The following is a 56,701-nucleotide window of genomic DNA, read 5'->3' on the forward strand; positions in this document are numbered from 1 at the left end:
GAACCTCGACCAACCAACAAACCTGTCGGCTGGACGGGGTATCAACTAATCTGGCGTTGATTTTTGGCACGCTGTTGAGTTCTCAAGGAACGGACGCTTCCTTCGTACTCACCCCCAGAACTTCTGCGGGCTTTCCTCCGGGCGCTTCCCTTCGGTCTTGCGTTTCCGACTCTATCAGACCGTTTCCCGATCCGATTTCCTCGGTTTCACTCTCCGCTTTCCGGCCCTTTCGGCCTTCCGGCGGTTCCGACTCTATCAGACTCTTTCGGGCCCGATTCCCAGTCAGCGGGAGTCGTCTTCCCGGCCGTTGAGCCGTTCCGACGAGGTGAGACCTTAGCGGATTCCTTGGGCCCGAAGCCAATCGGGGCCGAATCCTCGGACGGCGCACGAATCGAATTCGAACGCGCCGAACGCATTTCGCAGGAGTGCACGAAAGGACGGGCGACAGTGAATGTCGCTCGTTCTCGGTGGGTCTTGCGGAATGGTTGTCCGGGGCCGACCGGAGTCGGTGCTCACATCGGACAACTCGGAGAACACTACGGATCGGGACCGGCGGTGTCAAACCCGCACCTGGGAGCCGTGCGGGGAGTAGCCTGTGGCGCATGACCTCGCGTACGTGCCGCACCCTCTGGTGGGCCGCCTGACGGCGGCCGGCACTCACGTATGCACTCAACGGCCGCCGCCTCGGCGGCCGTTCGCGTTTCTCCCTCCCGAGGGGGCCGGCCGCCGGTGCGGCGGCTCCGACCAGGACGATCGCCACGATCGGGAGACGGAGCCAGGAATGACGCGCATCTTCAGCGGGATCAAGCCGACCGGACACCTCACTCTGGGGAACTACCTCGGCGCGATGCGGCGGTGGGTCGAGGTCGACCAGCACGGGGCGGACGCGCTCTTCAGCGTCGTGGACCTGCACGCCCTCACCGTCGAGCACGATCCGGCGCGGGTCCGCAGACTCACCCGGCAGTCGGCGACGCTGCTGCTGGCGGCCGGGCTCGACCCGGAGCTGTGCACTCTGTTCGTCCAGAGCCATGTCCATGAGCACACCCGGCTGTCGTACCTGCTGGAGTGCACGGCCACCGACGGCGAGCTGCGGCGCATGATCCAGTACAAGGAGAAGGGCGCGCGGGCGCAGAGCGCGGGGCAGGGGGTGCGGCTGTCGCTGCTCACCTATCCGGTGCTGATGGCGGCGGACATCCTGGCGTACCGGACCGACGAGGTGCCGGTCGGTGACGACCAGACGCAGCATGTGGAGCTGACCAGGGATCTCGCGGTGCGGTTCAACCAGCGCCACGGGCACACCTTCACCGTGCCCCGGGCCACCCACCCGCCGGTCGCCGCGCGGGTCATGGACCTCCAGGACCCGACGTCCAAGATGGGCAAGTCCCATGAGCCGGGGGCGGGGATCGTCTATCTGCTGGACGAGGCGGACCTGGTGCGGAAGAAGATCATGCGGGCGGTGACCGACAGCGGGACGGATGTCGTGTACGACCGGGCCGAGCGGCCGGGGCTCGCCAATCTGCTGGAGATCCTGGCCGCGTGCACGGGCGCCGACCCGGCGGTCCTCGCCGGGGAGTACCGCTCGTACGGGGACCTGAAGCGGGACGCGGCCGAGGCGGTGGTGGAGCTGCTGGCGCCGATCCGGAAGCGGCACGCGGAGATCGCCGCGGACCACGGGTACGTCGACGCGGTGCTACGGGCGGGGGCCGAGCGGGCCACCGCTCTCGCGCGTCCGCTGGTCGACGACGCGTACCGGGCGATCGGGCTGCTGCCGGCGGGCTGAGAGGTCGGGCGGCGGGGTCGGGGCCCCGCCGCCCGACCCTGCCGAGTCCCCTGGTCAGCCGTTGCCGGAGGCCAGCTCGCGGCTGCGGTCGCGGGCCGCCTCCAGCGCGGCGATCAGGGCGGCCCGCACCCCGTGGTTCTCCAGCTCCCGGATGGCGCTGATGGTGGTGCCCGCCGGGGAGGTGACCGCCTCGCGGAGCTTGACGGGGTGCTCGCCGCTGTCGCGGAGCATCACCGCGGCGCCGATGGCGGCCTGCACGATCAGGTCGTGCGCCTGCGCGCGCGGCAGGCCGAGGAGGATGCCGGCGTCCGTCATCGCCTCGACGAGGAAGTAGAAGTACGCGGGGCCCGAGCCGGAGAGCGCGGTGGCCGCGTCCTGCTGGGACTCCGGGACGCGGAGGGTCTTGCCGACGCCGCCGAAGATCTCCTCGGTGTGGACCACATGGGCGGTGGTGGCGTGACTGCCCGCGGAGATGACGGACATGCCCTCGTCGACGAGGACGGGGGTGTTGGGCATGACCCGGACGACGGGGGTGCCGGCCGCGAGGCGCTCCTCGATGAAGGCGGTGGTGATACCGGCCGCGGCGCTGACGACGAGGCGGTCCGGGGCGACATGGGGGCCGAGTTCGTCGAGCAGCCGGCCCATGTCCTGGGGCTTGACGGCCAGGATGAGGGTGTCGGCGCGCTTGGCGGCCTCGGCGTTGGTGACGGGCTCGACGCCGTAGCGGGCGCGCAGTTCCTCGGCGCGGTCGGCGCGACGGGTGGTGACCAGTACGTCGGCGGGCCGCCAGCCGGCTCGGATCATGCCGCTGAGCAGGGCCTCGCCGATCTTTCCGGTACCGAGGACTGCGACTGTCTGGGTCATTGCTTCGTTCACCTCGCCGGTGGGGATGCGTCCACGCACATCCTTTCACCGGGCGCGGGCGGGCGGCGGGGCTGTCCGGACGGCGGACGCAGGCAGAAAGCCGGGGGCGTTCAGGCGGTGCGCCGGCGGAGGGTCGCCGCGCCGAGGACGAGGACCAGGGCCGCGCAGCCCGCGACGACGAGGACGTCCCGGACGAAGACGCCGGTCGGGTCGGCGTTGCGCAGGACCTCGTTCATCGCGTCCACCGCGTAGGACATGGGCAGCACGTTGGAGATCGCTTCGAGGACGGGCTGCATGGTGTCGCGCGGGGCGAAGAGGCCGCAGAGCAGCAGCTGGGGGAAGATCACGGCCGGCATGAACTGGACCGCCTGGAACTCGGAGGCGGCGAACGCGGAGACGAAGAGCCCGAGGGCGGTGCCGAGGAGCGCGTCGAGCAGGGCGACGAGGAGGAGCAGCCAGGGCGAGCCGATGACGTCGAGCCCGAGCGCCCAGACGGCGAGGCCGGTGGCGAGGAGGGACTGGAGGGCGGCGACCAGGCCGAAGGCGAGGGCGTAGCCGGCGATGAGGTCGCCCTTGGCGAGGGGCATGGCGAGCAGGCGTTCCAGGGTGCCGGAGGTGCGTTCGCGCAGGGTGGCGATGGAGGTCACCAGGAACATGGTGATCAGGGGGAAGATCCCGAGCAGCGAGGCGCCGACCGAGTCGAAGGTGCGGGGGTCGGCGTCGAAGACGTACCGGAGCAGGAAGAGCATCACGCACGGCACGAGCAGCATCAGGGCGATGGAGCGCGGGTCGTGGCGGAGCTGGCGCAGCACGCGGGCGGCGGTGGTGAGGGTGCGGGAGACGCTCATCGGGCGCTCTCCTTCGGGGTGTCGGCGGGGGCCGGGGCGGGGTGTCCGGCGGGTTCGCCGTCGGGGGCGGGGGCGGCCGCTGCCTCGTCGACGAGGCGGAGGAACGCTTCCTCGACGGTGGCGCTGCGGGTGCGGGTGCGCAGGTCCTCGGGGGTGTCCTCGGCGAGGATCGTGCCTTCGCGCATGAGGATCAGCCGGTGGCAGCGCTCGGCCTCGTCCATGACGTGGGAGGACACCAGGATCGTCGTGCCGCGCTCCTCGGCCAGGCGGTGGAAGAGGTTCCACAGGTCCCGGCGGAGGACGGGGTCGAGGCCGACGGTCGGTTCGTCGAGGACCAGGACCTCGGGGGTGCCGAGGAGGGCGACGGCGAGGGAGACCCGGCTGCGCTGGCCTCCGGAGAGCCGGCCGGCCAGGGCGTCGGCGTGCGCGGTGAGGGCCACGTCCTCGATGGCGCGGGCGACGGTCTCGCGGCGGGCGTCCCGGGCGGCGCGGCCGGGGAGCAGCACGGCGGCGAAGTAGTCGAGGTTCTGCCGGACGGTGAGGTCGTCGTAGACGGACGGGGCCTGGGTGACGTAGCCGATGCGGGCGCGGAGTCCGGCGTCGCCGGCGGGCCGGCCGAGGACCTCCAGGGTGCCGGTGACCTTGGCCTGGGAGCCGACGACGGCGCGCATCAGGGTGGACTTGCCGCAGCCGGAGGGCCCGAGGAGCCCGGTGATGCGGCCGGGGTGGACGGTGAAGTCGAGTCCGCGCAGGACGGTGCGGTCTCCCCTGGCGACGGTGAGGCCGCGGGCGAGGACGGCGACGCCGGAAGAATTCATCATGTGATGAATACTGCTCCCGCGGGTGCCGCGCGTCAAGGCGTGGCGCGTCAGGCGTTCCGGGGCGGGCGGCGGGTGACGATCAGCTCGACCGCGTAGACCTCCTCGACCGTGCCGTCCGGGAACTCGCGCAGCAGCAGTCCGCGCTCGCGGTCGAGGAAGGCCCGGCCGCGGTCCGGGTCGCCGGCCAGGAAGAGGGAGTGGCTGCCGATGTTCGCGAGGTGGGTCTCCAGCGGCACCCGCCGCGTCCAGTGCAGGCGGTGCTCGGTGCGCAGCGGGTCGGCGGGGAGTTCACCGGCCCGGCCGGGTGTGCCGTACACCCCTCCCCCGAGGTCGGTCCACATCCGCTTGGCCTGGGCGGCGATCCAGGGGACGCCGTTGTCGGCGATGTTCCACCAGACGGCGAGGGCGCCGCCCGGGCGCAGAACGCGCAGGGCCTCGGGGAGGGAGCGGTCGGGGTCGGTCCAGTGGAAGGACTGGGCGTAGGTGACGAGGTCGAGGCTCGACGAGGCGAGGGGCAGGGCGTCGCCGAGACCGCGGACGACGGGGACCCCGGGGGTGGCGCGCCGGAGCTGGGCGGCCATGCCGGCGCCCGGTTCGACCGCGGTCACCTGCGCGCCGCGCTCACGCAGCAGGCGGGTGGCGATCCCGGTGCCGGCGCCGACGTCCGCGACCCGGGCACCGGCGAGGGGGCGTCCGGCCAGTTCCTCGACCAGGTCGAAGAGGGCGGGCGGGTAGCCGGGGCGGGCGTGGTCGTACTGGGCGGCGGCGAGGTCGAAGGAGCGGGCGCGGCGGGCGTCGGTGAGTTCGGTCATGCGGCGATCCTGCCGCGTGAGGGCGGCGCGGAGCGGGGCTTTCCCCTGGCCGCCGGGCCCGCCGGGGCGTCAGGAGGGCTTGCGGCGGGGCCTGCCGGGCTGGTCGCGGTTGGCCGGGTTGCCGGAGCGGGTGGTGCGGCGCTTCTCGTACTGGCGCAGGGCCGCCTCGTACTCGGTGCGGCGCAGCTGCTCGCCCGGGGCCTCCTTGAGGCAGCGCAGGGCGTAGGCGATGAGGGAGCCGATGAAGCCGATCGCCTTCAGGCTGCGCAGCGCGTCCTCCGAGGAGGAACCGGAGGGGCGGCGGGTGTAGCTCTCCCAGGTCTTGCGGAAGGCGATGGCGCTGCACACCGCGAACATCACCACGACGATCGCGTTGACGAAGCCGCCGACCTGCGCGATGGACAGCCCGTCGTAGGCGAGGCGCAGGATCAGGGCGGCCGCGAAGGCGGTGACGAGCGAGCCCGTGAAGAGGGCGGCGCGGCGCAGGGCGTAGTGGCCGTCGTGGTCGACCCAGGTGGTGCCGAAGTAGCGGATCGGCTCGGGCCGCGGGCCGGTCGGCGCGGTGGTGCCGCCGCCGGGCTTGTCGGGGGCGCCTGAGGTGTTCCGGGAGTGCTCGCTCACGGAATCGATTATCCCCGGTCCGCTCTCCGACCGGCGGCGCGGCACGGCGGCCGGTCGGAGAGCGGACCGGGCAGGGGAAGCGGGCGGCCGGTCAGGCGCAGCGGATCGCCACGTAGCCGTCGCTGCCCGTGCGTACATACGCGTCGGAGACGAACTGGCCGTTGGCGATGTTGTCCCAGATGTTGGAGGTGCCGTAGGTGCCGGTGACGCGCTCCCCCGGGCACTGGCAGTTGATCGGGACGCCGGCCCCCAGGGGCAGCACCCGGACCAGCGCGTACTGGGTCCCCGGTCCGGAGCGCACATTGAGCCGCACGCCCGGGGCGACCGGGTAGCGGCGCACCCCGGAGGCGGCGGCCGTCTCCGCGGCGGGCCCGACTCCCGTGTGCGCGGCCGGTGTTGCGGCGGTCCGCGTCCCGTCCTGTGCCGCGTCCCGTGTCTCGTCCACAGCCACTGGCTGACCCCCGTCACTACGCAGGGCGGGCCGGTGTGCCCGCCGCGCGCAGGCTAGCAAGCGGTGGCTGGATCGCACGCATCATCGACTAGGCTCCGAGCGTCGCGAGTGGGCACCATCGGACGGGGGTGGAGATGCCACCGCTGCGCAGCGCCGGGCCCTTCCCGGAAGCGGAACATCCGGAACATGCCGGGCAGTACCGGCTGGAGGACTGTCTCGGCACCGGGGGCATGGGCGTCGTCCATCTCGCCACGTCCGCCTCGGGCCTGCGGCTCGCGGTCAAGGTCATTCACGCGGAGCATGCCTCGGACCCCGAGTTCAGGGCGCGTTTCCGGCAGGAGGTGGCGGCGGCACGGCAGGTGAGCGGCGCGTTCACCGCACCGGTCGTGGACGCGGACCCGGACGCCGGGCGGCCCTGGATGGCGACCCTGTTCATCGACGGCCCGACGCTGGCCGACGAGGTGAAGCGGAACGGGCCGCTGGACCCGGTGCGGCTGCGCCGGGTGGGCGCGGGGCTCGCGGAGGCGCTGCGGGACATCCACCGGGCCGGTGTGGTGCACCGTGATCTCAAACCCGGCAACGTGATGCTGGCCCAGGACGGGCCGAAAGTCATCGACTTCGGGATCTCCCGGCCGCGCGACAGCGATCTCCGCACGGAGACGGGCAAGTTGATCGGCACACCGCCGTTCATGGCGCCCGAGCAGTTCCAGCGGCCGCGTGAAGTGGGGCCGGAGGCCGATGTGTTCGCGCTGGGCGCGGTGCTGGTGCACGCGGCGACGGGGCGGGGGCCGTTCGACTCGGACAGCCCGTACATCGTGGCGTACCAGATCGTCCACGACGAGCCGGACCTCGCGGGGGTGCCGGACGACCTGGTGCCGCTGCTGTCCCGCTGCCTGGCGAAGGACCCGGCGGACCGGCCGACGCCGTACGAACTGATGGTCGCGCTGCGGGCGTCCTCCCCCTCGGCGGTCTGCGACACGGAGGCGCACCTTCCCGCGCAGCGGGAGGCGGTGGGGGACGGAGGTCCGGGCCGCGACGCGGGCCCCGGCCGCGCGGAGGGCGCGGGGCGCGCGCTGTCCGGGCCCGGCCCGGGCGGGGACGCGAGCCCTCAAGGCCAGGAGCCCGGCCCCGCCGCCCTCGGAGGCCGTACCCGGCACCGGCGCGTCACCGTCCTCGCGGCGGCGGTCGTTCTCGCCGCCGCAGGGGCCGTCACCGCCGTGACGATGACGGGCAGCGACGAGGGGCGGCCACCGGCTCCCCGCTCGGCGGCCCCCGCGCCGCCCACCGCCTGGGACATACCACTCGGCGACCGGCCGGCGAACCGCGTGCCGGTGTGCACGGCAGCGGACGCGGCGGTCTACTGCGCGGCCCCCGGGGTGGCCGCCGCCCGGCTGGACCCCGCCACCGGTGCCGTGCGCTGGTCCGTGCCGGGGCGGGCCGCCGGCACGGGGCCGGGGGACGCCGACGCCTCCGCCCCCGTCCTCGCGGGCGGGCTGCTCCAGGTGACGGCCCCGGGCGGGGCCCGCCACGAGGCGCGGGACCCGGCCACCGGCGCGGTGCGCTGGCACCGGGACGTCCCCGGGCGGGCCGTCGCGGTCCGGCAGGACGGCGACACCGTGCTGCTGGCCTCCGCCGACGGCCGCGTCCGCGCCCTGGACGCGGCGACCGGCGCCCAGCGGTGGACGCGCCCCGGCCCGCCCGGGGCCCAGTGGCTGCTCCCGCCGCGCCCGGACGAGCCCGCGCTCGCGGTCGCGCCGTCCGCCGACGGGACCTCCACCGTGCTGCGCGCCCACGCGCCCGGCAGCGGGCGGACGCTGTGGGAGCGCCGGCTCCCGGGGCTGCTGACGCCGGTCGAGAGCACGGGCGAGGGGCTGTTCCTGCTGGCCTCGGACCACGAGGGCTACACGACCGCCGTCGTCCGGGTCGCCGCCCGCGGCGCGGGCGGCGCGGTCCGGCGCGTCGCCCTGGACGCGCCCGTGGACCAGGCGCAGGCCGCCGTCGTCGGCGGCACCGCCTATGTGGCGGGGCGCGGCGGCTCGCTGCTCGCCGTGGACACCGGCACCGGCGGCGGTCGGGGCGCCCAGCGCTGGCGGCTGGAGACCTCGGTCGCCCAGCTGTCCCGCCCGGCGGCGGACGCGCGCACGGTGTACGTCTCCGCGGGCGACGGGCGCCTGCTGGCCGTGGACGCGGTGGACGGGAGGCTCATCGGCCAGAGCCGGCCGCGCATGGGCGACGGGCGCTACCCGCCGCTGCTGCCCGCGCCCTCGCTGACCCCGGGCCGGGTCCACGCGACCGCCCCGGACGGCACGGTCTTCTCCCTGGGCACCGGGGCACCCGCCACCTGGTGAGCCGTCCAGGGCGTCCCGCACGACAACGACCGCCGGGCCCGGCGCGACAACGGCCGCGGGCCCGCACCCCGGCGGGGACGCGGGCCCGGAGGCCATGAGAAACGCGGCGGCTCAGCCCAGCTTGGAGACGTCCCGCACCGCGCCCTTGTCCGCGCTCGTCGCCATCGCCGCGTACGCCCGCAGCGCCGCCGAGACCTTGCGCTCCCGCTGCTTCGGCGCGTACACCCCGCCCAGCGCCTCGCGGCGGGCGGCGAGCGTCGACTCGTCGACGAGCAGGTCGATCGAGCGGTTCGGGATGTCGATGCGGACGCGGTCGCCGTCCTCGACGAGGGCGATCGTGCCGCCGGACGCCGCCTCCGGTGAGGCGTGGCCGATGGAGAGGCCCGAGGTGCCGCCGGAGAACCGCCCGTCGGTGACGAGCGCGCACGCCTTGCCCAGGCCCCGGCCCTTCAGGAAGGAGGTCGGGTAGAGCATCTCCTGCATGCCCGGTCCGCCGCGCGGGCCCTCGTAGCGGATGACGACGACATCGCCCTCCTTCACCTCCTTGCGGAGGATCTTGTCCACGGCCTCGTCCTGGGACTCGCAGACCACGGCCGGGCCCTCGAAGGTCCAGATCGACTCGTCGACACCCGCGGTCTTCACCACGCAGCCGTCCTCGGCGAGGTTGCCCTTGAGCACCGCGAGGCCGCCGTCCTTGGAGTACGCGTGCTCCACGTCCCGGATGCAGCCGCCGGCCGCGTCCAGGTCGAGGGAGTCCCAGCGCTCGGACTGGGAGAACGCCTCCGCGGAACGCTTGCAGCCGGGGGCCGCGTGCCACAGCTCGACGGCCTCCTCGGAGGGGGAGCCGCCGCGCGCGTCCCAGGTCTCCAGCCACTCCTTGATGGAGGGCGAGTGGACGGTGTGGACGTCCTCGTTGAGCATCCCGCCGCGGTACAGCTCGCCCAGGATCGCGGGGATGCCGCCGGCCCGGTGCACGTCCTCCATGTAGTACGTGCCGCCGGGGGCGACGTTGGGCGCGACCTTGGCCAGGCAGGGGACGCGGCGCGAGACGGCGTCGATGTCGGTCAGGTCGTAGTCCAGCTCGGCCTCCTGGGCGGCGGCGAGCAGGTGCAGGATCGTGTTGGTGGAGCCGCCCATGGCGATGTCGAGGGCCATGGCGTTCTCGAAGGCGGCGCGGGTCGCGATCGAGCGGGGCAGCACCGAGGCGTCGTCGTCCTGGTAGTACCGGCGGGTGATGTCGACGACCGTGCGGGCCGCGTTCTCGTAGAGGGCGCGGCGGGCGGTGTGGGTGGCGAGGACGGAGCCGTTGCCCGGGAGGGAGAGGCCGATCGCCTCGGTCAGGCAGTTCATCGAGTTGGCGGTGAACATGCCGGAACAGGAGCCGCAGGTGGGACAGGCGTTCTCCTCGATGCGGAGGATGTCCTCGTCCGAGACGTTCTCGTTGACCGCGTCCGCGATCGCGTTGATCAGGTCGAGCTTGCGGACGGTGCCGTCGACCAGGGTCGCCTTGCCGGCCTCCATCGGGCCGCCGGAGACGAAGACGGTCGGGATGTTGAGGCGCATCGCGGCCATCAGCATGCCCGGGGTGATCTTGTCGCAGTTGGAGATGCAGATCAGGGCGTCGGCGCAGTGCGCCTCCACCATGTACTCCACGGAGTCGGCGATCAGGTCGCGCGAGGGCAGCGAGTAGAGCATGCCGCCGTGGCCCATGGCGATGCCGTCGTCCACGGCGATGGTGTTGAACTCGCGCGGCACCGCGCCCGCCGCCTTGATCGCCTCGGAGACGATCCGGCCCACCGGCGCGAGGTGGGTGTGGCCGGGCACGAACTCGGTGAAGGAGTTGGCGACCGCGACGATCGGCTTGCCGATGTCCTCACTGGCTACGCCCGACGCCCGCATAAGGGCGCGCGCGCCCGCCATGTTGCGGCCGTGGGTGACAGTGCGGGACCTCAGCTCGGGCATCGTCGCTCGCTCCTCGTCGTGATGGGTGTACCTGCATCGAGCGTACGCCGCCACTCCAAGATCTGGACACCTCGTCCGGAATGCGGGACGCGCTGCTCAGCCAGCGGTCGCCGAGCCGGACCCGGAGTCCGGGCCGGAGGGCGCTTCCGGGTCCGGTGCCGGGTCCGGCTCGGTCAGATAGCGCTGAAGCGTCGGCGCGACGGTCCGCACGATGTCCTCCGGGTCCTTCGACGCCAGCGGCTCGACCTTCAGCACATACCGCAGCAGCGCGATGCCCAACATGTGCGAGGCCGCCAGCTCGGCCCGGAACCGGGGGTCCGGCACGTCCAGCTCGCCGGCCACCCGCTCCAGGAGCCGGCGGAGCACGAAGCCGCTCAGCACCTTGGCCGCCGCCTCGTTGGTGAGCGCGGAGCGCAGCACGGCAAGCAGCGGGGCCCGGGTGGACGGGTTCTCCCAGATGCCGATGAAGAAGCGGGCCAGCCGCTCGCCGATGCCCTCCGGTCCCCCGCCGATGATCTGCGGGACGACGAGGGCGGGCTCGAAGGACAGCTCGATGGCCGCCGCGAAGACCTCGTCCTTGGTGCCGAAGTAGTGGTGCACCAGGGCCGCGTCCACACCCGCCGCCCGGGCGATCCCGCGCATGGTGGCCTTGTCGTAGCCCCGGTCGGCGAACTCCGCGCGGGCCGCCAGCAGGATCCGCTCCCGCGCGCCCGGCCCGTCCGCCGCGGCCCCCCGGGCGGGGCGCCCGCGCCGCTTCGGCTCGCCGCCGGTCACCGGGGGCACCCCCGGGCGGGCCGGTTCCGGGCCCGGGTCACCGGACGCGGCCGGCGGAGGCCAGATGGAGCCGGGTGAAGGCGAGGGCCTCCGCGAGGTCGGCCTCGCGTTCGGCGGCGGACATCGCGCGCCGGGTGTTGACCTCGATGACGACATGGCCGTCGAAGCCGGTGCGGGCCAGGCGTTCCAGCAGCTCCGCGCAGGGCTGGTCGCCGCGGCCGGGCACCAGGTGCTCGTCCTTGGCGGAGCCCTTGCCGTCGGCGAGGTGGACATGGCCCAGCCGGTCGCCCATCCGGTCCACCATGGCGAGGGTGTCGGTGCGGGCGGTCGCGGTGTGGGACAGGTCGATCGTGAAGTGGCGGTAGTCGTCCTTGGTGACGTCCCAGTCGGGGGCGTACGCGAGCATCTCGCGGTCCCGGTAGCGCCACGGGTACATGTTCTCCACGGCGAAGCGCACATCGGTCTCGTTCGCCATCCGCCAGATGCCGCTGACGAAGTCCCGCGCGTACTGGCGCTGCCAGCGGAACGGCGGGTGGACGACGACGGTGGAGGCGCCCAGCTTCTCGGCGGCGGTCCGGGCGCGCTGGAGCTTGACCCACGGGTCGGTGGACCAGACCCGCTGGGTGATCAGCAGGCAGGGGGCGTGCACGGCGTGGACCGGGACCCGGTGGTGGTCGGAGAGCCGGCGCAGCGCCTCGATGTCCTGGCTGACGGGGTCCGTCCAGACCATGACCTCGACCCCGTCGTAGCCGAGACGCGCGGCGATCTCGAAGGCCGTCGCCGTGGACTCCGGGTAGACGGAGGCCGTGGACAGGAGGACCTTCGCGTCGGGGACGCGCACCACGGGGTCGGCCGCCGGGCCTGCCGCTGGGTCTGCCGATGGATCTGACACGCACCACAGCCTACGGGGCCGAACTGGTCGGTAGGGAGGCGATCGGGGCCCGGCGGTCCGGGCCCCTCCCGGGTGCCGAGGGGCCCGGCGGCCCCGGACGCCTCCTAGGTCGGGAGGTGGTCGAGGCGGCGCAGGATGACGCCCTCGCGCAGCGCCCAGGGGCAGATCTCCAGCTCGTCGGCGCCGAAGAGGTCCATCGCCGCCTCCGCGACCAGCGCGCCCGCGAGGAGCTGCGCGGCCCGGCCCGGGGAGACGCCGGGCAGCGCGGCGCGCTCCTCGACGGTCATCGTGGTGAGCCTCGGCACCCAGTCGGCGAGTGACGAACGACTCAGCTCCCGCTGCACGTACAGGCCCTCGGCGGAGCGGGCGGCGCCGGTGATCCGGGCGAGCTGCTTGAAGGTCTTGGAGGTGGCGACGATGTGGTCCGGGCGGCCGAGGCGGCTGAACTCGCCGACCGTGCGGGCGATCTCGGCGCGGATGTAGCGGCGCAGGGCCCGCACGTCCTGCGGGTCCGGCGGGTCGCCCGGCAGCAGGCTCGCGGTGAGCCGCCCGGCGCCCAGCGGCAGGGAGACGGCCGCGTCGGGGTCCTCGTCCTGGCCGTAGGCGATCTCCAGGGAGCCACCGCCGATGTCGAGGACCAGGAGCTTTCCGGCCGACCAGCCGAACCAGCGGCGGGCGGCGAGGAAGGTGAGCCGGGCCTCGTCCTCACCGGAGAGGACGGTCAGGTCCACCCCGGTCTCCTCCTTCACCCGGGCCAGGACCTGGTCCGCGTTGCCCGCCTCGCGCACGGCGGAGGTCGCGAAGGAGATGACCTCCTCGCAGCCCTTGTCCTCGGCGGCCTGGACCGCCTCGGCGATGGTCTTGGACAGTAGGTCGACCCCGGCGCAGGAGATGGCGCCCTCGTCGTCGAGCAGCTCCGCGAGGCGCAGTTCGGCCTTGTGGGAGTGGGCGGGCAGGGGGCGGGCGCCGGGGTGCGCGTCCACCGCCAGGAGATGCACCGTGTTCGAACCGACGTCGAGGACTCCGAGTCTCATGGACGGAACGCTACTGCGATTGGCGCATACGCTGGAGCCGTGCCTAAGACGAAAAAGACGAAGCCGGGCAAAGCAGCGCCCGAGGCGAAGCCGGCCGCGCCCGGGGCGGCCCCGGCGGCCGTCCCGGCGGCCCTCCCGGACGAGAAGGGCCTGGACTTCCCCCGTGCCTGGGTCGAGTTCCCGGACCCGGCCGACGAGGAGCAGGTCTTCCGCTGCGACCTGACCTGGCTCACCTCCCGCTGGACCTGCATCTTCGGCAGCGGCTGCCAGGGCATCCAGGCGGGCCGCGCGGACGACGGCTGCTGCACCCTGGGCGCGCACTTCTCCGACGAGGAGGACGAGGAGCGCGTGGCGGGCCATGTCGCGCGCCTCACCCCGGACCTGTGGCAGTTCCACGGCGTCGGCACGGAGTCCGGCTGGGTGGAGGAGGACGAGGACGGCGAGCGCCAGACGCGGCGCTGGCAGGGGTCCTGCATCTTCCAGAACCGCCCCGGGTTCGCGGGCGGCGCGGGCTGCTCGCTGCACATCCTGGCGCTGCGGGAGGGCCGGGAGCCGCTGGAGACGAAGCCGGACGTGTGCTGGCAGCTTCCGGTGCGGCGGACGTACGACTGGATCGACCGGCCGGACGACTCGCGGGTGCTCCAGATCTCGATCGGCGAGTACGACCGCCGGGGCTGGGGCCCGGGCGGCCACGACCTGCACTGGTGGTGCACCTCGGCGACCTCGGCGCACGGCGCGGGCGAGCCGGTGTACGTGACGTACCGGCCCGAGCTGACGGAGCTGATGGGCAAGGCGGCGTACGACGTGCTGGTGGAGCTGTGCGAGGCGCGCCTCGCCTCCGCCCTGCCGCTGGTCGCCCCGCACCCGGCGGACCCGCCCGCCCCGCGCACGGCGGGCTGAGACGGGCGCCCGCCCCCGGTCGCCGGCCGCCGCCGGGCGCCGGCTCGTGGCCCCGCCCCGGTCCGCGTCATTTCCCCCGGCCCCGCGTCATTCCGGGGGCGGCGGGGAGCCCGGGTCGGAGGGCGGCTCCGAGTCGGACGGGCCCGGGTCGCCGGAGGAGGGGGGCGGCTCGGACGGCGGGGGTTCCGAGGACGGCGGCGGCTCGGAGGGGTCCGGGTCGCCGGACGGGGGCGGCGGGCTGGTCGGCGGCTGCGACGGGTCCGGGTCCTGGGAGGACGGCGGCGGGCTCGACGGCGGGGGCGTCGTCCCGGGGCGGGTGGGCCGTGGCGGGAGGTCGGTCGGCGGGGGCAGCGGGCCGCCGCTCCCCCGGATGACGACGGCCGCGCCCGAGGGGTCGACGCCCACGGTGGCCCGCCAGGGCCCGGCCGGTTCCCGGGCGGAGTCGACCCGCACATACAGAGTGATCGTTTCGCCGGGTTCCAGGGTGCCCGAGGAGAGGCTCGGCACCAGCCAGTACGCGTCCGTCCACAGCGTCCAGGTGACCGGAGCGCCGCCGGAGGCGGTGAGGGTGAGCAGGGTGGTGTCCCCGGCGGACTGCGCGGCGACCGCGAGGCGGCCCGCGCCGGGGGCGGTCGGCGAGCCGGGGCGGGGGGAGCCGGTGCTGATCACCTCGACGGAGACGGCCGGGGCGTGCCGCCCGGCCGTGAAGCGGGGGTCGGGCTCGGCGCTGGCGTTGCCCGCGTTCTCGTAGCGGCCGTAGGGGCCGCTCTCGCCGGCCGGGTCGCCGTCGGCGGCGCTCACCGAGGGGCCGCGTTCCGCCTCGCCGGTGAGCGGCGCCCCCCGGTAGGCGGCCCAGAGGGCGAGGACGGGGGCCGCGACGACCGTGGCGACCACGGTGGTGGTCACCGCGCGGGCCCGCAACCGGTCGCGGCGCGCCGCGTGGTCCTTCGGGTCGAGCGGGAAGCCGTCCGCGCCGAAGCGCGGGCCGCCGGAGCGGGCGCGCGGGACGTGCTGCTGGGCGAGGCGGGCGGCGGACCGGGGCGCGGGGACCACCGGGAGGGCGGCCGGGGTGACGCCGGAACCGGGCCAGGGCCCGCCCGCGCCCTCGCGTTCGGCGGCGCGGCGGCAGCGGGGGCAGTCGTCGACATGGCGCACGAGTTCCCGGCGCAGGGCCGCCGAGAGCAGGACCCGGTTGTCCCCGGTGAGCCGGGCCACGGCCGGGCAGGTGCCCTGGTCGACGACGGCGAGCGCGGCGCGGGTGCGCTCCACCTCGCAGGCGGCGGCGGCCAGCAGCTCGCGCGCGGCGGCGCGGCCGAGGCCGAGGACGGCGGCCACGCCCGCCGCGTCCAGCCCGTGGCGGACGGACAGCTCCAGGGCCTCGCGCTGCTCGGGGGTGGTGCCGGCGGCCTCGGGCCAGGCGAGCCGGGCCAGTTCGGCGCGGCGGTTCTCGTCGGCGGGGGCGGCGGGCGGGGCGGCCGGGGCGCGGCCGGTGTGGGCGCCGGGGCGGCGGCGCCGGTCCTCGGCCATTCGGCGCAGGCAGGCCCAGCGCGCGAGGGCGTAGAGCCAGGCCTTCTGCTCCCCCTCGCCCTCGGGGTGGCGGCCGCGCTGGCGCTCGGCGACGGCGAGGACGTCCCCGAGGACGGCGGTGGCCGCGTCGTGGTCGCAGAGCACGGAGAGGCAGTAGGTGAACAGGCCGTCGAGATAGGGCTCGTAGCGCCCGGGCCGGCGCTCCGACGGCGCCCGGACCGAGCGCCGGCGCGCCCGGTGTGCGCCGGTGGTGTGGGTCGAGGATTCCAGCCTGCTGCTCGTCACTCCGTGACCGTAGGCGGAAACGAGCACCCCGTTCGCACCACTTGAACACTTTTCATCCCTACGAGTGAAGAGCTGCCCCGAGGAAGTACGGGAGGGACAGATTCCGCGCGACTTCCGATCACCGGAGCACGCGGGGGCGCACGGGGGCGCGACGGAGTGCGCCCTTGCGTCGCGCCCGGGGCGCACGGGGGCACCGGGCCGGCCCGGCCCGTCAGGGCTCCACCCCGAACCCCGCGCCTCGAACGCCGGCGAGGCCGGGTGGCAGGGAGCGCGGCCTTTCAGTCCGTCGGCGTTCGAGGACACGGCCGCAGTCCCGGCGCATCAGAGCTCGGCCCCGGCCCCCGCGCCGGCGAGACCACGTGGTCAACGGCGGGGCTTCCCAGCCCGTCCGGCGATCGAGGACACGGCCGCAGGCCGTGCCCCGCCCACGGGCAGTCGGCACGGGGCACCCGGGACGCCGAGCCCCGGGCCGGAGCGGGACGCCCGGCAGCCCGGGCCCGTCAGGGCTCCACCCCGAACCCCGCGCCTCAATCGCCGGCGAGGCCGGGTGGCAGGGAGCGTGGCACCGGCAGCCTCGTGCACCCGGCCGTGGCGGGGGCATCGCTTTTCAGCCCGTCCGGCGATTGAGGACACGGCCGCAGGCCGTGCCCCGCCCACGGGCAGTCGGCACGGGGCACCCCGGGGCGCCGAGCCCCAGGCCGAAGCGGGACGCCCGGCGGGCAACTGCCGGGCGCGGGCCGAGGCCGGGGCCCGCCCGGCATCCCGGGCGGGCGCGGGCCGCCCGGACGGAGTGTCAGTGCCCGGCGCTACGGTTTGCGCATGGCTGCCCGTACGAAATCCGCGAAGGACCGGCCGTCCTACCGCTGCACCGAATGCGGCTGGACCACCGCGAAGTGGCTCGGCCGCTGCCCCGAGTGCCAGGCATGGGGCACGGTCGAGGAGTACGGCGCGCCCGCCGTCCGCACCACGGCCGCGGGCCGGGTCTCCACCGCCGCCCTCCCCATCGGCCAGGTCGACGGCCGGCAGGCCACCGCCCGCCCGACCGGGGTCGACGAACTGGACCGGGTCCTCGGCGGCGGCCTGGTGCCCGGCGCCGTCGTCCTCCTCGCGGGCGAGCCCGGCGTCGGCAAGTCCACCCTGCTGCTGGACGTGGCCGCCAAGTCGGCGAGCGAGGCGCACCCCACGCTGTACGTCACGGGCGAGGAGTCCGCGAGCCAGGTCCGGCTGCGGGCCGACCGGATCGGCGCCCTCCACGACCATCTCTACCTCGCGGCGGAGACCGACCTCTCCGCCGTCCTCGGCCATCTCGACGCGGTCAAGCCGTCGTTGCTCGTGCTGGACTCCGTGCAGACCGTGGCCTCCCCCGAGATCGACGGCGCGCCCGGCGGGATGGCGCAGGTCCGCGAGGTGGCGGGGGCGCTGATCCGGGCGTCCAAGGAGCGGGGCATGTCCACGCTGCTGGTCGGCCACGTGACGAAGGACGGCGCCATCGCGGGCCCCCGGCTGCTGGAGCACCTGGTCGACGTGGTCCTCCACTTCGAGGGCGACCGCCACGCCCGGCTGCGTCTGGTCCGCGGCGTCAAGAACCGGTACGGCGCCACCGACGAGGTCGGCTGCTTCGAGCTGCACGACGAGGGGATCACCGGGCTCGCCGACCCCTCCGGCCTCTTCCTGACCCGGCGCGCCGAACCGGTCCCCGGCACCTGCCTGACGGTGACCCTGGAGGGCCGCCGTCCGCTCGTCGCCGAGGTGCAGGCCCTCACCGTCGACTCGCAGATCCCCTCCCCTCGCCGGACCACCTCCGGGCTGGAGACCTCCCGGGTGTCGATGATGCTCGCGGTGCTGGAGCAGCGTGGCCGGATCTCGGCCCTGGGCAAGCGGGACATCTACAGCGCCACGGTCGGCGGGGTGAAGCTCTCCGAGCCCGCGGCGGACCTCGCCGTCGCCCTCGCCCTCGCCTCCGCGGCCAGCGACACGCCCCTGCCGAAGAACCTGGTCGCGATCGGCGAGGTGGGCCTCGCGGGCGAGGTCAGACGGGTCACGGGCGTGCAGCGGCGGCTCGCCGAGGCGCACCGCCTGGGCTTCACCCAGGCGCTGGTGCCCGCCGATCCCGGCCGGGTCCCGGCCGGGATGAAGGTCACCGAGGTGGCCGACATGGGCGATGCGCTGCGGGTCCTGCCGCGTGGCCGAAGGAGGACCCCCGAGGGCGCCTAACACGTACTCCCCACGGGACGACGAGCCTCGCCGGTAGACTTTGCCCTGGTCTCGCCCACCCGTACGAGCCGGAGGAGTGCAGTGGCAGCCAAGGACGGGGCAGCAGCACCCGGAAAGTCCGGCCAAGGCACGGGCAACGAAGCGCAGATCCGGGCCGCCCTCAGCGCGGTCGCCCCGGGCACCGCGCTGCGCGACGGCCTGGAGCGCATCCTGCGCGGCAACACCGGAGGACTGATCGTCCTCGGGATGGACAAAACGGTCGAATCAATGTGCACCGGCGGCTTCGTGCTGGATGTGGAGTTCGCCGCCACCCGGCTGCGCGAGCTGTGCAAGCTGGACGGCGCGCTCATCCTCGACAAGGACATCACCAAGATCCACCGGGCCGGTGTGCAGCTCGTCCCGGACGCCTCCATCCCCACGGAGGAGACCGGCACCCGCCACCGCACCGCGGACCGGGTCTCGCGCCAGTGCGGCTTCCCCGTCGTCTCGGTGTCCCAGTCGATGCGCCTGATCGCCCTGTACGTGGGCGGCGAGCGGCGCGTCCTGGAGGAGTCGGCGGCGATCCTGTCCCGCGCCAACCAGGCGCTGGCCACCCTGGAGCGCTACAAGCTCCGTCTCGACGAGGTCGCCGGCACCCTCTCCGCCCTGGAGATCGAGGACCTGGTGACCGTCCGGGACGTCACCGCGGTCGCCCAGCGGCTGGAGATGGTCCGCCGGATCGCCACCGAGATCGCCGAGTACGTGGTGGAGCTGGGCACCGACGGCCGGCTGCTCTCCCTCCAGCTCGACGAGCTGATCGCGGGCGTGGAGCCGGAGCGCGAACTCGTGGTCCGCGACTATGTGCCCGAGCCCACGGCGAAGCGTGCGCGCACGGTCCACGAGGCACTGGCCGAGCTGGACGCCCTCAGCCACACCGAGCTGCTGGAACTCCCGGTGGTCGCACGGGCCCTGGGCTACAGCGGCTCACCCGAGACCCTCGACTCGGCGGTCTCGCCGCGCGGTTACCGCCTGCTGGCGAAGGTCCCCCGGCTGCCGGGCGCGATCATCGAGCGGCTGGTGGAGCACTTCGGCGGTCTGCAGAAGCTCCTCGCGGCCAGTGTGGACGACCTCCAGGCGGTCGACGGCGTGGGCGAGGCCCGGGCGCGCAGTGTGCGCGAGGGCCTGTCCCGGCTGGCCGAGTCCTCCATCCTGGAGCGCTACGTCTGACGCCCCCGGCGCCCGTCCGCCCCGGCCCGTCAACGGGCCACCGGCGGGCGGCGGGCCGGGCTCAGGTCCCGCCCTTCCGGTTCAGTCCTTCTCGATGCGGAAGGTCGCCGGCAGCACCTTCACCCCGGGGAAGGCGGCCTCGACGAGATAGGTGCCCGCGCCCGCGCTGCCCGCGTCGGGGGTCGCGCACCGCTCGGTGCTGCGCTTGCGGTCCCAGTCGACGGTGTGCGTGATGGTCCCGTTCGCCGGGACGCGCAGCAGCCGGGGCGGTGCGCTGCGGGGGCAGTCGCGGGAGGACCACACGTCCTCGTCCTCCGCGTCCACGACGGTGAGTACCGCGGCCTTCGGCCCGAAGTCCGCCTTGCAGGTGGTGGCCGAGGAGTTGGTGACGACAAGCCGGAACGAGGGCTTCTCGCCCGGCCCGTAGGAGACCTTGGTGGTCTTCAGGGTCAGCTTCAGCGCGCCCGGCGCGCAGTTCGGCAGCGAGGAGCCCGCCGGGACCTGCTGGCCGGCGCCACCCGTGGCCCCGCTCGCGCCGCCCGCGCCGGCACCGCCGGAGGCGCCGTCCCCGTCACCGCCGGTGGAACCGCCCGCGTCCGCGCCGCCGGAACCCGGGCCGCCGCCCGAGCCGTTGCCCCCGTCGCCGGTGCCGCCCGCGTCGTCACGGCCGCCGGGCTGCTCGCTGATCGCGGGGCCGGAGGGGTCGGGGCCGGCGGAGATGGTGGGTGCCGGGTCCGGGTTCTTGCCCTCCGACCGGCCCTTGGAGCCGTCGCCGCCACCCGAGGTGACCGCCCAGACGACCAGCACCACCAGCAGGGCGACCAGGGACAGCGCGACTGCCCTCCGTCGCCAGTAGATGGAGGAGGGAAGCGGCCCGATCGGATTGCGCAGAGATCCCACGCACCGAACTCTACGAGAGATCCGGCCCAACTCCCGCCCCACCCGCCGCCGGAGAGCGAAGTTCTGCCGATCATCCTTCTGCTGATGATCATTTCGGCGCGCCCGGCCACCGACCGTCGGAGCCCGACAGCACCCGACCGCGCCCCGGCGGCCACGATCCAAAGACCCCGGAACGGCCTTCGGCGAACGCCGGGTGGACCGCGCGGAACGGCCGGGTGACGGCGCAGGGTACCGTCCGTGCCCATGGACAGCAGCATCACCCGCGGCCTCTACCGCGACATCACCGAATTCGCCCACGGCACCCCCGAGTGGGTGCACCTCCTCGCCCAAGTGTGGACGGAGGCAGGGCTGTTGATCTTCGGTGCCCTGTTCGTCGTGGGCTGGTGGCAGGGCCGCACCCGGGACGCCCGGTTCATAGCGGTCGCCGTGCTGGCCCCGCTGGCGACGGCCGCGGGCTATCTGTTCAGCGAGACCTTCAAGTCCGTGGTGGACGAGGAACGCCCGTGCCGCACCGTCACCGAGGCCGCGCCCTCGATCGTGACCTGCCCGCCCACCGGGGACTGGTCCTTCCCGAGCAACCACTCGGCGATCGCCGGTGCCGCCGCGCTCGCCCTCGTCCTGGTCTGGCCGCGGATCTGGCTGCTCACCGTGCCGATGGCCGTGCTCATGGCCTTCTCCCGGGTCTTCGTCGGGGTGCACTACCCGCACGACGTCGCGGTGGGCCTGGTCGTCGGCGCCCTGGTCGCCTGGGTCTTCGTGCTGCTGCTGCGCCGGCCCGCCGAGCGGCTGCTGACCACGATGCGCACCAGTCGCAACGGGCTCGTCCTCTGGTTCGCCGGCCCCGGGCCGCTGACCGAGGCGGGTCCCGTCCCTCCCCAGTCCCCCGCGCCGGGCCGCCACCGGGCGCACCGCGGCTGACCCACCCGGCGGTCAGCCGTCACCTGGCGCACCGAGCCTGACCCAGCCTGCGGCACGCGCCCGCCGGAACGTGCCAGGATCGGAAGGCCATGACTGCCACTCACGCATCCCAGACGTCCGACACCCCCTCCGCCCCCGCCGCCGACGCCTCGGCCGCTGGCACCTCCGCCGCCGTCGATCCCGCGGCTCTGCACACCCCGGTCATCGCCTGGTTCGAGCAGCACGCCCGCGATCTGCCCTGGCGCCGCCCCGAGGCCGGCGCCTGGGGTGTGATGGTCAGCGAGTTCATGCTCCAGCAGACACCGGTCTCCCGGGTCCTGCCGGTGTACGAGCAGTGGATGGCCCGCTGGCCCCGCCCCGCGGACCTGGCGGCCGAGGCGCCCGGCGAGGCCGTGCGCGCCTGGGGGCGGCTCGGCTATCCGCGCCGCGCGCTGCGGCTGCACGGCGCGGCCCAGGCCATAGCGGAACGGCACGGCGGCGAGGTGCCGAGCGAGCACGCGCAACTGCTCGCGCTGCCGGGCATCGGCGAGTACACGGCGGCGGCGGTGGCCTCCTTCGCGTACGGCAGGCGGCACGCGGTCCTGGACACCAACGTCCGCCGGGTGTTCGCCCGCGCCGCCGGCGGGGTCCAGTACCCGCCGAACGCGACCACCGCGGCAGAGCGCCGGCTGGCCCGGGCGCTGCTCCCCGAGGACGAGGCGACGGCGGCCCGCTGGGCGGCGGCCTCGATGGAGCTCGGGGCGCTGGTGTGCACCGCGCGCAACGAGGACTGCGGGCGCTGCCCGATCGCGGAGCGCTGCGCCTGGCGGCTCGCGGGCAAGCCCGCCCACGACGGGCCCGCGCGCCGGGGCCAGACGTACGCGGGGACGGACCGCCAGGTCCGGGGCCGGCTGCTGGCGGTGCTGAGGGAGGCCGCCGGGCCGGTGCCGCAGTCGGCGCTGGACGCCGTGTGGGACGAGCCGGTGCAGCGGGCCCGCGCCCTGGACGGCCTGGTCGCGGACGGTCTGGTCGAACCCCTCGACGGCGCCCGCTACCGGCTCCCGGCGGGCCGTCCGGTCACCGGACCGGGCAGCGGCCCCGCGGCCGGCCGGCCCTGACCCGGGCGGGGCCCCGGCCCCGCCCGCGCACCACGCCGTCCCGCCCGTGAACGCCCCGCCCGCGCACCACCGCACCACCGCACCACCCGTCCGCCCCGCCTCTGAACACCCGCACCCCCACCGGACACGGACCGTGGCCGGCCCGGGACGCCCCCGTTACACAACCGATGGATGCCCGTGCGTCCGCCGACGGCTGTCCCGCACAACGCCGTGACAACGCCTCCGTAGCGTCCTGTTCCGCAAGACCACACGGGGATTCACGGGGACGGAGGCGGTACGCATGGCGCACGGAGAGGTGCTCGAGTTCGAGGAGTACGTACGGACGCGGCAGGAGGCCCTGCTGCGCAGCGCGCGCCGCCTCGTGCCCGACCCGGTCGACGCGCAGGACCTGCTGCAGACCGCGCTGGTCCGCACATACGGCCGCTGGGACGGGATCTCGGACAAGTCCCTCGCCGACGCCTACCTCCGCCGCGTCATGATCAACACCCGGACCGAGTGGTGGCGCGCCCGCAAGCTGGAGGAGGTCCCGACCGAGCAGCTTCCCGACGCGAGCGTGGAGGACGGCGCCGAGCAGCGCGCCGACCGCGCGCTCCTGATCGAGCTGCTGGACGTCCTCGCACCCAAGCAGCGCAGCGTGGTGGTGCTCCGCCACTGGGAGCAGATGAGCACCGAGGAGACCGCCGCCGCGCTGGGGATGTCTGCGGGTACGGTGAAGAGCACGCTGCACCGGGCACTCGCCAAGCTCCGCCAAGAGCTCCAGTCGCGCGACCTGGACGGCCGCGCCGGCGAGCGCGAGGCCGCGCGGCGTATCCAGGAACCGCGGCGCGTCCCGCGGCAGGGCGGACGGGAGCGGGAGCGGTGCGCGGCCTGAGAGGCAGAGGCACGGACAACGGCGGCGACAGCGGCCTCAGCGGCAGGGCGGGTGGTACGGCGGCGGCCGTGCTGGCCGCCCTGGCCCTGTTCTCCGCCGGCTGCTCCACCGGCGGTTCCGGGGTGCAGGACGAGGGAGCGGCGCCCTCCGACACGGTCGCGAAGGCCACCCCGTCCGCCGCGCCGTCCCCGGACGCGAGCCGCTTCACCGATGCCGTGGACGCGGTCCGGCTGCTGAAGAGCGACCCGAAGGTCAGCGACCGGGTCAAGGCGGACCTGCGGCCGTGCGCCCGGGACTCGTACCCCGTGGACACCTCCTACGGCACCCTGACCGGCGCCGGCGCCCCCGATGTCGTGGTCAACGTGATGACCTGCGGGGACGCCGTCGGAATGGGCACGTATGTGTACCGCGAGGACGGCAAGGGCTACAAGAACGTCTTCACCGCCGAGGAGCCCTCGGTGTACGCGGCGATCGACCGCGGCGACCTGGTGGTGACCCGGCCGGTGTACGCCTCGGGCGATCCGGTGTCCGAGCCCTCGGGCGAGGAGGTCACCACGTACCGGTGGGCGGGCGACCGCTTCACCCAGCAGTACTGGGTGCGCAACGAGTACAGCCGTTCGGTGGGCGAGGGCGACGTCCTCCCCTCGGAGGCCCCCGACCCGGCGGACGAGAGCTGACGATGGCCGAGACCCATGTGCTGTTCGTCGAGGACGACGACGTCATCCGCGAGGCCACCCAGCTCGCCCTGGAGCGGGTCGGCTTCACGGTCACCGCGGTGCCCGACGGGCTGCTGGGCCTGGAGGCGTTCCGGGCCGACCGGCCCGACATCGCCCTGCTGGACGTGATGGTGCCGGGCCTGGACGGCGTGAGCCTGTGCCGCAGGATCCGGGACGAGTCCACGGTCCCGGTGATCATGCTGTCGGCGCGCGCGGACGCGATCGACGTGGTCCTCGGCCTGGAGGCGGGCGCGGACGACTACGTCACCAAGCCCTTCGACGGCGCGGTCCTGGTCGCCCGGATCCGCGCGGTCCTGCGGCGCTTCGGGCACGCGACCGGGGCCTCCGGCGAGACGGGGGACGAGGAGGAGCAGGACGGCGCCCTGGTCTTCGGGGACGTGGAGATCGACACCGAGGGCATGGAGGTGCGCCGCGCCGGGGAGCCGGTCGGGCTCACCCCGACCGAGATGCGGCTGCTGCTGGAGTTCTCGGCCGCCCCGGGCACCGTCCTCTCCCGCGACAAGCTGCTGGAGCGTGTGTGGGAGTACGGGTGGGGCGGCGACACACGCGTGGTGGACGTGCATGTGCAGCGGCTGCGCACCAAGATCGGCCAGGACCGGATCGAGACGGTCCGGGGCTTCGGCTACAAGCTCAAGGCGTGAGTGCACGGCTCATGAGACGACCCGACCTGCGCACCGGGGTCCGCTGGAAGATCAGCGTCGCCATCGCGGCCGTGGGCGCGCTGATCGCGGCGGCGCTCAGCCTGGTGGTGCACAACGCGGCCCGTGTCTCGATGCTGGACAACGCGCGCGATGTGCAGATGGACCGGATCCTGCTCGCCCAGCGCTGGTACGAGTCGTCCAAGAACCGCGATCCGCGCTTCAGCAGCAAGGTCAACGACCCGGCGCTCCCCGCCGAGCTGCAGAAGCTGATGCGCGAGAACCGGCGCGGCACCTATGTGGACGACAGCGGGCGGACCCCGGAGATCTGGGCGGCGGTGCCGCTGGCCAACGGGGACGTCCTCTCGCTGCGCACCGAGTTCGGCGGCCGCAGCGCCACCGTGATCAAGGACCTGGACCGGGCGCTGGTGATCGGCTCGGTGTCGGTGGTCTTCGCGGGCTCGGCGCTCGGCGTCCTGATCGGCGGGCAGCTCTCCCGCCGGCTGCGCAAGGCGGCCGCGGCCGCCCGGCAGGTGGCGGCGGGCAACACCGAGGTCCGGGTCAAGGACGCGATCGGCGGTGTGGTGCGGGACGAGACCGACGACCTGGCCCGCGCGGTGGACGGTCTGACCGACGCCCTCCAGGCCCGGATCGAGGCCGAGCGCCGGGTGACGGCGGACATCGCGCACGAGCTGCGGACCCCGGTGACCGGTCTGCTGACGGCCGCCGAGCTGCTGCCGCCGGGCCGGCCGACCGAGCTGGTGCGCGACCGGGCACAGGCCCTGCGCACCCTGGTCGAGGACGTGCTGGAGGTGGCCCGGCTGGACAGCGCGTCGGAGCGGGCCGAGCTCCAGGAGATCCAGCTCGGCGAGTTCGTCGCCCGGCGGGTGCGCGTGCTGCATCCGGACGCCTCGGTGAACATCGTCCACGAGTCATGGGTGAACACCGACCCGCGGCGGCTGGAGCGCATCCTCGGCAATCTGCTCACCAACGCCGTGAAGTACGGGCGGGACCCGATCGAGGTCACGGTCGAGGGCCGGGTCGTCCGGGTGCGGGACCACGGCCCCGGCTTCCCGGAGGCGCTGCTGCGCGAGGGCCCGAGCCGCTTCCGTACGGGGGCCAGCGACCGGGCCGGGACCGGCCACGGCCTGGGCCTGACCATCGCGGCGGGCCAGGCCCGGGTCCTCGGCGCACGGCTGACCTTCCGGAACGCGGCCCCGCGGGGGGCGACGCCGCCGGGCGCGACGGGCGGGGCGATCGCCGTCCTGTGGCTGCCGGAGCACGCGCCGACGACGACCGGCAGCTTCCCGATCCTCTCGCTGGGCGACTGACGGGCGCCCCCTTCGGCCGAGCCGAGTCGGGCCGAGGGGGCGCGCGCCGCGCGGGGACACCGCGGGGCGCCCGGGCGCGGTCGGCCCCGGTGGGCGCCCTGTCAGCCCCGGTGCGCCACCGTCTCCGCCGGCTTCCCGCCACCGATATCGACCGGCTCGGGGCCCGCGCCCCGCAGCGGGACCTCGGTGACGAAGAGCGCCGCCACCACGGTCACCACCGCGAGACAGCCGCCCACCAGGAACGCCAGGTGCGTGCCGGAGGCCACCGCGTACTCGTACGCCTCGCGCACCGCGTCCGGGAGCTTCGCCAGGCTCGCGGCGTCGAGCTGTGCGGAGCCCGCGGTGGCCTGCTCCCCGCCGCGTGCCGCCATCTCCGACTGGACCCGTCCGGTGAACAGCGCGCCCATCACGGCGACGCCGAAGGAGCTGCCGAGGGTGCGGAAGAGGGTGGCCGTGGAGGAGGCCACGCCCATGTCCTTCATCTCCACGCTGTTCTGCGCGACCAGCATGGTGATCTGCATCAGGAAGCCCATCCCGGCACCCAGCACCGCCATGAAGACGCCCGCCGTCCACCGGGAGGTCTCCGTGTCCATGGTGGAGAGCAGCAGCAGTCCCGCGGACATCAGCGCGCCGCCCGCGATGGGGAAGACCCGGTAGCGGCCGGTGCTGGTGGTGATGCGCCCGGCGACCATCGAGACGACGAGCATCGCCATCAGCATGGGCAGGAGGAGGAGCCCGGAGTTGGTCGCGGAGGCGCCCTGCACCGACTGCTGGAAGAGCGGCAGGAAGAGGACCGCGCCGAACATCACGAAGCCCGCGAAGAAGCCGATCACCGACATCAGGGTGAAGTTGCGGTTGCGGAAGATGTGCAGCGGCATGATCGGTTCCGCGGCCCTGGCCTCGACGAACAGGAAGGCCACCAGGGAGACGGTGCCGACGGCGATCAGCTCCATGATCACGGTCGAGGTCCAGGCGTACTCCGTGCCGCCCCAGGTGGTCACCAGCACGATCGCGGTGATGCCGACGGTCAGCAGGGCCGCGCCCGCGTAGTCGATCCGCGCCTTCCGGCGCGGGGTGCGGGGCAGCTGGAGGACGGCGGTGACCATGGCGAGGGCCACGGCTCCCAGCGGCAGGTTGATGTAGAAGCTCCAGCGCCAGCCGAGGTGGTCGGTGATGGTGCCGCCGACCAGCGGGCCGCCGATCATGGCCACGGCCATGATCCCGGCGATCATGCCCTGGTAGCGGCCGCGCTCCCGCGGGGGCACCAGGTCGCCGATGATCGCCATCACACCGACCATCAGGCCGCCGGCGCCCAGCCCCTGCACCGCGCGGAAGCCGATGAGCTGACCCATGTCCTGGGCCATGCCGCTGGTCGCCGAGCCGATGAGGAAGACGACGATCGCGGTGAGGAAGACGCCCTTGCGACCGTAGAGGTCGCCGAGCTTGCCCCAGATCGGGGTGGAGGCGGCGGTGGCGAGGGTGTAGGAGGTGACCACCCAGGACAGATGCTCCAGGCCGCCCAGCTCGCCCACGATCGTGGGCATCGCGGTGCCGATGATCATGTTGTCGAGCATGGCCAGCAGCATCGCGATCATGAGCGCGAACATCACCGTCCGCACACTGCGGGCCGGCTTGTCCGCCGCGCCCCCGCCTCCGTCGTGGCCGCCGCTCTCCGCGGCCTTCCCCGAGGCCCCCGTGGGTGCCGTCTCCGCCATCGTTCCCGCTCCCCTGCTGCTTACTTGCCGCCCGGCTAGTTACTACACTGGGGGACGGTAGACCTGTAACTTGCCGGTCGTCAAGTAAGTTCTCGGGAGCGGAGACAGCACCATGGGCACCTCACGGCAGCCGCGCAGGGGCGACACCCGCCAGCGCATTCAGGACGTCGCCCTGGAGCTCTTCGCCGAGCAGGGCTACGAGAAGACCTCCCTGCGCGAGATCGCCGAGGCCCTCGACGTCACCAAGGCCGCGCTGTACTACCACTTCAAGACCAAGGAAGACATCGTGGTCAGCCTCTTCACGGACCTGACCCGTCCGATCGACGAGCTGATCGAATGGGCCCGGGAGCAGCCCCGGACCCTGGAGACCAAGAAGGAGGTGCTGCGCCGCTACGGCGCCGCCCTCCACAACGCCGCGCCCCTCTTCCGCTTCATGCAGGAGAACCAGGCGACCCTGCGGGAGCTGAGCATCGGCGAGTCCTTCAAGGACCGCATGATCGGGATGCTCGCGCTGTTCCGGGAGCCGGACGCGGCCATCGTCGACCAGGTCCGCTGCTTCTCGGCGCTCTTCACCATGCACGCCACGATGTACGCGATGAGAGACGTCGAGGGCGACCCCGAGGAGAAGCGTGAAGCCGTCCTCGAAGTCGCCCTCGATCTGATCACCCAGGCACATCACGCCCAGGGGTGAGTCCCTGACGCCGTGCGTCAGATGGTGACGCCGACGCCCCGCAGGAAGTTGGCCGGGTTGAGCGCCGAGCCGTAGTTCGGGGTGGTGCGGATCTCGAAGTGCAGGTGCGGGCCGGACGAGTTGCCGGTGTTGCCGGACTTCGCGATGAGCTGGCCGGTCTTCACCTTGGAGCCCACCGAGACGTTGATCTTCGACAGGTGGGCGTACTGCGAGTACTTGCCGTTGGCGTGCTTGATCACGATCGCGTTGCCGTACGCCGGGCCGTCGCCGCCGCCGTTCGCGCCGGCCTTGACGACGGTGCCGCCGTTGACCGCCTTCACCGGGGTGCCGATCGGCACGGCGAAGTCCTGGCCGGAGTGCTTGGCCGACCACATGGCGCCACCCTGGGCGAAGCTGGCGGTCAGGGTGTAATTGTTGACCGGCTTGACCCAGGACGGGGCCTTCTTGGCCTTCTTCTTCGCGACCTTCTTGGCGTCCGCCTTCTTGGCGGCGGCCTTGGCCTGCGCGTCGGCCTGGGCCGCGACGGCGGAGGCGGCGTTCGCGGCAACCGGCTTGGTCGCCTTGCCCGCATCGGCGGAGGCGACACCCGCACCGGCTCCGACGACCATCACGGCGCCCATTCCGGCGGCCACGACAGCCCCACGGGTACGGAGCACGGACGGGCGGAGACGGTGGATCATGGTGCGCTTCGACATACGGGAGAACCTCCGGGCATGAATGGCCCCGGCGTGCTCGCCGGGCTGGCTCCACATTGGTAACCCGCCACCCCAACTCGCCCAAAACGCCCTATCTACGACATCGCCTCGTAGGACGAACCGGGGGAATCGAACTTCCGGCACCCCGAGCACCCCTCACCCGAAGGCCCCGGAATCATGCTGACATGTCCGTCTTGAGACGGGTTTAGGCGCACGTCGGGGCCCGGCTGGGCCAGGAGCGGCCGGGCGCACACCCTCCCGGCCGCCCCGGGGGCCGAAGGTCCCGCCCCACCCGGGACCGGGGGCCCGGGCGGAGCCCCGCGCGACCGCACTATTCCGCGTAGTAGGTCCGTTTTGCCCTGTGCGCCTTGTCACGGCGACCTCTGCCCCAGAGGCCCGTAAAGGTGACCCGGGCCACCCGGAAGACCCGTTCGGATGAACCCAACCCCTGTCCGTTTTGGGCGATTTGAGGGTGACCGGTGCCACATGACACGACTGTCCCCGGCGTCCTTCCGACGGGCGCCGGGGTGCGGGATCCTCCCGTGCCATGAGGAGACCCCTGAATCCCGCGCTCCCCCACCCCCCGTCACCCCGTCCCGGCACCCCCGGCCGCCGTCGCCGCGCCGTCCTGTCCCGCCCGCCGCGGACCGTCCCGCGCCGGGCCTGGGGCTGGGCCGCGGCCGCCCTGGCCTGCACCCTCCTGTGGAGCTCACCGGCCGGCGCGGGCCCCTCGGACACCGGGCTGAAGAAGGAGATCGACGCGATCCTCGCCGACGCCCGGCTGGACGGCGGGGCCGCGGGCGTCGTGGTCGCCGACGCCACCACCGGTGAACGCCTCTACCGGCGCGACGGCGGCGACCGGCTGATGCCCGCCTCCAACACCAAGATCGCCACCTCGGTCGCCGCCATGGACCTGCTCGGACCGGACCACCGCTGGACCACCGACGTCCTCGCCACCGGCAGCCGCCAGGGGTCCACCCTCAAGGGCGACCTGTATCTGCGCGGCAGCGGCGACCCGACCCTGCTGGCCGCCGACTACGAGCGGCTGGCCGCGCAGATCGCCGCCGCCGGGGTCAAGCGGGTCACCGGCCGCCTCCTCGCCGACGACACGGCCTTCGACGCCGAGCGGCTCGGCCGGTCCTGGGCCGCGGACGACGAGTCCGCGTACTACTCGGCCGGGATCTCCGCGCTGACCCTCGCCCCGGACACCGACTACGACGCCGGGACCGTGGTCGTCGAGGTCGCCCCGGGGGACCGGCCCGGTGCCCGGCCACGGGTGCGGACCGTCCCCGCCGCCGACGGGGTCCGGGTGGACGTACGCGCCACCACCGTCGCCGAGGGCTCCCCGGACACCCTGTCCGTCGGCCGTGAGCACGGCTCGGCCACCGTCACCGTCTCCGGGAGCGTCCCGCTGGGTGCCGCGACCGCCAAGGAGTGGATCGCCGTCCAGGACCCGACCGGCTACGCGACCGCCGTCTTCGCCGACGCCCTCGCCGCCCACGGCGTCCGGGTCGCGGGGGCGCTCCGGCTCGGTGTCCCCGCCCCGCCCGGCGCGCGCGTCCTGGCGGAGCACCGCTCGATGCCGCTCAAGGAGGTGATGCACCCCTTCATGAAGCTCTCCAACAACATGCACGCCGAGGCCCTGGTGAAGACGATCGGCCGCGAGGAGGCGGGCCGGGGCACCTGGACCGCGGGCCTGGCGGCCGTGCGGGGAGCCCTCGCGGAACGCGGGGTGCGCACGGAGACCCTGCGGCAGACGGACGGCTCCGGCCTCTCCCGGATGAACCTCTTCCCGGCCGAGGAGCTGACCGGCCTGCTGCTCTCCGTCCGCGACGCCCCCTGGTACGCGGACTGGCACGCCTCCCTGCCGGTGGCCTGCGCCCCGGACCGGGCGGTGGGCGGCACCCTGCGCACCCGGATGTGCGGCACCCCGGCGGCTCTGAACGCCGGCGCCAAGACGGGCTCCCTCACCGGGGCCTCGGCCCTGTCCGGCTATGTCACGGACGCGGCGGGCCGGGAACTCGTCTTCTCGATCGTGCTCAACAACTATCTGGCGTCCTCCGTGAAGGGCGTCGAGGACGCGGTCGTGGTGACCCTGGCCTCCTCGGACACCGCCGGGGGCGTCATCCGGGCCGCCACCCCGCCCGCGGCCCGCTCGGCGGAGCCGGACACCACCGTCGAGTGCTCCTGGCGCAAGCCCGCCCGCTGCTGAACGCCCCGCCGCGGCGCGCGGCCCGCTCGGGCACACGGAAAAGGGTCGGCCCCGGATCCTCTCGGATCCGGGGCCGACCCTCACGTCAACCGGCCCGCAGGGCCGTCACGCGTCCTTCGACAGGTTGGGCCCGGTGCCACCGGCCGCCTGCTCGATCGGCGGGACGTCCGGCAGTGCCGCCTTCTCCTCGCCGCGGAAGGTGAACTTCTTCTCCTCACCCTCGCCCTCGGTGTCCACGACCACGATGTGACCGGGGCGCAGCTCGCCGAAGAGGATCTTCTCCGACAGCACGTCCTCGATCTCGCGCTGGATCGTCCGGCGCAGCGGCCGGGCGCCCAGGACCGGGTCGTAGCCCTTCTTGGCGAGGAGCGACTTGGCCGTGGAGCTGAGCTCGATGCCCATGTCCCGGTCCTTCAGACGCTCGTCCACCTTGGCGATCATCAGGTCGACGATCTGGATGATGTCTTCCTCGGTGAGCTGGTGGAAGACGACCGTGTCGTCGACACGGTTGAGGAACTCGGGCCGGAAGTGCTGCTTGAGCTCTTCGTTGACCTTCGCCTTCATCCGCTCGTAGCCCGTCTTGACGTCGCCCTGGGCGGCGAAGCCCAGGTTGAAGCCCTTGGAGATGTCCCGGGTCCCGAGGTTGGTCGTCATGATGATGACGGTGTTCTTGAAGTCCACGACGCGGCCCTGGGAGTCGGTCAGACGACCGTCCTCCAGGATCTGCAGAAGGGAATTGAAGATATCGGGGTGGGCCTTCTCGACCTCGTCGAAGAGGACGACGGAGAACGGCTTCCGGCGCACCTTCTCGGTGAGCTGGCCGCCCTCCTCGTAACCCACGTATCCGGGCGGGGAACCGAAGAGACGGGAAACCGTGTGCTTCTCGCTGAACTCCGACATGTCGAGGGAGATCAGCGCGTCCTCGTCGCCGAAGAGGAATTCGGCGAGCGTCTTGGAGAGCTCGGTCTTACCGACACCGGACGGGCCGGCGAAGATGAACGAGCCACCGGGACGCTTCGGGTCCTTCAGACCGGCCCGCGTACGGCGGATGGCCTGGGAAAGGGCCTTGATGGCGTCCTTCTGACCGATGACGCGCTTGTGGAGCTCGTCCTCCATGCGGAGCAGACGCGAGGACTCCTCCTCGGTCAGCTTGAAGACCGGGATACCGGTGGCCGTGGCCAGGACCTCGGCGATCAGCTCGCCGTCGACCTCGGCGACGACGTCCATGTCGCCGGCCTTCCACTCCTTCTCCCGCTTGGCCTTCGCCGCCAGCAGCTGCTTCTCCTTGTCACGGAGGGAAGCCGCCTTCTCGAAGTCCTGGGAGTCGATCGCGGACTCCTTGTCCCGGCGGACACCGGCGATCTTCTCGTCGAACTCGCGCAGGTCCGGCGGCGCGGTCATCCGACGGATGCGCATCCGGGAACCGGCCTCGTCGATCAGGTCGATCGCCTTGTCCGGCAGGAAGCGGTCCGAGATGTACCGGTCGGCCAGGGTGGCGGCCTGGACCAGCGCCTCGTCCGTGATGGAGACCCGGTGGTGCGCCTCGTAGCGGTCGCGCAGACCCTTGAGGATCTCGATGGTGTGCGGCAGCGACGGCTCCGCGACCTGGATGGGCTGGAAGCGGCGCTCCAGGGCCGCGTCCTTCTCCAGGTGCTTGCGGTACTCGTCCAGCGTGGTGGCGCCGATGGTCTGCAGCTCACCGCGGGCCAGCATCGGCTTCAGGATGGACGCCGCGTCGATCGCGCCCTCGGCGGCACCCGCACCCACGAGGGTGTGGAGCTCGTCGATGAACAGGATGATGTCGCCGCGGGTGCGGATCTCCTTGAGCACCTTCTTCAGGCGCTCCTCGAAGTCACCGCGGTACCGGGAGCCGGCGACCAGGGCGCCCAGGTCGAGGGTGTAGAGGTGCTTGTCCTTGAGGGTCTCGGGCACCTCGCCCTTGACGATGGCCTGCGCCAGGCCCTCGACGACCGCCGTCTTGCCGACGCCGGGCTCGCCGATGAGCACGGGGTTGTTCTTCGTGCGGCGGGACAGCACCTGCATGACCCGCTCGATCTCCTTCTCGCGCCCGATGACCGGGTCGAGCTTGGACTCGCGGGCGGCCTGGGTGAGATTCCGGCCGAACTGGTCGAGGACGAGGGAGGTCGAGGGCGTGCCCTCGGCCGGGCCGCCCGCCGTGGCGGCCTCCTTGCCCTGGTATCCGGAGAGCAGCTGGATGACCTGCTGCCGCACCCGGTTGAGATCGGCGCCCAGCTTCACGAGGACCTGGGCGGCGACGCCCTCGCCCTCGCGGATCAGGCCGAGCAGGATGTGCTCGGTGCCGATGTAGTTGTGGCCGAGCTGAAGGGCCTCGCGGAGCGACAGCTCCAGGACCTTCTTGGCACGGGGCGTGAAGGGGATGTGCCCGGACGGGGCCTGCTGGCCCTGGCCGATGATCTCCTCCACCTGCTGGCGGACCGCCTCGAGCGAAATCCCGAGGCTCTCCAGGGCCTTAGCGGCGACACCCTCACCCTCGTGGATAAGGCCCAGGAGGATGTGCTCGGTGCCGATGTAGTTGTGGTTGAGCATCCGGGCTTCTTCCTGAGCCAGGACGACAACCCGCCGCGCGCGGTCGGTGAACCTCTCGAACATCGTTAATCGCTCCTCAGAGCGGTCAGGCAGTAAGGGGTCGGTCCCCTCCCTGTCCTTCCGCAGCTTAGTCCCGCAAGCGGGGACCGCTCATTCCAACTGCCGACACCCGTCTGTGGCCTCCTGACCCCTGAACGCCGACAACTGCTCCAACCCGATGGTGCGAGACGATGTTCCCGCAGGCCAGGCAGTTACCCCCACCATCAGTACGCCGATGGCGAACGTGGGACGGCCCGGCGAGCGTGTCGCCCCTCCCCACTAGGAATGTCTTACCCGCCGCCACCGACAGTCCATGCGGCGCACACCCCTTCCCTCAGCTACGGGCGAACAACCTTGCGCCGTTCCGCGCGCCGGGACACCCCCGACTCCGGCACACCGGGCGACGTCGCCCCCACCCTGCGTAACCATCGGGGACCGGAAGGAGTTCCCGGGACATGGCCCTCACCGTCCCGCACCCCCGGTCGTCCCCCGAGCGGGACGCCGCGCACTGGTACCGCACGGCGCTCGGCTGGGAAACGGCCGAGGGGCCTCCCCTTCAGCTGCCGACCGGGGAGGCCTTCGACGTGCTGGAACTGCCCGCGGACGCGGGAGCGGCCCTCCTGGCGCGCGGACCGGCGACCGGGCCGGTGGCACTGGAGGGGGCCGTGGTGCGCCTGCTGGTGGCCGCGGGAAGCGCCGAGGAGCTGCCGGGGCTGCTCCAGTGGCTCGACTGGGACGGTGTGGCCCTGGACCTCACCGCGATCGGCGCGGGCGGGCGGATCACCGCCCCGCCGCAGCCCGGGAGCATCCGCCCCACCGCCGCCCGCTGGCTGCGCCCGCCCGGGCGGGAGGCGCGGCTGCCGGCTCTCGCCGGCCCCGGGGGCGGCGGCGCGGCCCCCGATCTGGTGCGCCTGGTGGCCACCGCGGCCGGCGAATGCCACCGCTTCCGGCTGCTGCGCGCTCGGCGCGCACCCGCCGGAAAGCCGGGGAATCAGCCGTTGGCCTTCTCGTACGCCTCGCGGATGTCCGCCGGGACACGGCCGCGGTCGTTCACGCTGTAGCCGTTCTCCTTGGCCCACTTGCGGATCTCGGCGGTGTCCTTGTTCCCGCCCGCCGCCGCACGGCCCTTGCCACGGCCGGCCGAAGCGCGGCCGCCGGTACGGCGTCCGTTCTTGGCGTAAGGCTCGAGCAGACTCCGGAGCTTGTCGGCATTGGCGGTGGTGAGGTCGATCTCATAGGTCTTGCCGTCCAGCGCGAACGTCACCGTCTCGTCCGCCTCGCCGCCGTCGAGGTCGTCGACAAGAAGGACCTGAACCTTCTGTGCCACCGGATTTCCTTTCATCGAAAAATGCGGTACGCGGAAAGGAAACCGCTTTTCCCTGGAAAACACAAACCCCTGGCAGAGGTTCAGAACCCCGAGAACACGGGAAACGTGCGCGATTCGGACATAGGGATCCCGGCTTCACGCGATCCCCGCACACGACCCGGGGCTCCCCGTACCGCCGGCCTCACAGGTGCAGAAGCATCCGACTGTTGCCCAAGGTGTTCGGCTTCACTCGTTCGAGACCCAGGAACTCCGCGACTCCCTCGTCATAGGAACGCAGCAGCTCCGCGTAGACATCGGTGTCCACCGGAGTCTGGGACTCCCCGATCTCGGTGAAGCCGTGCTTCTCGAAGAAGTCCACCTCGAAGGTGAGACAGAAAACCCGGCGCACCCCGAGCCAGCGCGCGGTCCGCAGCAGCTCGCCGAGCACAAGGTGTCCCACCCCGTGGCCCCGGAACTCGGGATCGACCGCGAGTGTGCGGACTTCCGCGAGGTCTTCCCACATGACATGGAGAGCGCCGCATCCGACAACACGGCCGTCCGCGTCGTGTTCCGCGACCCAGAACTCCTGGATGGCCTCGTAAAGGGTGACGGTGGCTTTGTCGAGCAGGATGCCTTCACTCACGTACGGATCGACGAGGCGGCGGACATCGGGGACATCGCTGGTCCGGGCCCGCCGCACGGTGACGGCATTTGCTGCGGGATAAGCCATGGGGTGACGCTATCGCCCCGGGCCGTCCGCCCGGTCCCCGCCCTCGGCGCCCTGGACGATGCGCATCGCGGCTTGCAGGGAGTCCCGCTGTTCCGGCGACATCATGCCGAAGAAGGCGACGAGTGCCGCCGCGGGGTTGTCACTCTGGGACCAGGCCTCGTTCATCAGTGCGGCGGCGTAGGCGGCGCGGGTGGAGACCGCCGTATACCGATAGGCGCGCCCGTCGACTTCCCGGCGCACCCAGCCCTTCTGATGGAGATTGTCCATTACCGTCATGACGGTCGTGTAGGCGATGGAGCGTTCCTGCTGGAGGTCTTCCAGGACCTCCCGCACCGTGACCGGCCGGTTCCATTGCCAGACGCGGGTCATGACGGCGTCTTCGAGCTCTCCCAATTGACGGGGCACACGGCCACCATAGTGGGAGAAACCACCCCGGAACCCCATTGACGTAACACGAAGGACGTACGGCACGAAGCGTGCCGTACGTCCTCGGTGGTCGTGCGCTCAGGCGTCGGTGCCGGCCTGCCGCGTCGCTTCGGCGCGGCTCAGCGCGGCGTCGACGGCCGCGTCCTCCTTGGCCTTGTTCGGGCCGCCCTGGCTCTTGACGATCGTCACCACGAGGGTGATGAAGAAGGCGGCCATCACCACGGGGGGCAGAAGCGCGGAAACGTAGTCCATGCCGACCAGAGTAGCTATCCGGCGGCGTGGCGCTCCGGCGGGGGCGCCGGCTTCCGGCGTGGCGGGAAGACCTCCGAGGGTTTCGGCACCGGCTTCTCCTCGGGGGCGGGCGGCCGGGGCCGGGGCTGCTGCGGGGCGGGCTTCGGCTCGTCGGCCGCGCGTCCGCCGGGCAGGGCGTGGAGCCGGACGCGGCGCACGGCCGGCGCGGCGGCCGGTTCCGCCGTGGGAGCCGGTTCCGCCGCCGGGGCGGGGACGCGCGCGGTGAGGGGCGCCTGCTGTCCGAGACGGGCCCGGACGGACTGCCCGGTGACGTCCAGGCAGCGCCGCAGCACGGCGGCGGCGACCGGGTTGCCGCTCAGCGCCCGCAGGGCGGCGAGGTCGTCGGCACGCGGTTCGTAACCGGCCCCCAGGGCCTCCTGGAGGAGGTCCAGATAGCCGGCGGCCGAGCCGGGCAGAGCGCGTCGGTAGCGGCCGAGATCGCTGACGAGGAAGGCACGCAGCCGGCCGGCCTCGTGCACCGCCTCGTCCACGGAGTCGGCCAGTCGCAGGCACTCCCGGACGTCCTCGTCGGCGAGCGGGACGGGATGGAGGGCGGCGGCCAGGGCGCGTCGGAGCACACGCAGCTCGTCCGCGCCGAAGGCCATGCCGCCGTGGGGTCCGTATGGCGTGGGCATGGGCCGACCATACGAGCCGACCGACCAAATGTCGCTTAATGGTACGAAAGGGGGCGTTGCGTGCACGGTCCGGTCCCGCGCGCACCCCGGAGGCCGCCGTACGGGAACGGCCCCGGCCGGGACCGGGGCCGTGGGGCGGCGGTGCGCCGGACGGGCGGCGACCGGCGTGCCGGGTCACATGCGCGCGATATTGCGCTCGTAGACCAGGCGCAGGCCGATCAGGGTGAGCCACGGCTCGTGCTCGTCGATCGCGGAGGACTCGCCCAGCACCATGGGCGCCAGCCCGCCGGTGGCGATCACCGTCACATCGTCCGGGTCGTCCGCGAGTTCGCGCTTCATCCGCTGGACCACGCCGTCGACCTGGCCGGCGAAGCCGTAGACGATGCCCGCCTGCATCGCCTCCACGGTGTTCTTGCCGATCACGCTGCGGGGGCGGACCACCTCGATCTTGCGGAGCTGGGCGCCCTTGACGCCCAGGGCCTCGACCGAGATCTCGATACCGGGGGCGATCACCCCGCCCACGTACTCCCCGCGGGCGCTGACCGCGTCGAAGGTGGTCGCGGTGCCGAAGTCGACGACCACGGCCGGACCGCCGTACAGCTCGACGGCGGCCGCCGCGTTGATGATCCGGTCGGCGCCGACCTCCTTGGGGTGGTCGGTCAGGACCGGGACGCCGGTCTTGATGCCGGGCTCCACCAGGACGGCCGGGACGTCGCCGTAGTAGCGGCGGGTCACCTCGCGCAGCTCGTGCAGGACCGAGGGGACGGTCGAGCAGATCGCGATGCCCTCGATGCCGTCGCCCAGCTCGACCCCGAGGAGCGGGTGCATGCCCATCAGCCCCTGGAGGAGGACCGCCAGCTCGTCGGCCGTGCGGCGGGCGTCCGTGGAGATCCGCCAGTGCTCGACGATCTCCTCGCCGTCGAAGAGGCCCAGGACGGTGTGCGTGTTGCCGACGTCGATGGTGAGCAGCATCAGGACTCGACCTCGCGCAGGTCGAGACCGATGTCCAGGATCGGCGAGGAGTGGGTCAGTCCGCCGACCGCGAGGTAGTCCACGCCCGTCTCCGCGTACGCCCGCGCGTTGTCCAGGGTGAGGCGGCCGGAGGACTCCAGGATCGCGCGGCCGGCGGTGAGGGTGACCGCCTCCTCGGTCTCGGCCGGGGTGAAGTTGTCCAGCAGGATCAGGTCGGCGCCCGCGTCCAGGACCTCGCGGACCTGGTGCAGGGTGTCCACCTCGACCTCGATCGGCAGGTCCGGGAAACGGTCGCGCACGGCCTTGAACGCCTCGGCCACACCGCCCGCCGCCACCACGTGGTTGTCCTTGACCAGGGCCGCGTCGGAGAGGGACATCCGGTGGTTGACTCCGCCGCCGCAGCGCACCGCGTACTTCTCCAGGGCCCGCAGACCGACGGTGGTCTTGCGGGTGTCGCGGACCCGCGCGCCGGTGCCCTCCAGGGCGTCCGCCCAGGCCCGGGTGGCGGTGGCGATGCCGGAGAGGCGGCAGAGCAGGTTCAGGGCGCTGCGCTCGCCGGTGAGCAGCTCACGGGTGCCGGCGGTGACGGAGAGCAGCTTCTGGCCCGCCTCGACCCGGTCGCCGTCCTCGACGTGCCGCTCCACCTCGAACTCGGCGGTGCACACGATCGACAGGATCGCCTCGGCGACCCGCAGGCCCGCGACCGTGCCCGCCTCGCGGGCGGTGAAGTCACCGGTGGCGACGGCGTCCTGGGGGACGGTCGCCACGCTGGTCACGTCCACACCGCCGTCGAGGTCCTCCTCGATGGCGAGATGGGCGATGTCCTCGACCTGCACGGGGTCGAGACCGGCGGCGGCCAGCAGCTCGGCGAGGGCCGGGTCGAGGCCGCTCTCGTAGGTCTCGTCGCCGCCGCAGCCGCAGCCGTCGCCGCAGCCCGTCCCGGCGGGGGCGCCGATCTGGATGAGCGGGACGTCCACGGGCTCCGGACGTTCTTCTGGCGTGGTCACGGTTGCGGCTCCCTGGGGGCGTCGGTCGGTGTGCGGGTGGTGGGCGTCACGGGCGGGAACGCGGCGGAGGCGGTGCGGCGCACGACGAGCCTCCGGTCCGGGGTGAGCCGGGCGACCAGATGGCGGCGCCAGTCGGCGTCGTCGCGGTCGGGGTGGTCCTCGCGCCAGTGGCAGCCGCGGGTCTCGGTGCGCTCCCGGGCCGCGTCGACCAGGACCCGGGAGACGAGCAGGAGGTTGGTGGCCTCCCAGGAGTGCACGCCGGGCTCGGCGGGCTTGGCCTCGTCGGCGTCGTGCGCCGCGTCGAGCGAGAGGGCTTCGAGGGCGTCCGCCGCGTCGTCCAGGCTGGTGGCCGTGCGGATCACCCCGGCGCCGTGGGTCATGATGCGCTGGATCTCGCGGCGGGCCTCGGGGGCGAGCAGGGGGACCCGCTCGCCGCCCTCCACGGGCGGGCCGCTCGCCGGGCGCTCGGCCACGTCGGCCGCGATCCGCTCGGCGAAGACCAGGCCCTCCAGCAGGGAGTTGGAGGCCAGCCGGTTGGCGCCGTGCACGCCGGTGCAGGCGACCTCGCCGCAGGCGTAGAGGCCGGGGACGGTGGTGCGGCCGTGCAGATCGGTGCGGACGCCGCCGGAGGCGTAGTGGGCGGCCGGGGCGACCGGGATCGGCTCGGTGACCGGGTCGATGCCGTGGGCCCGGCAGGCGGCGAGGATGGTGGGGAAGCGCTGCTCCCACATCGCCGCGCCGAAGTGCCGCGCGTCCAGGTACATGTGCTCGGTGCCCTGCTCCTGCATCCGGCGCGTGATCGCCTTGGCGACGATGTCGCGCGGGGCGAGTTCGGCAAGCTCGTGCTGCCCGAGCATGAAGCGGACGCCGTCGGCGTCGACCAGATGGGCGCCCTCGCCGCGGACCGCCTCGGAGACCAGGGGCTGCTGGCCCTCGCTGCCCGCGCCGAGGAAGAGCACGGTGGGGTGGAACTGGACGAACTCCAGGTCGGAGACCTCGGCACCGGCGCGCAGGGCGAGGGCCACGCCGTCGCCGGTGGAGACCGGGGGGTTGGTGGTGGCGGAGAAGACCTGGCCCATGCCGCCGGTGGCGAGGACCACCACGGGGGCGTGGACGGCGCCGACGCCGTCGTGCTGGCCCTCGCCCATGACGTGCAGGGTGAGGCCCGCGGTGCGGCCCTCGGCGTCGGTCAGCAGGTCCAGCACCAGGGCGTTCTCGACGGTGCGCAGGCCCTGGGAGCGGACCGCGTCGACCAGGGCCCGGGAGATCTCGGCGCCGGTCGCGTCGCCGCCCGCGTGGGCGATGCGGCGGCGGTGGTGGCCGCCCTCCCGGGTCAGTTCTATCTCGCCGGAGGCGGGGTCGGTGTCGAAGCGGGCGCCCGTCTCGATCAGCCGGCGGACCGCTCCGGGGCCCTCGGTGACCAGGGCGAGCACCGCCTCCTCGTCGCAGAGGCCGGCGCCGGCGACGAGGGTGTCGTCCAGGTGCTGGGCGGGGGTGTCGCCCTCGCCGAGGGCGGCGGCGATACCGCCCTGCGCCCAGCGGGTGGAGCCGTCGTCGAGACGGGCCTTGGTCACCACGACGGTGCTCAGGCCGCGGGCGGCGCAGCGCAGCGCGGCGGTCAGACCGGCGACGCCGGAGCCGACCACCACGACGTCGGCCTCGATCGCCCAGCCGGGGGCGGGCGCGGTGAGACGGGCGGCGGGCGCGGTGGGGCCCGGGGCGGGCCCGTCGGCGCGGGCGGCGGGCGCGGGCGGGCTGCCGGCGGGCGCGGTGGGCCGTATACCGGTCACTGCCGGCCTCCGAAGGTCAGGGGGATGTTGTCGATCAGGCGGGTGGTGCCGACCCGGGCGGCGACGGCGAGGACCGCCTCGCCGGCGTGGTCGTCGGCCACCTCGGTGAAGGTGGCGGGGTCGACGAGGGCGAGGTAGTCCAGCTCCAGGGGCGGGGCCGCGGCGGCGGCCTCGGCGAGGACGGCGCGGGCGGCGTCGCGCACCGCGTGGGCGCCGCCGGGCGGGACGGAGCGGGCGACCGCGTGGGCGTCGGCCGCGGCCCGGGCCTCGCCCATGGCGGACAGGGCGGCGGCCCGGGAGGGGGCGGCGGGGACGGCCTCGGCGCGGGCGTGCAGCGCGTGCTGGGCCGCGAGGCGGTCGCGGGCGGCGAACAGGGCCCGGGAGAGCGCGAGGGCGGTGGTGCGCTCGGCCGGGGAGAGGTACTGGTTGCGGCTGGAGAGGGCGAGGCCGCTCTCCTCGCGCACGGTGGGGACGCCGACGATCTCCACGGGGAAGTTCAGGTCGCGGACCATACGGCGGATCAGGGCGAGCTGCTGGGCGTCCTTCTGGCCGAAGAGGGCCACGTCGGGCGCGGTGAGATGGAGCAGTTTGGCGACCACGGTGAGCATCCCGTCGAAGTGGCCGGGCCGGGTCCGGCCCTCCAGCAGGGTGCCCATCGGGCCGGCGGTGATGCGCACCTGCGGGTCCCCGCCCGGGTACACCTCGTCGACGGAGGGGGCGAAGACGGCGTCGGCGCCGGCCGCGGCGGCGGTGCGCAGATCGGCGTCCAGGGTGCGGGGGTAGCGGTCCAGGTCCTCGCCCGCGCCGAACTGGAGCGGGTTGACGAAGACGGTGACGACGACGAAGCCGTCCGCGCCGACGCGGGCGCGGGCGGCGCGGACCAGGCCGGCGTGGCCGTCGTGCAGGGCGCCCATCGTCATCACGACGGCGGTCCGGCCGGGGGCGGCGGACGCCTGGCCGGTGCGGGCGGCGCGGGCGGCGAGGGCGCGGCGCAGCTCGCCACGGGTGGGGAGGAGCAGGATGCCGTGGGCGTCGGCGGCGGCCCGGCCGGGGGCGCCGTCGGCCGGGGCGGGCGCGGCTTGCGGGGCGGGGGCGGGGCCCGCGGCCGGGGTGGTGCCGGGGCCCGGGGTGGTGCCGGGACCGGGGGTCGTGCCGGGACCGGGGGTCGTGCCGGGACCGGGGGTCGTGCCGGGACCGGGGGTCGTGCCGGGACCGGGAGTCGTGCCGGGACCGGGAGTCGTGCCGGGACCGGGAGTCGTGCCGGGCTCGGTGGTGCGGCTCATCTCGGGTCCCCCTCCGCGAGGACGCCCAGCAGGTCTTCGGCGAGCTCCGGCTTGAGCAGGCCGTGGGCCAGCGCCCGGTCCGCGGTCGTCCGGGCCATGGCCAGGTATCCGGCGACGGCGCCGGGCGCGTGGGTGCGCAGCTCGGCGACGTGCGCGGCGACCGTGCCCGCATCGCCCCGGGCCACCGGGCCGGTGAGGGCCGCGTCGCCCGAGCGCAGGGCGTTGTCCAGGGCCGCGCCGAGCAGGGGGCCGAGCATCCGGTCGGGGGCGGACACCCCTGCCGTGCGCAGCAGCTCCATCGACTGCGCGACCAGCGTGACCAGGTGGTTCGCGCCGAGGGCCAGCGCCGCGTGGTACAGCGGGCGGGCCTCCTCCTCGATCCACTCGGGCTCGCCGCCCATCTCGATGACCAGCGCCTCGGCGGCGAGGCGCAGCTCCTCGGGCGCGGTCACGCCGAAGGAGCAGCCCGCGAGCCGCTGCACGTCCACGGCCGTGCCGGTGAAGGTCATCGCCGGGTGCAGCGCGAGCGGCAGCGCGCCCACCCGCGTCGCCGGGTCGAGCACCCGCGCGCCGAAGCGGCCCGAGGTGTGCGCCAGCAGATGTCCGGGCCGCACGGACCCGGCCTTGACCAGCCCGTCGACCAGGCCCGGGAGGGCGTCGTCGGGCACGGTCAGCAGCACCAGCTCCGCCCGGTCGAGGACCTCCGCCGGCGGCAGCAGCGGAACGTCCGGCAGCAGGGCGGCGGCCCGGCGGCGGGAGGCGTCCGACACCCCGGAGACCGCGACCGGGCGGTGTCCGGCCAGCGCCAGGGAGGCGGCCAGGGCGGGGCCGACGCGCCCGGCGCCGACCACACCCACGGTGAGCCGGGCGGGGCGGTCCCGTGGGTCGAGCGGTTCCTGTGGTGGTGTGGCGTTCACGCGCGGGTGCCTTCCGTTCCAGTCCGCGACGGGTACCGGACGATTTCTCGTGCACGATGCTACGCCAGCGCCCGCCGCGCCCCGGAAAGTTGTCCACAGGCTGTGGGCGATGATCGGACCGTGACGGATACGAAGCAACAACAGACAGCCCACGGGCCGGACCACCGGCAGGACGCCTACGGCGAGGGGCCGGGCGGCCGCGCCGGCGACGGCGGTTCCGGATTCGGTTCCGGGCCGCGTGCCGGGGGTGGCACCGCCACGGCGGAGGAGGACGGGGCCGCGCCGGAGGACCACCCCGAGGAACCTCCCGCCGCCGGACCGGACGAACCGGCGGCCGGCGCGGACCCCGGACCGGCCCCCGGCCCCGGCCCCGGCCTCGCCCCGGACACGGACACGGACACGGACACCGAGGCCGACACCGACCCGGACCCCGAGGCCGACCCCGACCCCGACCCCGAGGCCGACCGGCGGCGCCGGACCGCCGCCTGGCGGGCCTCCCGCCGTGTCCTGTGCCGCACCTCCGTCGAACGCACCGTCCGCCAGGGCCTGGCCGCCCTCACCGAGGCCGCCGACGCCGTCTGCGCCCCGGACGAGCCGGTGGACCTCTACGGCGACGGCCTCGTGGCCGAGCTGGAACGGCGTACCGCCGAGCTGCTCGGCTTCCCCGCCGCGGTCTGGTTCCCCACCGGGACCATGGCCCAGCAGGTCGCGCTCCGCTGCTGGGCCGGCCGGACCGGCGATCCGGTGGTGGCCCTGCACCCGCTGGCCCACCCGGAGGTGCACGAGCGCTCCGCCCTGTCCTCGGTGAGCGGTCTGCGCACCGTCCACCCCACCGACGCGCCGCGGCTGCCCACCGCCGGGGAAGTGCGCGACTGCGAGGAGCCGTTCGGCGCACTGATGCTGGAACTCCCGCTGCGCGACGCCGGGTTCGTCCTGCCGGAGTGGGACGAGCTGGTCGACGTCGTGGCGGCGGCCCGGGAACGGGACGCGGTGGTGCACTTCGACGGCGCGCGGCTGTGGGAGTGCGCCGCGCACTTCGGCCGCCCCCTCGCCGAGATCGCGGGCCTCGCGGACAGCGTGTACGTCTCCTTCTACAAGTCCCTCGGCGGCCTCTCGGGCGCGGCCCTGGCCGGGCCGCGGTCCCTGGTGGACGAGGCACGGGCCTGGCGGCACCGGTACGGCGGCCGGCTCTTCCAGCAGTACCCGGCCGTGCTGTCGGCGCTGGTCGGGCTGGAGCGCGAACTGCCCCGGCTCCCCTCGTACGTCGCGCACGCGCGGGTGGTCGCGGCCGCGATCGAGGAGGGCCTGCGGGAGGCGGGCGTGCCGTGGTCCCGCGTCCACCCGCGCGTTCCGGCGACCCACCAGTTCCAGGTGTGGCTCCCGTACGACAGCGAGGTACTGGACGCGGCGGCCCTGGCGCAGTCCGAGGAGACGGGTGTCACGCTGTTCCGCCGCTGGCTCTCGGACGGCAGGCCGCCGGGGATCTCCGCGACCGAGGTGACGGTGGCGGCGGAGGGCCTGGAGTGGACGTCCCGGGACGTCCGCGAGGCCGTCACGGACTTCGTCCGCCGCCTGCCCTGACGGCCGGGCGAGCCGTGGACGAACGCGCCCGGCCCGGGCGGGGCACGGCTCCGGCCGGGCAGGCCGCAGCCCGCCCGCGCTCAGCCGCGGTCCCGGCGGCCGACGCGGAACGGCCGTGCTCCCGGGTAGCGCGCGGGCGCGGACCGCGCGCCGCGGACCACCGTTCCCGCAGGGTCCGCGCGTCGTGGCGGCCCGGGGGCGGGGGCGGCGGGGTGCCCGTGCGGGTCGCGCGGTAGGTGTCGAGGAGGTGCTGCTGCGTCGCGTTCACGCCCCTCACGCTGCGCCCGCCCGCCCCGCCGCGTCGTCCCGATTGACGGGCATCGTCAAACGGCGCCCGGCCGCCGCGCCGCGACCCGCACCATGGACGGCGTGAGTGTGAACATCGAGATCGCGGGGCTGCCTCCCGAGCGGATCGTCTTCGACGTGTCCCCCCTGGCCGAACTGGGCGTCGCGCTGCACGCGCTGGACGAGGCCGGGCACCACCCCGGGCTGCACGGCTGGGCCACGGCCACCGCCGCCGCGCTCAAGCCGGACCTCGCCGACCGGATGCACGAGGCGGACTTCCTGTGGCGGACCACGTTCTCGGACGTGTTCCTGCCGTTCGCGGGGCTCGCGGGGGTCGACCGCCCCGGCGCCACCCTCGCCGAGGACCTGGACCTCCTGGACCGGCTCGACGACGAGCGCTTCGTCTCCGCCGCGCTGGAGTTCACCTGCGCGGCCGCGTACGCGAACGGCGGGCCGTCCCCGCTGAGCGACCCGGTGCGCCGGGACCGGGCGCTGGACCTGGCCGCGACCCGGGGGCCGCGCCAGGTGGACTTCACCCGGCGGCTCCTGGACGACCCGCCGGCCGTCCGCGCCTGGGTCCGCCGTCTGTGCGAGGACTGCGACGAGGCGTTCTTCGCCGACACCTGGCGGCGCGTCTCGCCCCAGCTCACCGCGGACGCCCGCCACAAGACGGAGCTGCTGCGCCGCAAGGGCCTCACCGAGACCCTGCACGCCGTCTCCCCCGCGCTCACCGTGGACGAGGCGCACACCGTGCTGAGCGTGGACAAGCTGTCCCAGGCCCGGGCCACGGCCGTGGACCCGGCCGCCGGGGCCGGTCTCACCCTCGTCCCGTCCGCGTTCGGCTGGCCGCATCTGATGGTGCTGCACGCCCCGGGCTGGCGTCCGGTGATCCACTACCCGGTCGCCTCACCGGGGGTGCCGGAGCCGGGCCAGGTGGAGCTGCTCCAGCTGCGGATGGAGGCGCTGGCGCACCCGATGCGGATGCGGCTCTGCCGCCACCTCGCCCGCGCCGCGTACACCACCAGCGAGCTGGCGGAGACCTGCGGCATCACCGCGCCCGAGGTGTCCCGGCACGTGTCCGTACTGAAGAAGGCGAGCCTGGTGACCACCCGCCGCCGGGGCCGCTATGTGCTCCATCAGCTGGACGTGACCGCCGTCGCGCGGATCGGCAGCGACTTCCTGGAGACCGTCCTGCGCTGAGACACCCCCGGCGAGGGCTCAGCGCGCCCCGCCGCCGCCCGCCCGGACCAGCCCGGTCTCGTACGCGAGGACGACCACCTGGACGCGGTCGCGCAGGGAGAGCTTGGTGAGGATGCGGCCCACATGGGTCTTCACCGTGGCCTCCGAGAGCACCAGCCGGGCCGCGATCTCGCCGTTCGACAGGCCCTGGGCGACGAGGAGCATCACCTCGCGCTCCCGCTCGGTCAGCCGGCTCAGTTCCTTGTGCTCCGGTTCCTGGCCCGAGCTGGGCAGCATCGGCGAGAAGCGGTCCAGCAGCCGGCGGGTGGTGGACGGCGCGACGACCGCGTCGCCGCTGTGCACGGACCGGATCGCGCCGAGCAGCTCGCCCGGCGGCACGTCCTTGAGCATGAAGCCGCTGGCGCCCGCCTTGAGCCCGGAGAACGCGTACTCGTCGAGGTCGAAGGTGGTCAGGATGAGGACCTTCGGCGGGTTGGGCGCGGCACAGATCCGGCGGGTGGCCTCCACCCCGTCCAGCCGGGGCATGCGGACGTCCATCAGCACCACGTCCACCGCGGTGGAGCGCAGGATCTCGATGGCCTCGGCGCCGTCACCGGCCTCGGCGACGACCTCCATGTCCGGCTGGGCGGCGAGCACCATGCGGAAGCCGGTGCGCAGCAGCACCTGGTCGTCGACGAGCATCACACGGATGGACATCACGGTCGGTCCTCGTTCTCTCGGTTCGGGGGCGAGCGGTGCCCGCGCGGCCGGGCGGGGTCAGTTCGCGGGTTTCAGGGGCAGCAGGGCGCTGATACGGAAGCCTCCGCCCGGCCGCGGCCCCGCGTCCAGGGTGCCGCCGACCATGCCCACCCGCTCCCGCATGCCGATGAGGCCGTGGCCGCGGCCGTCCGCGCCGCCGTCCTCGTACAGCTCGTGCGAGGAGCCGCGGCCGTCGTCCTCGACCAGCAGGCCCAGCCCGTCGTCGAAGTAGACGAGCCGGACGCTGACGCCCGCCTCCGGGCCGCCGTGCTTGCGGGTGTTGGTCAGCGCCTCCTGCACGATGCGGTAGGCGGTGAGCTCCACCCCGCTCGGCAGCGGACGCGGTGTCCCCTCGACCCGGAAGTCGACCGCGAGACCGGCCTCGCGGACCTTCTCGACCAGGTCCTCGATCTGCCGTACGTCGGGCTGGGGGACGTACTCCCCGTTCTCCGGGCCGTCGCCGGTGCGCAGCACGCCCAGCAGGCGGCGCATCTCGGCGAGGGCCTGGCGGCCGGTACTGGAAATGGTCTCCAGGGCCTGCTTGGCCTGGTCGGGGGCGGCGTCCAGGACATAGGCGGCGCCGTCGGCCTGGACGACCATGACGGACACGTTGTGCGCGACGACGTCGTGCAGCTCCCGGGCGATCCGGGCGCGCTCGGCCGCCACCGCGACCTTCGCCTGCGCCTCGCGCTCCTTCTCCAGCCGGGTGGCACGCTCCTCCAGCTGGGCGAAGTAGGCCCGCCGGGTGCGTATCGAGTCGCCGAGGACCCAGGCGAGCACGAACGGCACGCTCATCACGATGGCGAAGAAGACCTGGCCCCCGCGGCCGGTCTCCTCCAGCGTCCAGCGGATCTGCGCCAGCGGCGCCGCGCAGATCCCGCCGACCAGGGCCAGCCGGGACGCCCAGCGCGGCCCGCCGTGCGCCGCCACGGTGTAGATGATCACCAGCATCGCGAAGTCGGCCGGCATCACCTCGATGTCCAGCACCAGTTGGGCCACACCCAGCACGGCGGTGAGCACCAGCATCCGCTCCGGCATCCGGCGGCGCAGGGCCACGACGGTGCTCAGCAGCGCGGCGATCCCGGCGGCGGCCCACCGGTCGCCGGTGGTGGCATCCGGTCCCCCGACCACCGACAGCAGGGTGAACCCGAGGAGCGCGACGGCCCAGAAGGTGTCGGTGCCCGTCGGGTGTCTGCGGATGAAGTCGTAGAGGCGCTGCACGCAACCAAGCGTAGGGACAGCGGATAGGTGCCGGAGTCAACCGGAGGGGCGATCCGTCTCTCGGACGCGTACTCCCCAAGGTGGAGACTGTGTGCGTGATGCATGCGACGGACGGGACGGCCGGCTGGCGGGCCGCGGCGGAGGCCGCGCTGTACGGGCCCGGAGGCTTCTACCACCGGCCCGAAGGACCCGCCGGACACTTCCGGACCTCCGTCCACGTCTCGCGGCAGGGCTCCGGACTCTTCGCCTCCGCCGTCGCCCGGCTGCTGGTCGCGACCGCCGGGGAGCACGGCCTCGACGAGCCCGCCCTGATCGACGTCGGCGCCGGGCGGGGCGAACTGCTCACCGGGGTGCTCGCCGCGCTGCCGCCCGGCTTCCGGGTGCGCGCCCACGCCGTGGAGCGGGCCGCCCGCCCGGGCGGGCTCGACCCGCGGATCGCCTGGCACACGGAGATCCCCCGCGGCGGGAGCGGGCTCCTCTTCGCGAACGAGTGGCTGGACAACGTGCCCGTGGACGTCGCCGAGGTCGACGAGGACGGCCGGCGCCGGCGCGTGCTGGTGGACCGGGACGGCGAGGAGCGCCTGGGCGGGGAGGTCGACGGGGCGGACGCGGCCTGGCTGGACCGCTGGTGGCCGCCGGCCGGTCCGGGGTCGCGGGCGGAGATCGGCCGGCCGCGCGACGAGGCGTGGGCCCGGGCGGCCGGGTCCCTGGCGGCCGGGCTGGCGGTGGCCGTGGACTACGCGCACACCGCCGTCGCGCGGCCCCCGTTCGGCACGCTGACCGGGTTCCGGGACGGCCGCGAGGTGCGCCCGGTCCCGGACGGGACGTGCGACCTCACGGCGCATGTCGCCCTGGACTCCTGCGCGGGCCCGGGCGCGCGGCTGGTGACCCAGCGGGAGGCGCTGCGGGAGCTGGGGGTGACGGGCGAGCGGCCCCCGCTCTCCCTCGCCTCGGCCGACCCGGCCGGGTACGTCCGGGCGCTGGCCCGCGCGGGCGAGGCGGCGGAGCTGACGGCCCGGGGCGGTCTCGGCGACTTCCTGTGGCTGATGCAGCCGGCGGGGCCCGGCGGCCCCGGTTCCGGTCCCGGTGGCTGACCCGGCCGGTGGGCCCCGGCGGCGGGCTCCGGTTCCGGTGGCTGACGGTGGCTGACGCGGCCCGTGGCACCCGGCGGCGGGCTCCGGCCGGGATACGTCCGGGCTACCGTGCTCTGACAGACTGGGCCGTATGACGGAGACCACGGTCGGCATCGGCGGTGCGGCGGAGAGCACGGACATGGTGCTCAACATCGGCCCCCAGCACCCCTCCACACACGGGGTGCTGCGCCTGCGGCTCGTTCTGGACGGCGAGCGGATCCGGCACGCCGAACCGGTCGTCGGATACATGCACCGCGGCGCCGAGAAGCTCTTCGAGGCGCGCGACTACCGCCAGATCGTGATGCTGGCCAACCGCCACGACTGGCTGTCCGCGTTCTCCAACGAGCTGGGCGTGGTCATGGCCGTCGAGCGGATGCTCGGCATGGAGGTCCCGGAGCGGGCGGTGTGGACGCGCACCCTCCTCGCCGAGCTGAACCGCGTGCTCAACCACCTGATGTTCCTGGGGTCCTACCCCCTCGAACTCGGCGGTATCACCCCGGTGTTCCACGCCTTCCGGGAACGGGAGGAGCTCCAGCACGTCATGGAGGAGATCTCCGGCGGGCGGATGCACTACATGTTCAACCGGGTCGGGGGCCTCAAGGAGGACCTGCCCGCCGGCTGGCTCGGCCGTACCCGCGCCACCGTCGCCGACGTCCGCTCGCGGATGGACGTCTACGACCGGCTGGTCCTCGGGAACGAGATCTTCCGGGGCCGCACCCGGGGCGTCGGCGTGCTGGCGCCGGAGGCGGTGCACGCGTACGGGGTGAGCGGCCCGGTGGCGCGCGCCTCGGGCGTCGACTTCGATCTTCGGCGGGACGAGCCGTACCTCGCGTACGGGGAGCTGCGGGACACCCTGAAGGTCGTCACCCGGTCCGAGGGGGACTGCCTGGCCCGGTTCGAGGTGCTGCTGGAGCAGACGCACAACGCCCTGGACCTGGCGGACGCGTGCCTGGACCGGATCGCCGCCCTGCCGCCCGGACCGGTCAACCAGCGGCTGCCCAAGGTGCTCAAGGCGCCCGAGGGGCACACCTACGCGTGGACCGAGAACCCGCTCGGGATCAACGGCTACTACCTGGTCTCCAAGGGCGAGAAGACCCCGTACCGGCTGAAGCTGCGCTCGGCCTCGTACAACAACATCCAGGCGCTGACGGTGCTGCTGCCGGGGACCCTGGTCGCCGACATGGTGGCCATCCTGGGGTCGCTCTTCTTCGTCGTCGGCGACATCGACAAATGACGCGGGCGCCCCGCGGGGCGCCCGTCCGGTGATCCGTCCACCACTGCCGGTGCCGCGGGCCGGGCGGCGGCACGAGGAGGTGTCCGGCGGATCAGGGCCGGACAGGACGCGGCGTCTGGTGCGGTGGATCGCAAGGCGCCGGGAGGCCTTCATAGCGGAGCTATTCAGGCATTGCGGCAACGCGGCGAGGTGCCGTGCCAGGCGTCGTGGCCCCGGCCAAGATCCACCGGACACCTCCTAGACCGGGCGCCCGGACCGCAGCTCCCGTCACGAGACCGCGTTGCGCAGCCGGGCCACGTCCAGCTGCTCCGTCTCGTCGTGCGCGGTCAGGTCGATGACCTTGCCGACCGCGCGGGAGTCCTTGGCACGCACCGCGGCGAGGGTCTCCTCGCCCACCACGTCGGCCAGGTCCTCGTCCTGCACCGCCTCGATGGCCTTCGGCTCGGGGCGTGCGGCGGGCAGGGCCTCCGGGGCACGGCGGGCCCGGGTGGGCTGCTCCGCGGGCGCCGCGTCGGCGGCCTCCGCCGGGGCGCCGGACGCGGCACCGGCCGCACCGTCCGCGCCGCCCGTGCCGAAGAAGTCGAAACCGCCCTCGGGGCGCTTCACCCGGGAACGCTGCGCGCCGTAGGGGACGATGGCCGAGGCCGCCGGGACGGGCCGCCGGGCGGGGAGGGCGGACGCCGGGCGGACGCGCTCCTCGGCCCCGGTGCCCGCCGCGTGCTTCCCCTGGGGCTCCTCCGCCTCCCGGGACCGCTCGGCGAGGTCACGGGCGCGTGCCTCCTCGACGGTGCGCCGGGCCTCCTGGGCCGCGGCGTTGCGCGGGAGGTCCCGCAGGGCCTCGGCCGCACGGGCGAACAGGGACGCCGTCGGCGCGGACCCGGCGGTCAGCTCCCGGGCGGGGGCGGCGGCCTCGATGGCGAGCTGCCGACGGCCCTCCAGCGCGCTGGCCCGCTCGGTCTCGGCGGTCGCGTACCGGCGCAGCAGGGCGGCGTGCTCCCCGCGCAGCCCGGCGAGTTCGACGCGCTTGGCCCGCAGCTTGGCGTCCAGCTTCATGCGCAGCTCGCGCGACTCGTCGATGTCCGCCTCGAGTTCGGCTATGCGCTCCTCGGTCTTCCACTGGTCGCTGGCCCGGGCGCGGGTGAGCTCCGCGACGCGGCGGCCCGCGCTCCGGTCCCAGCTGCGCATCAGGACCGCGCCGGTGACGGCGGCCCCGGCGGCGGCCGCGACCAGCAGGCGCAGCACCACCGCGTCCCCGGCCAGCCACGCGCCGGCAGCGCACAGCACCGACGCTCCGGCGACCGCCGAGGGCGGCAGCAGCTTGTGCAAGGGCGGGGAATGGCGGTGGCGTCCTCGTGGCATGGCCCGAAATTTACCGTGCGTAGGCGCGGAATGGGGTGTCGGCCTGGCAAATCTCTGGACGAGAACGGGAAACCGTCTCCGGCTCCGCCGGGCCGCCTGTCCCCTTCCTTCTCGAACGGCCCCTTTTACTTCTTGATCAGCCCCTTGGCGACGAGATACTCCCGGGCCGCGTCCTGCGGCTTGGCGCGCTCGGCGTCGACCTTGCGGTTCAGTCCGGCCAGGTCCTCGGTGGTCAGGACCTTGGTCAGGCCCCCGAGGACCTCGGCTATCTCCTTGTCGCCGGCGTCCTTCGCATTGACGACGGGCAGGACGTTGTCCGCGTTCTGGAGCTTCTTGTCGTCCTCCAGCAGAACGAGGTCGAAGCTCTCCAGGGTGGCGTCGGTCGTGGTGGTCAGGACGAGCTGGTCCTCCCCGTCCTGCACGGCCTGCTTGGCCTGCGGGGTGCCCACGCCCTTGGGGTCGATACCGGCGACGTCGATGCCGTACGTCTTCTTCAGGCCGGGCGCGCAGAACGGCCGCACCTCGCACTCGTCGCCCGCCGCGATCTTCACCGAGATCTTCGACTTCCCGAGATCCGAAAGGGTCTTGAGCTTGTTCTTCTCGGCGAATTCACGGGAGGTGGCGAAGGCGTTCTGGTCGACGGCGCCGCCCGCGTCCAGCACCTTCAGACCGAGCGGCTCGGCGAGCGCGGTCAGCCCCTTGACCGTGGCGTCCACATCACTGGAGGCGACGGGCTTCTCCTCGGGGGCCTTCGGGCCGTTCACCTTCGCGTTGAGGAATTCGGCGAGCGTCGCCGCGTATTCCGGGACGATGTCTATCTCGCCCTTCTCCAGGGCCGGTTCGTACAGTTCGCGGTTCTTGACCGTGGTGACCGAGGTCTTCCAGCCGGCGTCGTTCAGAAGCTGCGCGTACAGCTCGGCGAGGACCTTGGACTCCGTGAAGGCCGCGGCGCCGACGACCAGGGTGCCCTTGCCGCCGCCCGAGCCGGCCGACCCGGAACCGCCGCCCTCCTGCTGCTCCAGGCTGTCGCCGCCGCACGCGGTGAGAGAACCCGCGAGGGCCACCACACCGAGTACCGCGCCCGCGATGCGCGAGGTCTTGCTCATCAGGTTCTCCGTCCATGCGATCGATACAGCCGTGCAACCGATACAGCCGTGCGGCCAATACAGCGAACAGTCCGTCAGCGGGCCACGGCGGGCGCCCGCCCCGCCCGGCCCCCGGTGCCCCGCCGGCGCAGCGGGCCGAAGGCCCGGTCCGCGGCGATCAGCACCCCCTCCACCAGCAGCGCGAGCAGCGCCGCCAGCAGCGCGCCCGCCACCACCTGCGCGGTGTCGTAGGTGTTGAACCCCGCCGTGATGATCCGGCCCAGGCCCCCCTGCCCCACCATCGAGGCGATCGTCGCCGTGGCGACCACCTGCACGGCGGCCGACCGCAGCCCGGTCATCAGCAGCGGGTACGCCAGCGGCAGTTCGACCCGCAGGAAGACCTGGCCCCCCGACATGCCCATCCCCCGCGCGGCCTCCACCACCGCCCGGTCCACCTCCCGCATCCCGGTGTACGCGTTGGTCAGCAGCGGCGGCACGGCGAAGAGGACCAGGGCGATGATCGTCGGCAGATAGCCCGCGCTGCGCAGCGGTGTGAGCATGAACAGGGCGAGCACCGCGAACACCGGGATCGCCCGGCCCGCGTTGGAGATGTTGACCGCGAGCGCGCCGCCCTTGCCCAGATGCCCCAGCCACAGGGCTATGGGCAGCGCGATGGCGCAGGCCACCACCAGGGATACGCCGCTGACGAAGACATGCTCCCCCAGCCGCTGCCAGGCCCCGCCGTCCCCGGACCAGTTGGAGCCCGTGGTCAGCCAGGTCCACGCATCGGCCGGGACGCTCATCGGGCCCTCGCCTCCACCGCGCGTATTCGGGTCCAGGGGGTGAGCAGCCGCTGCGCACCCAGGAGCAGCAGATCCGCGACGGCGGCCAGCAGCACGCACAGCACGGACGCGGTCAGCACCTGTGCCTTGAAGGTGGTCTGGAGCCCGTCGTCGATGAGGTTGCCGAGCCCGCCCTTGCCCACCAGGGCGCCGACCGTGGTGAGCGCGATCGTCGACACCGTGGCGATCCGCACCCCGGCCATCAGCGCGGGCAGTGCCAGCGGCAGTTCGACCTCGACGAGCAGCCGCACCGGGCCGTACCCCATGCCGCGGGCGGCCTCGCGCGCCTCGGCGGGCACCGCCTCAAGACCGGCCAGGATGTTCCGCACCAGGATGGTGAGGGAGTAGAGCACCAGTCCGGTGACCACCAGCGCCGCCGACAGCCCGAACAGCGGCAGCAGCAGCGAGAACATGGCCAGCGACGGGATCGTGTAGAGCAGGGTCGTCAGCCCGAGCACCGGGCCGGAGAACCCCGGCCGGGCCCGCACCAGCAGGGCGAGGGGCAGCGCGACGGCGAGGCCGATCAGCACCGAGACGACCGTGATCCAGACGTGCTGGACCGTCGCCTCGGTCAGCTCCTCGCTCCGGCTGCGCAGATACTCGCCGCAGATCCAGTCGTTCGCCACGAGACAGCCGTCCGCGGCCCGTCGCAGTGCCACCCTCCCCACCTCCCCCCGGAATTCCCGACGCATGCCGAACACATGTCCGGCGATCTCCTGCGAGCCTAACCCCGGCCACTGACAATCGCCGAGGGCCACCACAGTCCGGCAACACGGCCTTCACACGCCGACCGGTCCACCAGCGCCGCACTGCCGTCAGAATGGGGAGTCATGATCCGGTTCGAGCACGTCACCAAGCGGTACGCGGACGGCACCACGGCTGTCGACGACCTGTCCTTCGAAGTCGCCGAGGGCGAACTGGTCACGCTGGTCGGCCCCTCGGGCTGCGGCAAGACCACCACCATGAAGATGGTCAACCGCCTCATAGAACCGACCGAGGGGCGCATATTCGTCGACGGACGCGACATCGCCGAAGTCGACCCGGTGAAACTCCGCCGCAGCATCGGCTACGTCATCCAGCAGGTCGGCCTCTTCCCGCACAAGACGGTCCTCGACAACACCGCCACCGTCCCGCACCTCCTCGGCACCGGCCGCGCGGGGGCCCGGGCCCGCGCCGCCGAACTCCTCGAACTCGTCGGCCTCGACCCGTCCGTGTACGGCGACCGCTACCCCGACCAGCTCTCCGGCGGCCAGCGCCAGCGCGTCGGCGTCGCCCGCGCCCTCGCCGCGGACCCGCCCGTGCTGCTGATGGACGAACCCTTCGGCGCGGTCGACCCGGTGGTGCGCGAGCACCTGCAGAACGAGTTCCTGAAACTCCAGTCCCAGGTGCGCAAGACCATCCTCTTCGTCACCCACGACATCGAGGAGGCCGTCCGGCTCGGCGACCGGATCGCCGTCTACGGCGACGGCCGCATCGAGCAGTTCGACGCCCCCGCCACCGTCCTCGGCGCCCCCGCCACCGACTATGTGGCCGACTTCGTCGGCGCGGACCGCGGCCTCAAGCGGCTCTCGGTCACCCCCGTCGAGGAGGGTGACCTCGAACAGCCCCCGGTCCTGCGCCTGGACGACCCCCTGCCGCGCTCGCTCGACGCCCGCTGGGCCGTGGTCCTGGACGCCGAGGGCGGGCTGCACGGCTGGATCTCCGCCGGACAGGCCCGCGGCACCGGCACGGTGCGCGACCGCGCCCGCCGCATGGACGCCCGGCTCCCGGTCGGGGCCTCCCTCAAGCAGGCGTTCTCCACGATGCTCCAGCACGACGCGGGCTGGGTCGCCGTGGTCGACCCCGAGGCGGAGGACCGTTTCCTCGGGGTGCTGACCCCCGCCCGTCTGCACACGGCCCTGCGCCGGTCCATCGACGCGGACGCGCAGGACGTGGCGCGGGCGGACGTGCGGCTGGAGTCCGTCACCAAGGACTGACCGGTTCCGGGCCGGGCCGCATCAACCGGGCCGGACCGGCCGGGCCCGGAGCCGCACGGACCGGGCCGGGCCGCGAGCGGGAACCGGACCGGGACCGGGCCCCGTCCCGAACCGGACCGGGACCGGAGGCGCGGACCGGAACCGGGCCCCGTCCCGAACCGGACCGCCCCCTGAACCACCCCCGGAGGGCGAAGCGGAACCGGAACCACCCCGTCGCCTTCGCCGAGAATTTCCCGGTTGCGGAGGAACCGGCCCCCGCCAAGCCCCGTCATAGAGGGCGCACATCGCCCGGACCGCACGATCCGAGGGACCGGGCGCAGGATCTCATCCACGGTCACGGGAAGCGATGTCAGCGACGCCAGGCGGGGACACCTCACCATCGAAGAAGCCGGACCCGGCGAAGCCGGCGTCTGCGCGGCCGACGCCCGCGCGGCCTGCCGGCGCCCCAGGACCCGGCACCCCGCGGGCGGGCGCGCCCCGGCGCGTCCCCGCCGCCCTGCGCCGCCTGCTGCGCGGCCCCCGCCCCGAGGCGGTCCCGGCCCTCGTCGGCACCGCCTGCACCGTCGTCGGCCTGCTCGACATCGCCGCGGGCGTCTTCCCCCGCTTCCGGCACAGCCGGATGCACACCGTCGCCGAGGTGCTGCCCGGGGCGCTCGGCCCCTTCGCCGCCGCCCTCTCCCTCAGCGCCGGCGTCCTGCTGCTCCTCCTCGCGCACGGCATCAAACGCCGCAAGCGCCGCGCCTGGCGGGCCGCCGTCATCCTGCTGCCCGCGGGCGCCGTCGCCCAGTTCGCCTACCGGCACTCGGCCCTCGGCGTCCTGTTCTCCCTGACCCTGCTCTGGCTGCTGCTGCGCCACCGCGACCAGTTCGCCGCCCTGCCCGACCCGCGCAGCCGCTGGCGCGCGCTGGCCAACTTCGTCTCGATGGGCGCCGGTTCCCT

Annotated in this window: 51 protein-coding genes (1 of these 51 cut by a window edge); 20 read left to right on the forward strand and 31 right to left on the reverse strand. The window is 73.9% G+C overall.

All coding sequences use genetic code 11. The features are described 5' to 3' along the window. The first annotated feature begins 781 nt into the window (after positions 1 to 781). A complete protein-coding gene (trpS, locus tag ABZ457_RS13235) occupies positions 782 to 1,780 on the forward strand; it encodes a tryptophan--tRNA ligase (RefSeq protein WP_359157173.1) in 999 nt (332 codons plus the stop codon). 54 nt (positions 1,781 to 1,834) lie between these two features. Here trpS and proC read toward each other — a convergent pair whose 3' ends face one another. The 6 genes from proC to ABZ457_RS13265 form a co-directional block, all read right to left on the reverse strand. Then, the gene (proC, locus tag ABZ457_RS13240; RefSeq protein WP_359157176.1) at positions 1,835 to 2,644 is read right to left on the reverse strand and encodes a pyrroline-5-carboxylate reductase; all 810 of its coding nucleotides are present in this window, start codon (positions 2,642 to 2,644) and stop codon (positions 1,835 to 1,837) included. Between the two features lie 110 nt (positions 2,645 to 2,754). Then, complete coding sequence (locus ABZ457_RS13245) at positions 2,755 to 3,492, reverse strand: ABC transporter permease (protein WP_359157178.1); 738 nt, start codon at positions 3,490 to 3,492, stop codon at positions 2,755 to 2,757. After that, positions 3,489 to 4,313, reverse strand: a complete 825-nt coding sequence (locus tag ABZ457_RS13250) for an ABC transporter ATP-binding protein (protein WP_359157180.1) — start codon at positions 4,311 to 4,313, stop codon at positions 3,489 to 3,491. The genes ABZ457_RS13245 and ABZ457_RS13250 overlap by 4 nt, the downstream gene beginning before the upstream one ends. 47 nt (positions 4,314 to 4,360) lie before the next feature. Then, the gene (locus tag ABZ457_RS13255) at positions 4,361 to 5,125 is read right to left on the reverse strand and encodes a class I SAM-dependent methyltransferase (RefSeq protein WP_359157182.1); all 765 of its coding nucleotides are present in this window, start codon (positions 5,123 to 5,125) and stop codon (positions 4,361 to 4,363) included. 69 nt (positions 5,126 to 5,194) lie between these two features. After that, complete coding sequence (locus ABZ457_RS13260; protein ID WP_359157184.1) at positions 5,195 to 5,746, reverse strand: hypothetical protein; 552 nt, start codon at positions 5,744 to 5,746, stop codon at positions 5,195 to 5,197. A 91-nt stretch (positions 5,747 to 5,837) separates the two neighbouring features. Beyond that, complete coding sequence (locus tag ABZ457_RS13265) at positions 5,838 to 6,197, reverse strand: peptidase (RefSeq protein ID WP_359157186.1); 360 nt, start codon at positions 6,195 to 6,197, stop codon at positions 5,838 to 5,840. 134 nt (positions 6,198 to 6,331) lie between these two features. Here ABZ457_RS13265 and ABZ457_RS13270 point away from each other — a divergent pair, with 134 nt between their 5' ends. Then, positions 6,332 to 8,545 carry a serine/threonine-protein kinase gene (locus ABZ457_RS13270; protein ID WP_359157384.1) on the forward strand — a complete coding sequence of 738 codons (2,214 nt, stop codon included), beginning with the start codon at positions 6,332 to 6,334 and terminating at the stop codon, positions 8,543 to 8,545. 111 nt (positions 8,546 to 8,656) lie between these two features. On the opposite strand, the gene ilvD is transcribed toward ABZ457_RS13270, so the two are convergent. The 4 genes from ilvD to ABZ457_RS13290 form a co-directional block, all read right to left on the reverse strand. Next, positions 8,657 to 10,507: a dihydroxy-acid dehydratase gene (gene ilvD / locus ABZ457_RS13275; protein WP_359157188.1), complete on the reverse strand. Its 1,851-nt coding sequence runs from the start codon at positions 10,505 to 10,507 to the stop codon at positions 8,657 to 8,659. Positions 10,508 to 10,603: 96 nt separating this feature from the next. Continuing rightward, positions 10,604 to 11,281, reverse strand: coding sequence for a TetR family transcriptional regulator (locus tag ABZ457_RS13280; protein ID WP_359157190.1), 678 nt, complete (start codon positions 11,279 to 11,281; stop codon positions 10,604 to 10,606). Between the two features lie 37 nt (positions 11,282 to 11,318). After that, positions 11,319 to 12,173, reverse strand: coding sequence for a sugar phosphate isomerase/epimerase (locus ABZ457_RS13285; protein ID WP_359157192.1), 855 nt, complete (start codon positions 12,171 to 12,173; stop codon positions 11,319 to 11,321). A 104-nt stretch (positions 12,174 to 12,277) separates the two neighbouring features. Continuing rightward, positions 12,278 to 13,207, reverse strand: a complete 930-nt coding sequence (locus ABZ457_RS13290) for a Ppx/GppA phosphatase family protein (protein WP_359157194.1) — start codon at positions 13,205 to 13,207, stop codon at positions 12,278 to 12,280. A 150-nt stretch (positions 13,208 to 13,357) separates the two neighbouring features. Here ABZ457_RS13290 and ABZ457_RS13295 point away from each other — a divergent pair, with 150 nt between their 5' ends. Further along, complete coding sequence (locus ABZ457_RS13295) at positions 13,358 to 14,107, forward strand: hypothetical protein (protein WP_359157386.1); 750 nt, start codon at positions 13,358 to 13,360, stop codon at positions 14,105 to 14,107. A gap of 87 nt (positions 14,108 to 14,194) precedes the next feature. On the opposite strand, the gene ABZ457_RS13300 is transcribed toward ABZ457_RS13295, so the two are convergent. Further along, entirely contained in the window at positions 14,195 to 15,919 is a 1,725-nt protein-coding gene (locus tag ABZ457_RS13300; RefSeq protein WP_359157196.1) for a hypothetical protein, read from the reverse strand. A gap of 819 nt (positions 15,920 to 16,738) precedes the next feature. Here ABZ457_RS13300 and radA point away from each other — a divergent pair. Then, on the forward strand, positions 16,739 to 18,133 hold the full coding sequence (radA, locus tag ABZ457_RS13305) for a DNA repair protein RadA (RefSeq protein WP_359157198.1): 1,395 nt from the start codon (positions 16,739 to 16,741) through the stop codon (positions 18,131 to 18,133). A gap of 81 nt (positions 18,134 to 18,214) precedes the next feature. After that, a complete protein-coding gene (gene disA, locus ABZ457_RS13310; RefSeq protein WP_359157200.1) occupies positions 18,215 to 19,339 on the forward strand; it encodes a DNA integrity scanning diadenylate cyclase DisA in 1,125 nt (374 codons plus the stop codon). A gap of 81 nt (positions 19,340 to 19,420) precedes the next feature. Here disA and ABZ457_RS13315 read toward each other — a convergent pair whose 3' ends face one another. Next, positions 19,421 to 20,239: a hypothetical protein gene (locus ABZ457_RS13315; RefSeq protein ID WP_359157203.1), complete on the reverse strand. Its 819-nt coding sequence runs from the start codon at positions 20,237 to 20,239 to the stop codon at positions 19,421 to 19,423. A 243-nt stretch (positions 20,240 to 20,482) separates the two neighbouring features. On the opposite strand from ABZ457_RS13315, the gene ABZ457_RS13320 reads away from it, so the two are divergent. The 6 genes from ABZ457_RS13320 to cseC all read left to right on the forward strand — a co-directional run bounded on the left by ABZ457_RS13320 (position 20,483) and on the right by cseC (position 25,831). Further along, complete coding sequence (locus tag ABZ457_RS13320; protein WP_359157205.1) at positions 20,483 to 21,157, forward strand: phosphatase PAP2 family protein; 675 nt, start codon at positions 20,483 to 20,485, stop codon at positions 21,155 to 21,157. An 89-nt stretch (positions 21,158 to 21,246) separates the two neighbouring features. After that, the gene (locus ABZ457_RS13325) at positions 21,247 to 22,254 is read left to right on the forward strand and encodes an A/G-specific adenine glycosylase (protein ID WP_359157208.1); all 1,008 of its coding nucleotides are present in this window, start codon (positions 21,247 to 21,249) and stop codon (positions 22,252 to 22,254) included. A 280-nt stretch (positions 22,255 to 22,534) separates the two neighbouring features. Next, entirely contained in the window at positions 22,535 to 23,125 is a 591-nt protein-coding gene (locus tag ABZ457_RS13330) for a SigE family RNA polymerase sigma factor (protein WP_359157210.1), read from the forward strand. After that, entirely contained in the window at positions 23,113 to 23,802 is a 690-nt protein-coding gene (locus ABZ457_RS13335) for a hypothetical protein (RefSeq protein WP_359157212.1), read from the forward strand. Before ABZ457_RS13330 ends, ABZ457_RS13335 begins: the two co-directional genes overlap by 13 nt. Before the next feature lie 2 nt (positions 23,803 to 23,804). Next, positions 23,805 to 24,503 (forward strand): two-component system response regulator CseB, encoded by a 699-nt coding sequence (gene cseB / locus ABZ457_RS13340; RefSeq protein ID WP_359157214.1) that lies wholly within the window; start codon positions 23,805 to 23,807, stop codon positions 24,501 to 24,503. A gap of 11 nt (positions 24,504 to 24,514) precedes the next feature. Continuing rightward, the gene (gene cseC, locus ABZ457_RS13345; RefSeq protein ID WP_359157216.1) at positions 24,515 to 25,831 is read left to right on the forward strand and encodes a two-component system sensor histidine kinase CseC; all 1,317 of its coding nucleotides are present in this window, start codon (positions 24,515 to 24,517) and stop codon (positions 25,829 to 25,831) included. A 101-nt stretch (positions 25,832 to 25,932) separates the two neighbouring features. On the opposite strand, the gene ABZ457_RS13350 is transcribed toward cseC, so the two are convergent. Next, complete coding sequence (locus tag ABZ457_RS13350; RefSeq protein ID WP_359157219.1) at positions 25,933 to 27,546, reverse strand: MDR family MFS transporter; 1,614 nt, start codon at positions 27,544 to 27,546, stop codon at positions 25,933 to 25,935. Positions 27,547 to 27,658: 112 nt separating this feature from the next. On the opposite strand from ABZ457_RS13350, the gene ABZ457_RS13355 reads away from it, so the two are divergent. After that, positions 27,659 to 28,237, forward strand: a complete 579-nt coding sequence (locus ABZ457_RS13355; RefSeq protein WP_359157221.1) for a helix-turn-helix domain-containing protein — start codon at positions 27,659 to 27,661, stop codon at positions 28,235 to 28,237. A gap of 17 nt (positions 28,238 to 28,254) precedes the next feature. On the opposite strand, the gene ABZ457_RS13360 is transcribed toward ABZ457_RS13355, so the two are convergent. Beyond that, complete coding sequence (locus ABZ457_RS13360; RefSeq protein WP_359157223.1) at positions 28,255 to 28,932, reverse strand: M23 family metallopeptidase; 678 nt, start codon at positions 28,930 to 28,932, stop codon at positions 28,255 to 28,257. Between the two features lie 547 nt (positions 28,933 to 29,479). Between ABZ457_RS13360 and dacB the strand changes: the two genes are divergently transcribed. Then, positions 29,480 to 31,144 carry a D-alanyl-D-alanine carboxypeptidase/D-alanyl-D-alanine-endopeptidase gene (gene dacB, locus ABZ457_RS13365; RefSeq protein ID WP_359157225.1) on the forward strand — a complete coding sequence of 555 codons (1,665 nt, stop codon included), beginning with the start codon at positions 29,480 to 29,482 and terminating at the stop codon, positions 31,142 to 31,144. Between the two features lie 105 nt (positions 31,145 to 31,249). On the opposite strand, the gene ABZ457_RS13370 is transcribed toward dacB, so the two are convergent. Then, positions 31,250 to 33,775: an ATP-dependent Clp protease ATP-binding subunit gene (locus ABZ457_RS13370; protein ID WP_359157227.1), complete on the reverse strand. Its 2,526-nt coding sequence runs from the start codon at positions 33,773 to 33,775 to the stop codon at positions 31,250 to 31,252. Between the two features lie 431 nt (positions 33,776 to 34,206). On the opposite strand from ABZ457_RS13370, the gene ABZ457_RS13375 reads away from it, so the two are divergent. Then, positions 34,207 to 34,812 carry an SCO3374 family protein gene (locus ABZ457_RS13375; RefSeq protein WP_359157229.1) on the forward strand — a complete coding sequence of 202 codons (606 nt, stop codon included), beginning with the start codon at positions 34,207 to 34,209 and terminating at the stop codon, positions 34,810 to 34,812. On the opposite strand, the gene ABZ457_RS13380 is transcribed toward ABZ457_RS13375, so the two are convergent. The 10 genes from ABZ457_RS13380 to ABZ457_RS13425 all read right to left on the reverse strand — a co-directional run bounded on the left by ABZ457_RS13380 (position 34,743) and on the right by ABZ457_RS13425 (position 43,108). Continuing rightward, positions 34,743 to 35,078, reverse strand: a complete 336-nt coding sequence (locus ABZ457_RS13380) for an Lsr2 family protein (RefSeq protein ID WP_359157232.1) — start codon at positions 35,076 to 35,078, stop codon at positions 34,743 to 34,745. The genes ABZ457_RS13375 and ABZ457_RS13380 overlap by 70 nt on opposite strands. A gap of 181 nt (positions 35,079 to 35,259) precedes the next feature. After that, positions 35,260 to 35,787, reverse strand: coding sequence for an amino-acid N-acetyltransferase (locus ABZ457_RS13385; RefSeq protein WP_359157235.1), 528 nt, complete (start codon positions 35,785 to 35,787; stop codon positions 35,260 to 35,262). A 9-nt stretch (positions 35,788 to 35,796) separates the two neighbouring features. Beyond that, on the reverse strand, positions 35,797 to 36,192 hold the full coding sequence (locus ABZ457_RS13390) for a BlaI/MecI/CopY family transcriptional regulator (RefSeq protein WP_359157237.1): 396 nt from the start codon (positions 36,190 to 36,192) through the stop codon (positions 35,797 to 35,799). Positions 36,193 to 36,291: 99 nt separating this feature from the next. Next, positions 36,292 to 36,465: a hypothetical protein gene (locus ABZ457_RS13395; RefSeq protein WP_359157240.1), complete on the reverse strand. Its 174-nt coding sequence runs from the start codon at positions 36,463 to 36,465 to the stop codon at positions 36,292 to 36,294. 14 nt (positions 36,466 to 36,479) lie between these two features. After that, positions 36,480 to 37,139 carry a hypothetical protein gene (locus ABZ457_RS13400; protein ID WP_359157242.1) on the reverse strand — a complete coding sequence of 220 codons (660 nt, stop codon included), beginning with the start codon at positions 37,137 to 37,139 and terminating at the stop codon, positions 36,480 to 36,482. A gap of 174 nt (positions 37,140 to 37,313) precedes the next feature. Then, the gene (locus tag ABZ457_RS13405; protein ID WP_018850483.1) at positions 37,314 to 38,111 is read right to left on the reverse strand and encodes a type III pantothenate kinase; all 798 of its coding nucleotides are present in this window, start codon (positions 38,109 to 38,111) and stop codon (positions 37,314 to 37,316) included. Continuing rightward, complete coding sequence (gene nadC / locus ABZ457_RS13410; protein WP_359157245.1) at positions 38,111 to 39,118, reverse strand: carboxylating nicotinate-nucleotide diphosphorylase; 1,008 nt, start codon at positions 39,116 to 39,118, stop codon at positions 38,111 to 38,113. Before nadC ends, ABZ457_RS13405 begins: the two co-directional genes overlap by 1 nt. Then, positions 39,115 to 40,782: an L-aspartate oxidase gene (locus tag ABZ457_RS13415; protein ID WP_359157388.1), complete on the reverse strand. Its 1,668-nt coding sequence runs from the start codon at positions 40,780 to 40,782 to the stop codon at positions 39,115 to 39,117. The genes nadC and ABZ457_RS13415 overlap by 4 nt, the downstream gene beginning before the upstream one ends. A 122-nt stretch (positions 40,783 to 40,904) precedes the next feature. Then, positions 40,905 to 41,903, reverse strand: coding sequence for a pantoate--beta-alanine ligase (gene panC / locus ABZ457_RS13420; RefSeq protein ID WP_359157390.1), 999 nt, complete (start codon positions 41,901 to 41,903; stop codon positions 40,905 to 40,907). Between the two features lie 284 nt (positions 41,904 to 42,187). After that, positions 42,188 to 43,108, reverse strand: coding sequence for a DUF2520 domain-containing protein (locus tag ABZ457_RS13425; protein WP_359157247.1), 921 nt, complete (start codon positions 43,106 to 43,108; stop codon positions 42,188 to 42,190). A 120-nt stretch (positions 43,109 to 43,228) separates the two neighbouring features. Here ABZ457_RS13425 and ABZ457_RS13430 point away from each other — a divergent pair, with 120 nt between their 5' ends. Together ABZ457_RS13430 and ABZ457_RS13435 are read left to right on the forward strand one after the other, a co-directional pair. Further along, complete coding sequence (locus ABZ457_RS13430) at positions 43,229 to 44,689, forward strand: beta-eliminating lyase-related protein (protein ID WP_359157249.1); 1,461 nt, start codon at positions 43,229 to 43,231, stop codon at positions 44,687 to 44,689. A gap of 375 nt (positions 44,690 to 45,064) precedes the next feature. Then, complete coding sequence (locus ABZ457_RS13435; RefSeq protein ID WP_359157392.1) at positions 45,065 to 46,174, forward strand: DUF5937 family protein; 1,110 nt, start codon at positions 45,065 to 45,067, stop codon at positions 46,172 to 46,174. Positions 46,175 to 46,192: 18 nt separating this feature from the next. Here ABZ457_RS13435 and ABZ457_RS13440 read toward each other — a convergent pair whose 3' ends face one another. Both ABZ457_RS13440 and ABZ457_RS13445 read right to left on the reverse strand, forming a co-directional pair. Then, positions 46,193 to 46,870, reverse strand: coding sequence for a response regulator transcription factor (locus tag ABZ457_RS13440; protein WP_359157251.1), 678 nt, complete (start codon positions 46,868 to 46,870; stop codon positions 46,193 to 46,195). A gap of 60 nt (positions 46,871 to 46,930) precedes the next feature. Further along, positions 46,931 to 48,133, reverse strand: a complete 1,203-nt coding sequence (locus ABZ457_RS13445) for a sensor histidine kinase (protein ID WP_359157253.1) — start codon at positions 48,131 to 48,133, stop codon at positions 46,931 to 46,933. A 98-nt stretch (positions 48,134 to 48,231) separates the two neighbouring features. On the opposite strand from ABZ457_RS13445, the gene ABZ457_RS13450 reads away from it, so the two are divergent. After that, complete coding sequence (locus tag ABZ457_RS13450; protein ID WP_359157394.1) at positions 48,232 to 49,227, forward strand: SAM-dependent methyltransferase; 996 nt, start codon at positions 48,232 to 48,234, stop codon at positions 49,225 to 49,227. Between the two features lie 130 nt (positions 49,228 to 49,357). Further along, positions 49,358 to 50,500, forward strand: a complete 1,143-nt coding sequence (locus ABZ457_RS13455; protein WP_359157256.1) for an NADH-quinone oxidoreductase subunit D — start codon at positions 49,358 to 49,360, stop codon at positions 50,498 to 50,500. A gap of 267 nt (positions 50,501 to 50,767) precedes the next feature. Here the strand turns inward: ABZ457_RS13455 and ABZ457_RS13460 are convergent, their stop codons facing one another. From ABZ457_RS13460 to ABZ457_RS13475, 4 genes are all read right to left on the reverse strand, one after another. Continuing rightward, positions 50,768 to 51,859 (reverse strand): hypothetical protein, encoded by a 1,092-nt coding sequence (locus tag ABZ457_RS13460; protein WP_359157258.1) that lies wholly within the window; start codon positions 51,857 to 51,859, stop codon positions 50,768 to 50,770. A gap of 125 nt (positions 51,860 to 51,984) precedes the next feature. Further along, entirely contained in the window at positions 51,985 to 52,965 is a 981-nt protein-coding gene (locus ABZ457_RS13465; RefSeq protein ID WP_359157260.1) for an ABC transporter substrate-binding protein, read from the reverse strand. A gap of 74 nt (positions 52,966 to 53,039) precedes the next feature. Next, positions 53,040 to 53,747, reverse strand: a complete 708-nt coding sequence (locus ABZ457_RS13470) for an ABC transporter permease (protein WP_359157262.1) — start codon at positions 53,745 to 53,747, stop codon at positions 53,040 to 53,042. Next, entirely contained in the window at positions 53,744 to 54,478 is a 735-nt protein-coding gene (locus ABZ457_RS13475) for an ABC transporter permease (RefSeq protein WP_359157264.1), read from the reverse strand. Before ABZ457_RS13475 ends, ABZ457_RS13470 begins: the two co-directional genes overlap by 4 nt. A gap of 138 nt (positions 54,479 to 54,616) precedes the next feature. Here ABZ457_RS13475 and ABZ457_RS13480 point away from each other — a divergent pair, with 138 nt between their 5' ends. Next, a complete protein-coding gene (locus ABZ457_RS13480) occupies positions 54,617 to 55,762 on the forward strand; it encodes a betaine/proline/choline family ABC transporter ATP-binding protein (RefSeq protein ID WP_359157266.1) in 1,146 nt (381 codons plus the stop codon). A gap of 346 nt (positions 55,763 to 56,108) precedes the next feature. Beyond that, on the forward strand, positions 56,109 to 56,701 hold the 5' end (the start) of the coding sequence (locus ABZ457_RS13485; protein ID WP_359157268.1) for a phosphatidylglycerol lysyltransferase domain-containing protein. The gene runs 1,426 nt beyond the window's last position; 593 of the gene's 2,019 nt are visible here — the first part of the coding sequence; it begins with the start codon at positions 56,109 to 56,111; its stop codon lies off the right edge, out of view.

It is taken from the genome of Streptomyces sp. NPDC005805 (assembly GCF_040630445.1).
Lineage (GTDB): Bacteria > Actinomycetota > Actinomycetes > Streptomycetales > Streptomycetaceae > Streptomyces.

Excerpts from the sequence above, each read along its gene's own strand:
- trpS (WP_359157173.1), top strand. The coding sequence starts at position 782 with ATGACGCGCATCTTCAGCGGGATCAAGCCGACCGGACACCTCACTCTG.
- proC (WP_359157176.1), bottom strand. The coding sequence starts at position 2,644 with ATGACCCAGACAGTCGCAGTCCTCGGTACCGGAAAGATCGGCGAGGCC.
- ABZ457_RS13245 (WP_359157178.1), bottom strand. The coding sequence starts at position 3,492 with ATGAGCGTCTCCCGCACCCTCACCACCGCCGCCCGCGTGCTGCGCCAG.
- ABZ457_RS13250 (WP_359157180.1), bottom strand. The coding sequence starts at position 4,313 with ATGATGAATTCTTCCGGCGTCGCCGTCCTCGCCCGCGGCCTCACCGTC.
- ABZ457_RS13255 (WP_359157182.1), bottom strand. The coding sequence starts at position 5,125 with ATGACCGAACTCACCGACGCCCGCCGCGCCCGCTCCTTCGACCTCGCC.
- ABZ457_RS13270 (WP_359157384.1), top strand. The coding sequence starts at position 6,332 with ATGCCACCGCTGCGCAGCGCCGGGCCCTTCCCGGAAGCGGAACATCCG.
- ilvD (WP_359157188.1), bottom strand. The coding sequence starts at position 10,507 with ATGCCCGAGCTGAGGTCCCGCACTGTCACCCACGGCCGCAACATGGCG.
- ABZ457_RS13290 (WP_359157194.1), bottom strand. The coding sequence starts at position 13,207 with ATGAGACTCGGAGTCCTCGACGTCGGTTCGAACACGGTGCATCTCCTG.
- radA (WP_359157198.1), top strand. The coding sequence starts at position 16,739 with ATGGCTGCCCGTACGAAATCCGCGAAGGACCGGCCGTCCTACCGCTGC.
- ABZ457_RS13320 (WP_359157205.1), top strand. The coding sequence starts at position 20,483 with ATGGACAGCAGCATCACCCGCGGCCTCTACCGCGACATCACCGAATTC.
- ABZ457_RS13325 (WP_359157208.1), top strand. The coding sequence starts at position 21,247 with ATGACTGCCACTCACGCATCCCAGACGTCCGACACCCCCTCCGCCCCC.
- ABZ457_RS13330 (WP_359157210.1), top strand. The coding sequence starts at position 22,535 with ATGGCGCACGGAGAGGTGCTCGAGTTCGAGGAGTACGTACGGACGCGG.
- cseB (WP_359157214.1), top strand. The coding sequence starts at position 23,805 with ATGGCCGAGACCCATGTGCTGTTCGTCGAGGACGACGACGTCATCCGC.
- cseC (WP_359157216.1), top strand. The coding sequence starts at position 24,515 with ATGAGACGACCCGACCTGCGCACCGGGGTCCGCTGGAAGATCAGCGTC.
- ABZ457_RS13350 (WP_359157219.1), bottom strand. The coding sequence starts at position 27,546 with ATGGCGGAGACGGCACCCACGGGGGCCTCGGGGAAGGCCGCGGAGAGC.
- ABZ457_RS13355 (WP_359157221.1), top strand. The coding sequence starts at position 27,659 with ATGGGCACCTCACGGCAGCCGCGCAGGGGCGACACCCGCCAGCGCATT.
- ABZ457_RS13360 (WP_359157223.1), bottom strand. The coding sequence starts at position 28,932 with ATGTCGAAGCGCACCATGATCCACCGTCTCCGCCCGTCCGTGCTCCGT.
- dacB (WP_359157225.1), top strand. The coding sequence starts at position 29,480 with ATGAGGAGACCCCTGAATCCCGCGCTCCCCCACCCCCCGTCACCCCGT.
- ABZ457_RS13370 (WP_359157227.1), bottom strand. The coding sequence starts at position 33,775 with ATGTTCGAGAGGTTCACCGACCGCGCGCGGCGGGTTGTCGTCCTGGCT.
- ABZ457_RS13375 (WP_359157229.1), top strand. The coding sequence starts at position 34,207 with ATGGCCCTCACCGTCCCGCACCCCCGGTCGTCCCCCGAGCGGGACGCC.
- ABZ457_RS13385 (WP_359157235.1), bottom strand. The coding sequence starts at position 35,787 with ATGGCTTATCCCGCAGCAAATGCCGTCACCGTGCGGCGGGCCCGGACC.
- ABZ457_RS13395 (WP_359157240.1), bottom strand. The coding sequence starts at position 36,465 with ATGGACTACGTTTCCGCGCTTCTGCCCCCCGTGGTGATGGCCGCCTTC.
- ABZ457_RS13400 (WP_359157242.1), bottom strand. The coding sequence starts at position 37,139 with ATGCCCACGCCATACGGACCCCACGGCGGCATGGCCTTCGGCGCGGAC.
- ABZ457_RS13405 (WP_018850483.1), bottom strand. The coding sequence starts at position 38,111 with ATGCTGCTCACCATCGACGTCGGCAACACGCACACCGTCCTGGGCCTC.
- ABZ457_RS13440 (WP_359157251.1), bottom strand. The coding sequence starts at position 46,870 with ATGTCCATCCGTGTGATGCTCGTCGACGACCAGGTGCTGCTGCGCACC.
- ABZ457_RS13450 (WP_359157394.1), top strand. The coding sequence starts at position 48,232 with ATGCATGCGACGGACGGGACGGCCGGCTGGCGGGCCGCGGCGGAGGCC.
- ABZ457_RS13455 (WP_359157256.1), top strand. The coding sequence starts at position 49,358 with ATGACGGAGACCACGGTCGGCATCGGCGGTGCGGCGGAGAGCACGGAC.
- ABZ457_RS13460 (WP_359157258.1), bottom strand. The coding sequence starts at position 51,859 with ATGCCACGAGGACGCCACCGCCATTCCCCGCCCTTGCACAAGCTGCTG.
- ABZ457_RS13465 (WP_359157260.1), bottom strand. The coding sequence starts at position 52,965 with ATGAGCAAGACCTCGCGCATCGCGGGCGCGGTACTCGGTGTGGTGGCC.
- ABZ457_RS13470 (WP_359157262.1), bottom strand. The coding sequence starts at position 53,747 with ATGAGCGTCCCGGCCGATGCGTGGACCTGGCTGACCACGGGCTCCAAC.
- ABZ457_RS13475 (WP_359157264.1), bottom strand. The coding sequence starts at position 54,478 with ATGCGTCGGGAATTCCGGGGGGAGGTGGGGAGGGTGGCACTGCGACGG.
- ABZ457_RS13480 (WP_359157266.1), top strand. The coding sequence starts at position 54,617 with ATGATCCGGTTCGAGCACGTCACCAAGCGGTACGCGGACGGCACCACG.